Source organism: Flexivirga sp. G2, from assembly GCF_055397625.1.
Window position 1 is genome coordinate 3,681,637 of sequence record NZ_AP039675.1, and the last position, 55,801, is coordinate 3,737,437.

At 68.3% G+C, this 55,801-nt stretch carries 56 protein-coding genes, 2 tRNA genes and 1 riboswitch (2 of these 59 running past the window's edge); of the genes, 23 read left to right on the top strand and 35 right to left on the bottom strand.

The features are described 5' to 3' along the window. Positions 1-315: the 3' portion of a helix-turn-helix transcriptional regulator gene (locus ACZ50J_RS17820; protein ID WP_464298494.1), read on the top strand. Its footprint begins 537 nt before the window's first position; the window shows 315 of its 852 coding nt (coding positions 538-852); the start codon falls outside the window, past its left edge; the stop codon is at positions 313-315. Positions 316-369: 54 nt separating this feature from the next. Here the strand turns inward: ACZ50J_RS17820 and ACZ50J_RS17825 are convergent, their stop codons facing one another. The 13 genes from ACZ50J_RS17825 to metG form a co-directional block, all read right to left on the bottom strand. Then, positions 370-2,199, bottom strand: a complete 1,830-nt coding sequence (locus tag ACZ50J_RS17825; RefSeq protein ID WP_464298495.1) for an ABC-F family ATP-binding cassette domain-containing protein — start codon at positions 2,197-2,199, stop codon at positions 370-372. Between the two features lie 31 nt (positions 2,200-2,230). After that, the gene (locus ACZ50J_RS17830; protein ID WP_464298496.1) at positions 2,231-3,160 is read right to left on the bottom strand and encodes a 4-(cytidine 5'-diphospho)-2-C-methyl-D-erythritol kinase; all 930 of its coding nucleotides are present in this window, start codon (positions 3,158-3,160) and stop codon (positions 2,231-2,233) included. A gap of 4 nt (positions 3,161-3,164) precedes the next feature. Further along, positions 3,165-4,028: a 16S rRNA (adenine(1518)-N(6)/adenine(1519)-N(6))-dimethyltransferase RsmA gene (gene rsmA / locus ACZ50J_RS17835; RefSeq protein WP_464298497.1), complete on the bottom strand. Its 864-nt coding sequence runs from the start codon at positions 4,026-4,028 to the stop codon at positions 3,165-3,167. A 51-nt stretch (positions 4,029-4,079) separates the two neighbouring features. Beyond that, on the bottom strand, positions 4,080-5,060 hold the full coding sequence (locus ACZ50J_RS17840; RefSeq protein WP_464298498.1) for a TauD/TfdA dioxygenase family protein: 981 nt from the start codon (positions 5,058-5,060) through the stop codon (positions 4,080-4,082). A gap of 45 nt (positions 5,061-5,105) precedes the next feature. Beyond that, the gene (locus tag ACZ50J_RS17845) at positions 5,106-5,972 is read right to left on the bottom strand and encodes an ABC transporter permease (protein ID WP_464298499.1); all 867 of its coding nucleotides are present in this window, start codon (positions 5,970-5,972) and stop codon (positions 5,106-5,108) included. Beyond that, positions 5,969-6,817, bottom strand: a complete 849-nt coding sequence (locus tag ACZ50J_RS17850; RefSeq protein ID WP_464298500.1) for an ABC transporter ATP-binding protein — start codon at positions 6,815-6,817, stop codon at positions 5,969-5,971. The genes ACZ50J_RS17845 and ACZ50J_RS17850 overlap by 4 nt, the downstream gene beginning before the upstream one ends. Positions 6,818-6,822: 5 nt before the next feature. Next, positions 6,823-7,884, bottom strand: coding sequence for an ABC transporter substrate-binding protein (locus tag ACZ50J_RS17855; RefSeq protein WP_464298501.1), 1,062 nt, complete (start codon positions 7,882-7,884; stop codon positions 6,823-6,825). 38 nt (positions 7,885-7,922) lie between these two features. Continuing rightward, the gene (locus ACZ50J_RS17860) at positions 7,923-9,281 is read right to left on the bottom strand and encodes an LLM class flavin-dependent oxidoreductase (protein WP_464298502.1); all 1,359 of its coding nucleotides are present in this window, start codon (positions 9,279-9,281) and stop codon (positions 7,923-7,925) included. Between the two features lie 150 nt (positions 9,282-9,431). After that, complete coding sequence (locus ACZ50J_RS17865; protein ID WP_464298503.1) at positions 9,432-10,193, bottom strand: IclR family transcriptional regulator; 762 nt, start codon at positions 10,191-10,193, stop codon at positions 9,432-9,434. Positions 10,194-10,209: 16 nt separating this feature from the next. Beyond that, a riboswitch (SAM riboswitch) is annotated at positions 10,210-10,329 on the bottom strand. Between the two features lie 84 nt (positions 10,330-10,413). Further along, positions 10,414-11,034 (bottom strand): molybdenum cofactor guanylyltransferase, encoded by a 621-nt coding sequence (gene mobA, locus ACZ50J_RS17870; protein ID WP_464298504.1) that lies wholly within the window; start codon positions 11,032-11,034, stop codon positions 10,414-10,416. Positions 11,035-11,125: 91 nt separating this feature from the next. Further along, positions 11,126-11,884 (bottom strand): transglycosylase family protein, encoded by a 759-nt coding sequence (locus ACZ50J_RS17875; protein ID WP_464298505.1) that lies wholly within the window; start codon positions 11,882-11,884, stop codon positions 11,126-11,128. Positions 11,885-12,177: 293 nt separating this feature from the next. Then, positions 12,178-13,041, bottom strand: a complete 864-nt coding sequence (locus ACZ50J_RS17880) for a TatD family hydrolase (protein ID WP_464298506.1) — start codon at positions 13,039-13,041, stop codon at positions 12,178-12,180. Between the two features lie 49 nt (positions 13,042-13,090). Beyond that, the gene (gene metG / locus ACZ50J_RS17885; RefSeq protein WP_464298507.1) at positions 13,091-14,866 is read right to left on the bottom strand and encodes a methionine--tRNA ligase; all 1,776 of its coding nucleotides are present in this window, start codon (positions 14,864-14,866) and stop codon (positions 13,091-13,093) included. 125 nt (positions 14,867-14,991) lie between these two features. Between metG and ACZ50J_RS17890 the strand changes: the two genes are divergently transcribed. Together ACZ50J_RS17890 and ACZ50J_RS17895 are read left to right on the top strand one after the other, a co-directional pair. Beyond that, positions 14,992-15,591, top strand: a complete 600-nt coding sequence (locus ACZ50J_RS17890; protein ID WP_464298508.1) for a DUF4126 domain-containing protein — start codon at positions 14,992-14,994, stop codon at positions 15,589-15,591. Further along, the gene (locus ACZ50J_RS17895; RefSeq protein ID WP_464298509.1) at positions 15,572-15,937 is read left to right on the top strand and encodes a hypothetical protein; all 366 of its coding nucleotides are present in this window, start codon (positions 15,572-15,574) and stop codon (positions 15,935-15,937) included. The genes ACZ50J_RS17890 and ACZ50J_RS17895 overlap by 20 nt, the downstream gene beginning before the upstream one ends. A 20-nt stretch (positions 15,938-15,957) precedes the next feature. On the opposite strand, the gene ACZ50J_RS17900 is transcribed toward ACZ50J_RS17895, so the two are convergent. The 4 genes from ACZ50J_RS17900 to rsmI form a co-directional block, all read right to left on the bottom strand. Then, a complete protein-coding gene (locus ACZ50J_RS17900; protein WP_464298510.1) occupies positions 15,958-16,272 on the bottom strand; it encodes a type II toxin-antitoxin system PemK/MazF family toxin in 315 nt (104 codons plus the stop codon). Positions 16,273-16,276: 4 nt separating this feature from the next. Then, positions 16,277-16,510, bottom strand: a complete 234-nt coding sequence (locus ACZ50J_RS17905; protein ID WP_464298511.1) for a YlcI/YnfO family protein — start codon at positions 16,508-16,510, stop codon at positions 16,277-16,279. Between the two features lie 106 nt (positions 16,511-16,616). Continuing rightward, positions 16,617-18,068, bottom strand: a complete 1,452-nt coding sequence (locus tag ACZ50J_RS17910) for a DUF2079 domain-containing protein (RefSeq protein WP_464298512.1) — start codon at positions 18,066-18,068, stop codon at positions 16,617-16,619. Next, positions 18,043-18,885, bottom strand: coding sequence for a 16S rRNA (cytidine(1402)-2'-O)-methyltransferase (rsmI, locus tag ACZ50J_RS17915; protein ID WP_464298513.1), 843 nt, complete (start codon positions 18,883-18,885; stop codon positions 18,043-18,045). Before rsmI ends, ACZ50J_RS17910 begins: the two co-directional genes overlap by 26 nt. 102 nt (positions 18,886-18,987) lie before the next feature. Between rsmI and ACZ50J_RS17920 the strand changes: the two genes are divergently transcribed. Continuing rightward, a complete protein-coding gene (locus ACZ50J_RS17920) occupies positions 18,988-20,652 on the top strand; it encodes a dolichyl-phosphate-mannose--protein mannosyltransferase (RefSeq protein WP_464298514.1) in 1,665 nt (554 codons plus the stop codon). Here ACZ50J_RS17920 and ACZ50J_RS17925 read toward each other — a convergent pair whose 3' ends face one another. Then, the gene (locus tag ACZ50J_RS17925) at positions 20,653-21,237 is read right to left on the bottom strand and encodes a hypothetical protein (protein ID WP_464298515.1); all 585 of its coding nucleotides are present in this window, start codon (positions 21,235-21,237) and stop codon (positions 20,653-20,655) included. It abuts the gene before it with no gap. Positions 21,238-21,407: 170 nt separating this feature from the next. On the opposite strand from ACZ50J_RS17925, the gene ACZ50J_RS17930 reads away from it, so the two are divergent. After that, positions 21,408-21,974: a TetR/AcrR family transcriptional regulator gene (locus ACZ50J_RS17930; protein ID WP_464298516.1), complete on the top strand. Its 567-nt coding sequence runs from the start codon at positions 21,408-21,410 to the stop codon at positions 21,972-21,974. Positions 21,975-21,992: 18 nt separating this feature from the next. Here ACZ50J_RS17930 and ACZ50J_RS17935 read toward each other — a convergent pair whose 3' ends face one another. After that, complete coding sequence (locus ACZ50J_RS17935; protein ID WP_464298517.1) at positions 21,993-23,630, bottom strand: PH domain-containing protein; 1,638 nt, start codon at positions 23,628-23,630, stop codon at positions 21,993-21,995. Continuing rightward, positions 23,627-24,109, bottom strand: a complete 483-nt coding sequence (locus ACZ50J_RS17940; RefSeq protein ID WP_464298518.1) for a PH domain-containing protein — start codon at positions 24,107-24,109, stop codon at positions 23,627-23,629. Before ACZ50J_RS17940 ends, ACZ50J_RS17935 begins: the two co-directional genes overlap by 4 nt. Before the next feature lie 301 nt (positions 24,110-24,410). On the opposite strand from ACZ50J_RS17940, the gene ACZ50J_RS17945 reads away from it, so the two are divergent. The 3 genes from ACZ50J_RS17945 to ACZ50J_RS17955 all read left to right on the top strand — a co-directional run bounded on the left by ACZ50J_RS17945 (position 24,411) and on the right by ACZ50J_RS17955 (position 28,193). Then, positions 24,411-26,126: a M4 family metallopeptidase gene (locus ACZ50J_RS17945; RefSeq protein WP_464298519.1), complete on the top strand. Its 1,716-nt coding sequence runs from the start codon at positions 24,411-24,413 to the stop codon at positions 26,124-26,126. 262 nt (positions 26,127-26,388) lie between these two features. Beyond that, complete coding sequence (locus ACZ50J_RS17950; protein ID WP_464298520.1) at positions 26,389-26,769, top strand: DUF488 domain-containing protein; 381 nt, start codon at positions 26,389-26,391, stop codon at positions 26,767-26,769. A 191-nt stretch (positions 26,770-26,960) separates the two neighbouring features. Continuing rightward, entirely contained in the window at positions 26,961-28,193 is a 1,233-nt protein-coding gene (locus ACZ50J_RS17955; RefSeq protein WP_464298521.1) for a S53 family peptidase, read from the top strand. A gap of 74 nt (positions 28,194-28,267) precedes the next feature. Here ACZ50J_RS17955 and ACZ50J_RS17960 read toward each other — a convergent pair whose 3' ends face one another. From ACZ50J_RS17960 to ACZ50J_RS17975, 4 genes are read right to left on the bottom strand one after another with little or no spacing between them, the layout of a single operon-like run. After that, complete coding sequence (locus ACZ50J_RS17960; protein WP_464298522.1) at positions 28,268-29,860, bottom strand: hypothetical protein; 1,593 nt, start codon at positions 29,858-29,860, stop codon at positions 28,268-28,270. Beyond that, positions 29,860-30,840: an ABC transporter ATP-binding protein gene (locus ACZ50J_RS17965; RefSeq protein WP_464298523.1), complete on the bottom strand. Its 981-nt coding sequence runs from the start codon at positions 30,838-30,840 to the stop codon at positions 29,860-29,862. Before ACZ50J_RS17965 ends, ACZ50J_RS17960 begins: the two co-directional genes overlap by 1 nt. Then, positions 30,837-31,682, bottom strand: a complete 846-nt coding sequence (locus ACZ50J_RS17970; RefSeq protein ID WP_464298524.1) for a helix-turn-helix domain-containing protein — start codon at positions 31,680-31,682, stop codon at positions 30,837-30,839. Before ACZ50J_RS17970 ends, ACZ50J_RS17965 begins: the two co-directional genes overlap by 4 nt. A gap of 57 nt (positions 31,683-31,739) precedes the next feature. Next, a complete protein-coding gene (locus ACZ50J_RS17975) occupies positions 31,740-32,702 on the bottom strand; it encodes a proline iminopeptidase-family hydrolase (protein ID WP_464298525.1) in 963 nt (320 codons plus the stop codon). 51 nt (positions 32,703-32,753) lie between these two features. Here ACZ50J_RS17975 and ACZ50J_RS17980 point away from each other — a divergent pair, with 51 nt between their 5' ends. From ACZ50J_RS17980 to ACZ50J_RS17990, 3 genes are all read left to right on the top strand, one after another. Further along, the gene (locus ACZ50J_RS17980; RefSeq protein WP_464298526.1) at positions 32,754-33,173 is read left to right on the top strand and encodes an SRPBCC family protein; all 420 of its coding nucleotides are present in this window, start codon (positions 32,754-32,756) and stop codon (positions 33,171-33,173) included. 3 nt (positions 33,174-33,176) lie between these two features. After that, positions 33,177-33,731 carry a TetR/AcrR family transcriptional regulator gene (locus ACZ50J_RS17985; RefSeq protein WP_464298527.1) on the top strand — a complete coding sequence of 185 codons (555 nt, stop codon included), beginning with the start codon at positions 33,177-33,179 and terminating at the stop codon, positions 33,729-33,731. A gap of 93 nt (positions 33,732-33,824) precedes the next feature. Beyond that, positions 33,825-35,174 carry an MFS transporter gene (locus ACZ50J_RS17990; RefSeq protein ID WP_464298528.1) on the top strand — a complete coding sequence of 450 codons (1,350 nt, stop codon included), beginning with the start codon at positions 33,825-33,827 and terminating at the stop codon, positions 35,172-35,174. A gap of 187 nt (positions 35,175-35,361) precedes the next feature. Here the strand turns inward: ACZ50J_RS17990 and ACZ50J_RS17995 are convergent. From ACZ50J_RS17995 to galU, 7 genes are all read right to left on the bottom strand, one after another. Next, positions 35,362-35,437 (bottom strand) — tRNA-Ala (locus ACZ50J_RS17995). Between the two features lie 94 nt (positions 35,438-35,531). After that, positions 35,532-36,620 carry a hypothetical protein gene (locus ACZ50J_RS18000; protein ID WP_464298529.1) on the bottom strand — a complete coding sequence of 363 codons (1,089 nt, stop codon included), beginning with the start codon at positions 36,618-36,620 and terminating at the stop codon, positions 35,532-35,534. 128 nt (positions 36,621-36,748) lie between these two features. After that, positions 36,749-37,390: a GNAT family N-acetyltransferase gene (locus tag ACZ50J_RS18005; RefSeq protein WP_464298530.1), complete on the bottom strand. Its 642-nt coding sequence runs from the start codon at positions 37,388-37,390 to the stop codon at positions 36,749-36,751. Continuing rightward, entirely contained in the window at positions 37,356-37,862 is a 507-nt protein-coding gene (locus ACZ50J_RS18010; protein WP_464298531.1) for a MogA/MoaB family molybdenum cofactor biosynthesis protein, read from the bottom strand. Before ACZ50J_RS18010 ends, ACZ50J_RS18005 begins: the two co-directional genes overlap by 35 nt. After that, positions 37,859-38,338 (bottom strand): cyclic pyranopterin monophosphate synthase MoaC, encoded by a 480-nt coding sequence (moaC, locus tag ACZ50J_RS18015; protein ID WP_464298532.1) that lies wholly within the window; start codon positions 38,336-38,338, stop codon positions 37,859-37,861. Before moaC ends, ACZ50J_RS18010 begins: the two co-directional genes overlap by 4 nt. 81 nt (positions 38,339-38,419) lie before the next feature. Beyond that, complete coding sequence (locus tag ACZ50J_RS18020; RefSeq protein WP_464298533.1) at positions 38,420-39,634, bottom strand: molybdopterin molybdotransferase MoeA; 1,215 nt, start codon at positions 39,632-39,634, stop codon at positions 38,420-38,422. Between the two features lie 64 nt (positions 39,635-39,698). After that, positions 39,699-40,670, bottom strand: coding sequence for a UTP--glucose-1-phosphate uridylyltransferase GalU (gene galU, locus ACZ50J_RS18025; protein WP_464298534.1), 972 nt, complete (start codon positions 40,668-40,670; stop codon positions 39,699-39,701). A gap of 61 nt (positions 40,671-40,731) precedes the next feature. Between galU and ACZ50J_RS18030 the strand changes: the two genes are divergently transcribed. From ACZ50J_RS18030 to ACZ50J_RS18055, 6 genes are all read left to right on the top strand, one after another. Then, positions 40,732-41,301, top strand: a complete 570-nt coding sequence (locus tag ACZ50J_RS18030) for a 5-formyltetrahydrofolate cyclo-ligase (protein ID WP_464298535.1) — start codon at positions 40,732-40,734, stop codon at positions 41,299-41,301. Between the two features lie 43 nt (positions 41,302-41,344). Further along, complete coding sequence (locus ACZ50J_RS18035) at positions 41,345-42,880, top strand: potassium/proton antiporter (protein WP_464298536.1); 1,536 nt, start codon at positions 41,345-41,347, stop codon at positions 42,878-42,880. 48 nt (positions 42,881-42,928) lie between these two features. Beyond that, positions 42,929-43,258: an FmdB family zinc ribbon protein gene (locus tag ACZ50J_RS18040; RefSeq protein ID WP_464298537.1), complete on the top strand. Its 330-nt coding sequence runs from the start codon at positions 42,929-42,931 to the stop codon at positions 43,256-43,258. A gap of 99 nt (positions 43,259-43,357) precedes the next feature. After that, on the top strand, positions 43,358-44,206 hold the full coding sequence (locus ACZ50J_RS18045; RefSeq protein WP_464298538.1) for an S-methyl-5'-thioadenosine phosphorylase: 849 nt from the start codon (positions 43,358-43,360) through the stop codon (positions 44,204-44,206). Beyond that, on the top strand, positions 44,206-44,886 hold the full coding sequence (locus ACZ50J_RS18050; protein WP_464298539.1) for an SAF domain-containing protein: 681 nt from the start codon (positions 44,206-44,208) through the stop codon (positions 44,884-44,886). Before ACZ50J_RS18045 ends, ACZ50J_RS18050 begins: the two co-directional genes overlap by 1 nt. A 128-nt stretch (positions 44,887-45,014) precedes the next feature. Next, entirely contained in the window at positions 45,015-45,383 is a 369-nt protein-coding gene (locus ACZ50J_RS18055; RefSeq protein WP_464298540.1) for an MscL family protein, read from the top strand. Positions 45,384-45,463: 80 nt separating this feature from the next. Here ACZ50J_RS18055 and ACZ50J_RS18060 read toward each other — a convergent pair whose 3' ends face one another. Next, positions 45,464-45,748, bottom strand: a complete 285-nt coding sequence (locus ACZ50J_RS18060) for a hypothetical protein (RefSeq protein ID WP_464298541.1) — start codon at positions 45,746-45,748, stop codon at positions 45,464-45,466. Further along, positions 45,741-49,625, bottom strand: coding sequence for an AAA domain-containing protein (locus ACZ50J_RS18065; protein ID WP_464298542.1), 3,885 nt, complete (start codon positions 49,623-49,625; stop codon positions 45,741-45,743). Before ACZ50J_RS18065 ends, ACZ50J_RS18060 begins: the two co-directional genes overlap by 8 nt. A 211-nt stretch (positions 49,626-49,836) precedes the next feature. On the opposite strand from ACZ50J_RS18065, the gene ACZ50J_RS18070 reads away from it, so the two are divergent. The 3 genes from ACZ50J_RS18070 to ACZ50J_RS18080 all read left to right on the top strand — a co-directional run bounded on the left by ACZ50J_RS18070 (position 49,837) and on the right by ACZ50J_RS18080 (position 52,668). Next, positions 49,837-51,138 (top strand): AI-2E family transporter, encoded by a 1,302-nt coding sequence (locus ACZ50J_RS18070; protein WP_464298543.1) that lies wholly within the window; start codon positions 49,837-49,839, stop codon positions 51,136-51,138. A 72-nt stretch (positions 51,139-51,210) separates the two neighbouring features. Beyond that, positions 51,211-52,122, top strand: coding sequence for a siderophore-interacting protein (locus tag ACZ50J_RS18075; RefSeq protein ID WP_464298544.1), 912 nt, complete (start codon positions 51,211-51,213; stop codon positions 52,120-52,122). 54 nt (positions 52,123-52,176) lie between these two features. Then, positions 52,177-52,668, top strand: coding sequence for a DUF2505 domain-containing protein (locus ACZ50J_RS18080; protein WP_464298545.1), 492 nt, complete (start codon positions 52,177-52,179; stop codon positions 52,666-52,668). A 26-nt stretch (positions 52,669-52,694) separates the two neighbouring features. Here the strand turns inward: ACZ50J_RS18080 and ACZ50J_RS18085 are convergent, their stop codons facing one another. Next, positions 52,695-53,174: a YbaK/EbsC family protein gene (locus ACZ50J_RS18085; protein ID WP_464298546.1), complete on the bottom strand. Its 480-nt coding sequence runs from the start codon at positions 53,172-53,174 to the stop codon at positions 52,695-52,697. A 125-nt stretch (positions 53,175-53,299) separates the two neighbouring features. On the opposite strand from ACZ50J_RS18085, the gene ACZ50J_RS18090 reads away from it, so the two are divergent. Both ACZ50J_RS18090 and ACZ50J_RS18095 read left to right on the top strand, forming a co-directional pair. Then, positions 53,300-53,764, top strand: coding sequence for a nitroreductase/quinone reductase family protein (locus ACZ50J_RS18090; RefSeq protein WP_464298547.1), 465 nt, complete (start codon positions 53,300-53,302; stop codon positions 53,762-53,764). Between the two features lie 78 nt (positions 53,765-53,842). After that, positions 53,843-53,915 (top strand) — tRNA-Arg (locus ACZ50J_RS18095). Between the two features lies 1 nt (position 53,916). On the opposite strand, the gene ACZ50J_RS18100 is transcribed toward ACZ50J_RS18095, so the two are convergent. Then, entirely contained in the window at positions 53,917-54,915 is a 999-nt protein-coding gene (locus tag ACZ50J_RS18100; RefSeq protein ID WP_464298548.1) for an NBR1-Ig-like domain-containing protein, read from the bottom strand. A 152-nt stretch (positions 54,916-55,067) separates the two neighbouring features. Here ACZ50J_RS18100 and ACZ50J_RS18105 point away from each other — a divergent pair, with 152 nt between their 5' ends. Next, positions 55,068-55,801 carry the 5' portion of a C40 family peptidase gene (locus ACZ50J_RS18105; protein ID WP_464298549.1) on the top strand. 130 nt of this gene lie beyond the right edge of the window, so only the first 734 of its 864 coding nucleotides appear in the window; its start codon is at positions 55,068-55,070; its stop codon lies beyond the right edge, outside the window.

A 55,801-nucleotide genomic window follows, 5' to 3' on the forward strand; every position in this document is an offset into this window, starting at 1 on the left:
GCCAATCTGCGAATGGCGTTGAGCACCATGGGAAGTCGGTCGCGCGCCGGCCGGCTCGTCGACGAGCTGCGCAGCCTCAGTCCGGAGTTCGTCGCGCTCTGGGACGAGCACGAGGTCGCACGGCGGTTCGCCGACCACAAGGTCCTCATCCACCCCGAGATCGGACCGATCGAGCTCGACTGTCAGGTGCTCTTCACCGAGGACCAGTCCCAGGCCCTGCTCGTGCTGACCGCCGAGCCGCACACCGAGGACGACGAGAAGTTGCGACTGCTCAACGTCGTCGGCACGCAGACCCTCACAACCCCTCCCGAGTGACGGCTTCCTCGGCGACTGACGGTCGGATCACGCCGTCACTCGCCGAGGGAGCCGTCATTCGACGATGTCGCCGAGCTCCATCCAGCGTTCCTCGAGCCCCTCACGCTCGGCATGTATGGCGCGCAACTGACGGTCCAGCTCGGTGGCCCGCGCCGGATCGGTCGCCGCCTCGACCAGCGCCGCGTGCAGCTTCTCCTCCTGCGTGGCCAGCTTGCTCAGGCTTCGCTCGATGCGGCCCATCTCCTTGCGCGCCTCGCGCAGCTCTGCCGCGCTGTATGACGCCCCCGCCGCGGCGCCGTCATCCGCGCCCGCGGACGGTGCAGGGGCGGACCGCCTCGCGGCGGTAGCAGCGGATTCCTTTGCGGCAGCATGCAATTCGAGGTACTGCTCGACGCCACCGGGAAGCTCGCGCAGCTTGCCGTCACCCAGCAGAGCGATCTGCCGGTCGCACATCCGCTCCAGGAGATACCGGTCGTGCGAGACCACGACGAGCGTCCCGGCCCATCCGTCGAGCACGTCCTCGAGCGAGGTCAGCGTCTCGATGTCGAGGTCGTTCGTCGGCTCGTCGAGCAGCAGCACGTTGGGCTCGGTCATCAGCAACCGCAGGATCTGCAGCCGGCGCCGCTCGCCACCGGACAGGTCACCGACGCGCGTCTGCTGTCGCGGCCCGGAGAAGCCGAGCCGCTTGGCCAGCGACGACGCCGACACCTCCTTGCCGCCGAGCATGATGAAGCTCTTGACCTCGGTGATGGCGTCGATGACCCGAAGCCCGTCGTACTTGTCGAGCTCCCGCACCTCCTGGGTGAGGAACGCCAACTCGACGGTCCGACCCTGCTTGCGCTTGCCCGCGTCCAGCGGACGGCTGCCCTCGAGCACGCGGAGCACGGTCGACTTCCCCGCGCCGTTCACCCCGACGATGCCGGTGCGCTCCCCCGGCGCCAGGCGCCAGGTCTGTTTGTCCAGCAGCTTCCGGTCACCCAACTCGACCGACGCGTCGATCAGGTCGATGACGTCCTTGCCGAGCCGGGTCGTGGCGAAGCGGACCAGCTCCACCTCGTCGCGGGCCTCGGGCTCGTTCTTGATGAGTTCGTTCGCCGCATCGATCCGGAAGCGCGGTTTGGAGGTGCGGGCCGGCGGGCCACGCCGCAACCAGGCGAGTTCCTTGCGCAGCAGGTTCTGCCGCCGGTCCTCGGTCGCGGCGGCGATGCGGGCGCGCTCGTTCTTGGCCAGCACGTAGGCGGCATACCCACCGTCATACTGCTCGACGCGGCCGTCGATGACCTCCCAGGTGCGATCGGCCACGGCATCCAGGAACCACCGGTCGTGGGTGATGGTGACGAACGCGTTGTCGGGCCGCGCCCGACGCTGCACCAGGTGATCGGCGAGCCACTGCACGCCCTCGACATCGAGATGGTTGGTCGGCTCGTCCAGGAAGAGCAGGTCCGGGTCGTCGATCAGCAGCTTCGCCAACGCGATCCGGCGCCGCTCACCACCGGACTTGGTGCCGACGACGGCATCCGGTCCGCCGATGGCGGTGAAACCGACACCACCGAGCAGGCCGCCGAGGATGTCCCGCACGCGCGGGTCGCCCGCCCACTCGTGCTCCGCGCGGTCGCCGAGCACCGCGTCACGCACCGTCGACTCCGGGTCCAGCTGGTCGTCCTGGCTGAGCATGCCCAGGGTGAGACCGCCGACGTTGGTGACGCGTCCGGCGTCCAGCGGCTGCCTGCCGGCGAGCACCCGCAGCAACGTCGACTTGCCGCCGCCGTTGCGTCCGACGACACCGATCCGGTCGCCGGTGCCCACGCCGAGCGAGACGCCGTCGAGCACTTGGTTGGTGCCGAGGGCGAGCGAAATGCTCTCCGCGGCAATGAGATTGGGCATCAGGTCACTATCGATCGGGTATGGCGGGACGTCAGCGGGATCGCACGTCGTGCACCACGTGGGCGCCGTGCACGGGGCCGGTGGCGCTGACGACCTCGTCGCAGATGGTGCTCGCGGTCAACCCGACCATCAGGTCGAGCGCGGAGTTGCGGTCGGCGCACAGGAAGGCGACGGTCGGGCCCGAGCCGGACACGATCGCGGCCAGTGCACCGTTGTCGAGCCCGGTCGTCATGGTGTCGGTGAGGCGCGGCATGAGCGAGCACGCTGCTTCCTGCAGGTCGTTGTGCAGGTTGTCGGCGAGTGCATCGACGTCACCGGCCCGCAGCGCCGCCATCAGGTCGGCGTTCGGTGTGGGTTCGGGCACCAACCGGTCGCCGCGCAGCCGATCGCACTCGGCGTAGACCGCGGGTGTCGACAGACCCTCGTGGTGCAGCGCGAAGACCCACTCGAAGGTGCCTCGGCTCAGCACGGGCACGAGATGCTCCCCGCGTCGCGAACCGATCGCGGTGCCGCCTTCGAGCGCGAACGGGACATCGCTGCCCAATTCGGCTGCCATTTCCTGCAATTCGCGGGGACTGAAGCCGGTCTCCCAGAGCGCGTCGACCGCGACGAGCGCGGCAGCGGCGTCGGCGGAGCCGCCCGCCATACCTCCCGCGACCGGGATGTTCTTGGCGACCTCGATGGCCACCTGCTCGTCGGTGCCGATGCGCCGGGCGATCAGCCGGGCGGCCCGCATCGCGAGATTGTTCTCGTCGTCCGGCACGACGCCGGCACCCATGCCGGTCGTGGTGACCGACCAAGTCTTCGACGGTCGCACCGTCACCTGATCGACCAGGTCCACCGCGTGGAAAACCGTTGACAGAGAGTGATATCCGTCGTCCTCGAGGGGTCCGATGCGCAGCTCGAGATTGACCTTGGCGGGCACCCGGACGGTGACCGGAGCGGCGGACGTCACTTCCATGCCGTCACCCTATTCGCTGCTCGGCGATGGCCGCGAACTGCCCGATCGTGAGACGTTCACCGCGCAGCGACGGGTCGATCCCCGCGGCCCGCAGCATCCGCTCCGCCTCGACCGGTGTTCCGGCCCAGCCCGCGAGCGCCGCCCGCAGCGTCTTGCGCCGCGCGGCGAATGCCGCGTCCACACACGCGAAGACGTCGGCGCGCGCGGCCGTCGTCGTGGGCGGTTCGCGGTGAGTCATCGACACCAGGCCGGAGTCGACATTGGGCGCCGGCCAGAAGACGTTGCGCCCGACGCGATCCGCCAGGCGCACATCGGCATACCAGCCGGCCTTCACACTCGGGACGCCGTAGACCTTGTTGCCCGGAGTTGCGGCGAGTCGCTCGGCGACCTCCAGCTGCACCATCACCAGCACCCGGCGCAGGCTCGGGAACCGCTCCAGGAAGGAGAGCACCACCGGCACCGCCACGTTGTAGGGCAGGTTGGCGACGAGCGCCACCGGTTGCGGGTCGGGCAACTCGGTCACGGTCATGGCGTCGTGCTGGACGACCCGTAGCCGATCCGCCAGGTGCGGGGCGAGATCGCCGACGGTCAGCGGCAGTTGGGTCGCGAGCCGAGGGTCGATCTCCACGGCGGTGACGTGCGCCGCTGCTTCGAGCAACGGCAGGGTGAGCGAGCCGAGGCCCGGACCGACCTCGACCACGCTCTCGTCCGGGCCGACACCGGCCAGGCGCACGATCTTGCGGACCGTGTTGGGGTCGATGACGAAGTTCTGACCCCACTGCTTGGTCGGTCGCAACTCCAGCCGCTCGGCCAGCTCACGCACCCGGGGCGCGGTCAGCAGGGTCGCTGCGTCGGAGTCGTCGGTCACGCGCCCGACACTAGCCGCTCCCGGGCGAGCGGCCGCACCGGCGCGGGCGGTTCAGCCGAGCGTGGCGACGGACGAGTAGTGACTCGCGTCGCCCTTGCGCACCGAACTCGCGACGCCGTCGATGCTGACCGGCACCTCTCCGGCCAGGGTGATGCGGTGCAGTCGGCGATGCTCGCGCTCGTCGTAATCGTCGACGGCGTAGTGCTGGGTCGCCTGGTTGTCCCAGATGGCCAGGTCACCCGGTCGCCAGCTCCAGCGCACCGTGTTGTCCAGGCGGGTCACCTGCCGCTGGAACAGCCGGAAGAGATCTTGTGAGTCATTGCTCGACAGGCCGACGAAGTGTCGGACGAAGTGCCCGAGGAGCAGGGTGCGCTCCCCGGTGACCGGGTGGATGCGTACAACGGGGTGCTCGGTCTCGAACTCCAACTGCCGGAACTCCTCGCGGTATGCCGTCTCCTTAACGTCGATCCCGCCGATCCGTTTCTCGTCGTGCTCGGCGGCGTAGTCGTAGAGGTTGGTGTGAACCGCCCAGAGCCGGTCGGCGAGCGCTTGCAGCGCCGGGTGGAGCTGGGCGTAGGCCCGGGTGGTGTTCGCCCACACGGTCGTTCCGCCGTATGGCGGAAGCTCGACCGCACGCAGCAACGACGCCGATGGGATGCGATCGACGAAGGTCACGTCGGTGTGCCAACTGTTGGCCTTGCTGTGATCGGAATCGATCGGCAGCACGGCGTCGCCGTCGCCCGCGACGGTGGGATGCGGTTTGGTGAGCGTGCCGAGCAGGGCAGCGAAGGCACGTTGGTCCGCGTCGTCGGCGTGCTGCTGGTCGCGGAAGAAGATCACCTGATGCGCGGCGAGCGCCGTCTTGATCTCAGCTACCTGGGCAGCCGGCACGTCGCCGCCGATCCGCACCCCACCGATCTGGGCACCGATGTGCGCACCGACCTTCCGCACGGTGATCGCGTCGTAGCCTGGCTGCGGCGCGTCCTGGGTGGCGATGGTGTCGGTCGTGAGTGTGTCGAGCTGGGTGGTCATGACGGTTCCTTTCCGTTGTGGTGCAATGGGTTTCGCGTACTTCGGTCAGCCCCGCCAGCGCGAGAAGCGGCGCTCCACGAGGACGAGCAGATAGTTGAAGGCGAGTCCGATCACCGAGATCGTGACGATGCCGGCATACATCTGAGGGATCTGGAAGTTGTTCTGCGAGGCGATGATCAGATAGCCGAGTCCGGCCTTGGCACCGACGAATTCGCTCGTGACGAGAACGAGCATCGACACGGCCCCGGCGAGCCGGACACCGGTGAAGATGGCCGGCGCCGCCGCCGGCAGGATCACCTTCACGAAGAGTTTGCGGCTCGACAGCCCCAGTGACCGGGCCGATCTGATCAGCAACGGGTCGACGTCTCGGGCGCCGCTGATGGTGTTGTAGAGGATCGTCCAGAAGCAGGCGTAGGCGATGATCATGATCTTCGAGAAGTCGCCGATTCCCAGGATCAGGGTGAAGACCGGAATCAGAGCAACCGCAGCGGTATTCAGAAAGATCGTCAGCAGCGGATTGAGGACCTCCGACAACGTCCGGTACCACGCGATCAGCAGACCGAGCGGTATGCCGAGGGCGATCGCGATCGCGAACCCGGCGAGCGAGCGGTGCAGGCTCGCCGAGATGTCGGTCCAGAGCACGCCGGACCTGATCAACTCCACGAGGGCGTCGACCACGGTCGTGAACGGTGGAAGGAATGCCTCCTCCACCCAGCCGAGCTTCGGGGCGATCTGCCACAGCACGAGGAACGCGACGATGGCGATGCTGTGCGTGACGACCTTCCCGGCTAGGCGGCCGAGTCGCGCCGCCGGACGACTGCGACGCTTCCGGGGCGCTGCGGTGACGTCCGACGCCACCACGTCGCGGTCCTGCCGCAGCGTCCGGTCGATCGGCGTGATGGTCTGACTCATGACCGCCCTCCCGTGCTGACGACGGTGCGGTGGCTGTGGGTGACCTCGTCCTGCAGCAGTTGCCAGATCCGGTGCCGCTGCTCGACGAACTCGGGGGTGGAGCGACGGTCACCGGCCGAACCGCGCCGGCCACTCCCGATGTCACTTTCGACATCACTCTCGACATCACTCTGGATATCGACGATCTGCTTGATCCGTCCCGGTCGTGCGGTCATGACCGCCACGCGTTGGCCGAGATAGACGGCCTCGTCGATGGCGTGGGTGATGAACAGGATGGTCGTCCCGGTGCGTCGCCAGATGTCGAGCAGGTCGTCCTGCAGCGCCTCCCGGGTCTGGGCGTCCAGGGCGGCATACGGCTCGTCCATCAGCAGCACGGCGGGCTCGTAGGCGAGGCTGCGGGCGATGGCAACCCGCTGTTTCATGCCACCGGACAACTCACGTGGATAGCGGTCGGCGAAGGCGGATAGCCCCACCAGCTCCAGCATTTCGCGGGCACGCTCGGCCCGTTCCTTGCGCGGGATCCGCTTCTCCTCCAAGCCGAACTCGATGTTCGACTGCGCCGTCCGCCACGGGAAGAGCGCGTACTGCTGGAAGACCACGCCGCGGTCCAGCCCCGGCCCGTCGACGGTGCGGCCGCCGACCGTCACCTCGCCGTGAGTGGGCCGGGTCAATCCGGCGACCAGATCCAGCAGGGTGGACTTTCCGCACCCGCTGGGTCCGACCAGGGTCAGGGACTGTCCGGCCGGTATGTCGAGCGTCACGTCGTCCAGAGCGACGAACTCCCCGCCCGTGCTGCGGTCCGGGAACGTCTGCGTGACGTGGTCGATGCCGATGGCGCTGCTCATCTCGGTCACCGCCCCGTCGAGGCGTAGGCGTTGAACCGGTTGGTGTAGAGCTTCGAGGAGGCCGGGACGGTCTTCACCGATCCCGTCGAGAGCAGCCAGTCCTTCCAGTGTGCGAAGTCCTTGTCGGAGATCACGCCGTGCTGCGACGGGATCCCGGAACTGAGCCAGTACTTGATGCTGGTCGTGTCCTCATTGGTGCGTTTGCGGGCGTCGATGATCTTGGTGAACTCGGCCAGCACCTTCGCGCGGGGCGTCGTGTTCTCCCAGGCGATCGCCTTGGCGACCCCGGTGGTGAACGCGCGCACCGCATCCGGGTGCTTCGCGATGAAGTCGTTCCGGAAGACGTACTGCCCGCCGTGGAACGGGCCGTACTCGTCGAGTTCGGTGAACAGCGCATGTATGCCGCCGTGCTTGACGGCCAACTGCTGGAACTGCCCGGACAACGCAGCGACGTCGACCTGATGGTGCCGCAGGGCGTTCTCGATGTTGGGCGGTGGCAGCGGCACGAGCTCGACCTTCTTGACCTGGTCCGCGGACAGGCCGGACTTGCGGAGCTCGTTGAAGATGTCGGCCTCGTTCTGCCCACCGAGGGTGTTCACGCCGACCTTCTTGCCGATCAACTGCTTCGCGCTCGTCAGCGGGCTGCCGTTGAGCACGTAGTAACCGGTGAAGGACTGCTTGTCCCCGCCGTAGTAGTTGATGACCGCCTTGATCGGCGCACCCGAGCTGACGAGTTTCTCCACGGCGCCGCCGAAAGCACCGCCGAAGTCGGTCTGCCCGGTCGCTGCGGACTGGATGTCCTGCGGGCCGCTGATCGTGTTGCCGACCCAGTCGAGTTTCACCTTGCCGTCGAAGTAGCCGAGTGCCTCGGCGAGTTCGGGCAGGGTCACCTGATCGTTCCAGCCCTGGTAGCGCAGGGTGACGACGCCGTCGTCGGTGGCGGCTGCCGACGCGGAGCAGCCGGTCACCGCTGCGGAGGCACCGACGGCGAGGGCAGCGAGTGCTGCACGAGCGCGCAGTGCGCGGCGCGGCCGGCGGTCAGGGCTTGTCGCGGAGAGTCCGTTCATGGGAGTTTCCTTCGCATCGTTGGGGATTCGGCAGCCGGTCACGCGCCGGCGGCTGCAGCGGGAGTCCCGCTGTAGAGGCTCTCCGGCCGGGCGAGTCCGTAGTGCTCACGCAAGGTGGAGCCGGAGTAGTCGGTGCGGAACAGACCCCGGTCCTGCAGGATCGGCACGACCTGGGAGGTGAAGGCGTCGAACAGCTGGGGGTACAGCGGCGGCATCACGTTGAAGCCGTCGGCGGCACCGTTCTCGAACCACTCCTGGATGGTGTCGGCGACCTGGACGGGCGTGCCGTGCACGACGTTGTGGCCGCGTCCGCCGGCCAGCCGGTGCAAGAGCTCCCGGACTGTCGGGCGGTCTCGTTCGACGATGCCTGCGACGACCTGCTTGCGACTGCGACTGTTGTCGAGCACGTTCCCGGCGCTGCCGAACAGTTCTCGTGGCACTCGTTCCCCGAGGTCGAGATGCCGCAGTGAGACGCCGGTGAATTTCTCCAGCTGGGTCAGTCCGAACGCAGGGACCGTCAGGCTGTTGAAGTACTCGTAGAGTTCCTTCGCCTCCTGCGCGGTGTCCGCGATGAACGGGCTGATGCCTGGGAGCACGAGCACGTCATCCGCAACGCGGCCGAAGGACCGGGCGGTCGCCTTGATGTCACCGTAGAACGCCTGGGCGTCCGCCAGAGTCTGATGTGCGGTGAAGATGGCCTCGGCGTTGCGCGCGGCGAAGGCGCGTCCTTCGTTCGACGAGCCGGCTTGCACGTAGACCGGCCGGCCTTGTGGCGAGCGCGGGGCGTTGAACGGCCCCTTGACCTTCAGATGCGTGCCGGTGTGATCGATCCGGTGCACCTTCGCGGTGTCCAGATAGTCACCCGAGGCCCGGTCGGCGACGACAGCACTGTCCTCCCAGCTGTCCCAGAGCTTGGTGACGACGTCGATGAACTCCTGCGCGCGGCCGTAGCGCTCCTCGTTGCTGGGCACACCGTCGAGCCCGAAGTTGAGTGCGGCGTCCTGACTGAACGTCGTGACGATGTTCCAGCCGGCACGTCCTCCCGAGATCCGGTCGAGGCTCGCGAACAGCCGCGCCAGGTTGTACGGCTCGTAGAACGTGGTCGACGCGGTCGAGATCAGCCCGATCCGCTCGGTCACCGTCGCGATCGCGGTCAGCAGGGTGATCGGTTCGAACTGAGTGCTCGGTCGGTGTCCGGTGCCGTACCAGGCCGGGCCATCGGCGAGGAAGACCGCGTCGAGCTTCGCCTGCTCCGCTCGCCGCGCGATGTCCTGGTAGAACGCGATGTCGTCGATCCGGTCGAGCGGACTGTCGGGGTGTCGCCAGGACGCCTCGTGGTGACCGGTGTCGTGCAGGAAGGCATTCAGACGCAACTGTCGATCGGGCTTGCGGGTCACGGCACAACTCCTCGGGTTCGGGGATGACGGGCGCGGCGGTATCGGGTGCGGCTGGGTCGCACGACCGTTACAGAACGTTTGCTAACTGATTCAGTAACTTATGGTTATGTATGGCGGACGCCAAAGCCGTTGCCACATGGTGGAAACGGTTCAGCCGACCCGATCCAGGACCTGGATGCGGCGGCCGGTCTCGGCCGCCGCACGATGCAGGGCCGGCAGGATCCGCCGCACCCGGTCGCCGGTCAGGCGGTCGACACGCGCCTGGACACCGAGGGCGGCAACCACTCCGGCGTCGCCGACGACCGGCACCGCCAACTCGCGCACACCGTCCGTCCGCTCCTGGTCCGCGATCGCGAATCCGCGACGACGTACCTCGATGAGCTGCGCGAGCAGACCGGCATACGAGGTAAGGGTTCGATCGGTGAACGACTCGAGCTCCCCCAGCGCTCGCACCGCGGCCGCCGAACCGTCCGGCGAGAACGCCAACAGCACCTTGCCCATCGCCGTTGCGTGCATCGGCTCCCACCTCGCGGGCAGCTGCGATGCGCAGTACCCCACGGGCGGTCGCGCCGAGACGAGGCGCGACACGGCCGACTGGCCCTGGACACCGAGATTCACCGCGAAACCGATGGCCGCCGCCAGCGCATAGAGGTGCGGAACCACCTCGTCGACCGCCAGATCGGCAGTCGGCAGAAGGGCCGGCACCCGCGGGCCGACCCGGTAGACCTCAGCCCGCCGGACCAGGTATCCACTGCGGCACAGGGCCTGCAGGATGCGGTGTGTGGTGCTCATCGGCAGACCCGACTCGGCGGCCAGATCAGAAAGACCCAGCGCACGATCGCCCTCGAAGCAGTTCAGGACGAGCAGAGCCCTTTCGACCGCCTGGGAACCGGATCGGGCTGGAACGGACATGACACATCCTCGCTGCTCGGCGCGCTTATGAGCGCCGGACCGACCGGGCGCCCATCGGGTGGTCACCTGGAGCACCCCACCGCGGCTGGAGGGTTGCCGGACAGCAAGCCAGGGCTTGACGCTGCCTCTCGTCACCTGGCTTGAACATAACGCAGTGTTTTTACTTCAACAACGTTTCGTGATGCATCGCTCATCCCGTGGACATCGCGGGGGGGGCGGTTCACGATTCGGGTGGCACGGCCCGGCGTGCCCCGAGCCTCCGGGCCCACTGCTCGTGATCCGTCCAGGTGTCGACGTCCCGCCATACCTCGTCCGCGGGGATCTCCGCGAGCTGCAGACCGGCGAGGAGCGCACGCATCGACCGATCGGCTGGGTCGCCCAACTCGTCGGCAGCGGCGTGGACCGCGGTCGACCGATATCGTCCGAGCAGCCACTGCCGCCGCCCGGTCGGATCGGTCAGCACGACCCCGTCGGCATCGCCGACGTCGGCCGCACCCAGCAGCTGTATGGCGCCCACCGCACCCGGCAGGTCGCAGGCGATCAGGTAGGTCCAGTCCGCCGGCCGCGCGATCGCGCGCAGGCCGGCGACGGCCGCGGCAGCCGGTCCGGAGCCCGGCGGATCCTCGACAACCCGGAGCGCGTGCCCGGGCAGCTCCGCCGAGGTCCGGCCGACGACGACCAGCGTCCGCGCGTCCCGCACCGCCTCCAACGGCCGGGAGACCAATGAGCAGCCGGCGAGCTGCACCGCCGCCTTGTCGATGCCACCGAGCCGGGAACCGGCACCGCCGACCAGCACGATGGCGTCATACGTCGATCGCGCCGAAAGCACAGGACCGCCCACCCGAGGAACGCTACCCATTCACGGGGCACACGGAAGGCCCGCGTCGTCGTGGACGACACGGGCCTTTCGGTGTGTTCGGGGAAACGCCTGGTCAGGCGGCCCAACCGCACTGCCACGGGCTGAGGCCGCGGGAGGCGTAGACGTGGTTGGCGATGGTGATCTGCTGCTCTCGGGTCGCCAGGTCGGCGCGCGCCGCGAACTTGCCGCCGCCGGCACCCAGCCAGGTGCCGCTGTCGAACTGCAGGCCGCCGAAGTAGCCGTTGCCGGTGTTGATGTGCCAGTTGCCGGTCGACTCGCACTGCGCGATGCGGTCCCACATCGCGGCGCGGGACAGGTCCAGGCCGCCGGTGTTGACCGGCTTCGGGCTGCTGACCGGAGCCGGCGCGGCCTTCTTGGTGCCGACGACGAGCACGCGGCTGACCGGCTGCTTGGTCACCTGGCGCTTGAGGAGGGTGGTGCGGGCGATGACCTTGCCGGTCAGTTGCTGGCGCCAGGTGGCGGTCGCCGTGCCGGCGACGCCGTTGCGCTGCACCCGGGTCTTGCCCGCGGCGAGCGTCGAGTCGAACTTGCGAACCGTGGTGAACGCGACGGTCTCGGCGGTGGTCACCGTACGGGTGGTGACGGCCGGGCGGGCCTGGTCACGCGACACCTTCTTGTCGGTGGCGCGGGCAGTGGCCTTCTTGGTCGCCTTCTCGGTCGGGGTGGTGCTGTGCGAGGTCGACGGGGTCGCGCTCGAAGTGGCGGCGGTGATCGCGGCGCTGTTGGCGCCGGTCGAGGAGCCGCCACCGCACGCGGTGATGCCCAGGCCGGCGGCGACGGTGGTTGCTGCGATGGCAGCGGTCTTGGTCAAGCGGTAAGTCAAAAGTGCTCCGATGTCGTGATGTCCCGTCGAGCGGCGAGGCGCACGTCATCAGCAGATAAGGGAAATCGCTGGTGTGTGCGGGGTGAGCGGCTGTTGCCTGGCTCACCCGGCTGCGTCTCGCGCAGCCTCGGTCGGGGATGCCGACTCTCCGGTTGAACTCAACTACCGTGACGCACTGGTAACCCGAAGGTCAAATTTTGGTAACGATAGGCGCGTCACACTTGCATGTGACGCGGATCGCGTACACGCAGTTCATCAGACACAGAACAGTTACGGATGCGTCATACAGACCAGGTGCCGTAGACCTGCTCGCTGTTGTCCGACAGGGCCCGGCAGAGCGTCGGCACATCCACGGCGAGGACGTCCGCCATCGCCCGTACCGTGAGCGGGATCAGGTATGACGAATTGGTCGCCCCACGGTGCGGCGACGGCGTCAGGTATGGCGCATCGGTCTCCACGAGCAGCCGGTCCAACGGCACGATCGCGAGGGCATTCCGCAGCTCGCGGGCGTTCTTGAAAGTCACCGTGCCGGAGAACGACAGGTAGTAGCCGAGGTCCACGCACTGGCGAGCGAGGTTGATGTCACCCGAAAAGCAATGCATGACAGTGCTTTTCGGCGCCCCCTCGTCGTCGAGGATACGCATCACATCCTCGTGCGCATCGCGGTCGTGGATCTGCAGTGCCTTCCCGGTGCGCTTGGCGAGATCGATGTGCCAGCGAAACGAATCCTGTTGTGCAGCAACACCTTCCGGTCCGGTCCGGAAGTAGTCCAGGCCGGTCTCGCCGATGACCCGCACGCGCGGATGAGCTGCGAGTTGCTCGATCTCCGCCCAAGCCGCGTCCAGTTCACCCGCGTCCGCGAGCTTGGCGGCTTCGTTCGGGTGGATGGCGACGCCGCCGAGCATCTGCGGATGCCTGTCGATCTGCTCGACCGTGAAGCGAGCACCGTCGAGGTCACAACCGATCTGCACGAGCCGATCGACGCCGACGGCGGTGGCCGTGGAGAGGACGGATTCCACTGCGGGCGGGTCGTTCTCGTCGCGCGAGATGTCCAGATGGGTGTGGTTGTCCACCACCGGGATCGGCAACGGCGCGGGAGCCGGCGGTGGTCCGGTGACTTCGCTGCGCTGGTGTCCCTTGCTCATCGGGCGAACACAACCTTCCCCTGGGGAGACTCGGGTACGCCTGTCCCGCTCATCGGGCGAACGGGTCCGCCGGGTCGATCTCGTCCAGTTTGGCGAAGATCGGCGTCGGCTTCGCCACGGGCGCACCGACCTGCACCGGGCGGGACTCCCACCGCGGCGTGTCGGAGTATTCGCCGGTGATGATCGGATAGGCGCGGCTGTCGTCGTCCAGGTCGCGCACCTGCTCCAGGTGCGGCATCGGCATGAATTCGCCTGTCGCACCGAAGGTTTCGGCGACCTTGTTGGAGCTGTGCGGCAGGAACGGCGCCAGCATCGTGTTGAGGTCGGAGATCGACTGCGCGAGGGTGTGCAGCACGGTCGCGAGACGCTCCCGTTGGTCGTCGCCCTTGAGTCGGAACGGCTCGGTGTCGGTGACGTACTTGTTCGCCATTCGCACCAGGCGCATGACCTCGGCGATCGCCGCCTTCTGGCGTTGCGCCTCGAGCATGCCGCCGATGGTCTCGAAACCACCCCGGATCGCCGCGAGCAGTTCCTCGTCGATCGGCTCGAGCGCGGCCGGCGCCGGCACCTCGCCGAAGTTCTTGGCGATCATCGACGCGGTGCGGTTGACCAGGTTGCCCCAGCCGGCGACGAGCTCGTTGTTGTTGCGGGTCACGAACTCGGTCCAGGTGAAGTCGCTGTCCTGGGTCTCCGGACCGGCCGCGCAGATGAAGTAGCGCAGCGCGTCCGCGCCATACCGGGCGATCATGTCCTGGACGTAGATCACGTTGCCGCGTGACGTGGAGAACTGCGAGCCGGACAGGTTGAGGAAGCCCGACGCGACGACCTCGGTCGGCAGGTTCAGCTCGCCGTACTCCCCCGGCTCGCCGCCCTTGTCACCCTTGCCCATGTAGCCGAGCAACTCGGCCGGCCAGATCTGGGCGTGGAAGGTGATGTTGTCCTTGCCCTGGAAGTAGTAGGACTGCGCGGCCGGGTCGTTCCACCACTCGCGCCAGCGCTCGGGGTCGCCCTGCCGGCGGGCCCACTCGATCGCCGCGGACAGGTAGCCGATGACCGCGTCGAACCACACGTAGAAGCGCTTGGTGTCCCAGCCGTCGACCGGGATCGGAATGCCCCAGTCGATGTCACGGGTCATCGCCCGGGGGTGCATGTCCTTCGCCAGACCCTTGGCGAAGTTGATGACGCCGGGCCGCCAGGTGCCCGCCGAGTCGACCTCGTCCAGCCAACGCTGCAGCGCATCGGCAAGCGCGGGCAGGTCGAGGAAGAAGTGCTGGGTCTCGATGAACTCCGGTACCTCGCCGTTGGTCTTGGAGTGCGGGTTGATCAGATCGGACGGGTCCAGTTGGTTGCCGCAGTTGTCGCACTGGTCGCCGCGAGCCTCCGGGAAACCGCAGATCGGACAGGTGCCTTCGAGGTAACGGTCGGGCAGCGTGCGGCCGGTCGACGGGCTGATCGCCGTCGTGGTCGTCTGCTCGAGCATGTAACCGTTGGCGCGGATCTGGGTGAAGAGGTTCTGCACGACCTGGTAGTGGTTGCGGGTCGTGGTGCGGGTGAACAGGTCGTAGGACAGACCCAGGTCGGTGAGGTCCTGCGCGATGACGGCGTTGTACTTGTCGACGATCTCCTGCACGCCGACGCCCTCCTTGTCCGCGAGGACCAGGATCGGAGTGCCGTGCTCGTCGGTGCCGCTGACCATCAGCACGTCGTGGCCCGCCATACGCATGTAGCGGCTGAAAACATCTGCAGGGACGCCGAAACCGGCGACATGGCCAATATGACGTGGCCCGTTCGTGTAGGGCCACGCGACAGCAGACAGAACCTTCATGGTCGACAAGCCTAAGTGAGCGGGTATGGCGCCGTCGCGGCAGTTGCCGCCCGTCGGTCGTTGCCAGCGGCCCGACCGACTGCAACGATCCTGCGCAGGTCGATCGAAGGTCGCGGAGGTCTGAGATGTTCGCTGTGCTCACCGGTGCCGGGTTGTCCGCTGCCGCAGGACTGAACGCCTACATACCGTTCCTGATGGTCGGGCTGCTCGCACGGTTCACCGACGTCATCAACCTGCCCGGTGGCTGGCAGTGGATCGAGTCGTGGTGGGCGTTGGGCATCGGCACGCTGCTGCTGATCAGCGAACTGGTGCTGGACAAGATCCCTGTCGTCGACAGCATCAACGATGTAGCGGGCACCGTCATACGCCCGGCGACCGGCGGAATCATCGCAGCCGCAACACAATCGGCCAGTGCGCTGGACCATTCGTCGTTCCTGCAGGACCACGAATGGATCGCCTTCGTCGGCGGACTGGTCGTCGCCGGAGTCGTCCACGTCGGCAAGGCCAGCGCGCGACCGGCGATCAACCTCGGCTCCGCCGGCTTCGGTGCGCCCATCGTGTCCACCGCCGAGGACGCCTCGTCGCTCGGCCTCTCCCTCATCGCGATCTTCGTGCCGATCCTGGTGATCGTGGCCCTTGTCGCACTCGGTTGGGTGCTGTGGAAGTATGCCCGCCGGATGCGCAGGTTTGCACGAAGGAGGCGGGATGCCGAGCACGCGACCTGATCGGCCGCCGTTCCTCGGCACCTGGTGGGAGAAGGTGATCGCGGTGGTGGTGCTGATCGCCGGGGTCCTGCTGGTCGTCCAGTGGTGGCAGAGCCGTCAGGCGGCCGGCCCGGCCCGTCCGGGTATGGCGCCCGCCACCGTCGTGTCGGAAGCGCCGGCGCAGTCCGGTCGGGCGGAGCTGACCGTGCGCTACTCCGTCGACGGGAAGTCCCACGACCTCACGAAACCCGTTGATGCCCAGGCCTTTTCGACGCAGGGCAAGGTCGCCTGGGTCTGCTACAAACCGGGCGACGCGACCGACGCCTCGATCCGGCTGCCGTGGGATCCGTTGTGCGGCCAGAAGTAACTGCCGCGCGTGAAATCGGGCTAGTCGAGTAGGGCTACGTCCAGGTCATAGGCCAGTACGACGGCGCGGGCCAGCTGCGCCTCCTGATCGGCGCTGAGGTACCCAATTGTGCGGCCGAGTGCACTCACGCCAACGGTCACGACGTTGTCGATGGCCACCGCGCACTGGTGGTCCAGCCCGTTGTCGGTTCCCACCGGAACCTCGCTCGACAATCCCTTGACAGTGCTGGTTATTGGGGCAACCGTCACCTTGGTCATCGCACCTCGAGCAGCCTCCCGCGTCAGCACCAGCGCCGGCCGTGTCTTGTCGAGTCGGACCAGGCAGATCTCTCGCACCCGATCAGTCCTCAACTACGACGTTCCCGTGAGCCCACTCGACAAGGTCGTCGAGGTCGTCCGCCGTGCCCTGAGCGCGAAGTATTCGGGCGTCCTGCTCAGCGACCAGTCGGCGCATCTCGCGTTCCACTGCCGACGCGACGAGTGCAGCTCGGCTCGGCGCCCTGCCGTCGGCCACGCTTTGGTCCAGGAAGGCAACCATGTCGTCCGGAAGACGGACTGCGATCTGCGTGCTCATGCGCGCCCCCTCGTCCCTCGGGCCTCGACATTCGCCCTGCGCCCGTTTTGTCGCTCGCTCATACGAGTCAGCATACCTCAGTGAATCCCATAATGGGATGCATTCGTCAACAGGTGGGCGTCACGCGCTGCCGATGCGGGAGCTGCACGAGCGTGACGGTGCCGCGGCGCCATACCTGCGCGGCGTCGTTGACGAGCTTCTCGCGGGCACAGACCGGCACCTGGTAGGTCCATTTGGGCTTGCTGGTGAACATCACGTAGTCGACCGAGGGGTGCTGATCGGGACGCAGTGAATACGCGTCGTATGCCGGGACGAGGTAGGCCCCGACGTCGGCCTGGGTTGCGACCCGCGCGTCCTTGGGCAGGTGATCCGCTGCGAGCGAGCGGATGTTCGTGACGACGGGAGCGGTGCGGAAGAGCGAGCCCGGTGCGACCGATCGGTCGGCCATCTCGGAGACGGCCAGGCCGAAACCGGCGAGGATCGCGACGCCGACCGCTGCCTTCTCCCAGAGCTGCAACGCTGGTTTCGATACGGGCTCGTTCCTCGCCCTACTCAACCCGCGTTGTGAGACGACGTCGACGAAGGCCAGCAGGCCGATCGGCCAGAGGATGACGTCGTAGTGGAAGTCCAGCGCCCAGTAGTGGATGTTCGAGGACACCGCCCGCCACAGCAGTGTCGGCATGGCGAGCACGGTCAGCTTCGAGCGGACACCGATGACGAGCGCCAGCACGACATACATCAGCACCGGCAACAGGCGCTGCGGGCTGAGGCTGTGGTCCTCCGGGACCGGCAGCTTGTTGCTGTTGCCGATGCCGAAGTAGGCCAGGTAGCCGGTGCCGCTGCCGGGCGCGAACGCACCGATCACCAGCATCGCCGTGATCACACCCGCGACGCCGATCCCGGCCAGGATCAGCGGACGGCGCCATCCGTCACCGCGATACATCCACCACCAGCAGAAGCCGGCGGCGAAGACCGTCAGCCCGAGATCCTCCTTGGTGAGCACCAGCCAGACCGACGCGGCAACCGCCCAGCCGAACCGGTGCTGCAACAGCGCAATACACAGCACTACCAAGCCGATTACGGCATACGCGACCTCGTGCACGTCGAACATCGCGGTCGTCAGGACGGCCCGCGAGAAGATCCCGACGACGGCTACCAGGACCGCGATCCGCCAGCCGGCCCGACGACGTGCGTAGCCGACCATCACGCCGAGTGCGGCGCCGAGCAGCACCGACTGGGTGATCAGCAGGGCGGGCGGCGTCGGCCAGATCCGCCAGATCACGCCCCAGGTCGCGAGCAGCGGACTGAAGTGGTCACCGAGCAGGGACAGGTTGCGGATGTGCGACACCGGCCAATGCCCCCGCGACCAGGCGTCGGCGCCCTGCGCGAAGATCCCCAGGTCGTAGTTCGCGCTGTTCCCGGCGTTCCACCGTCCCAGCGCCAGCACCGCGAAGAACACGGTCGCGACGAGTCCGGAGATAGCCCCCAGCGTCCATGCGGGTCGGCGAGCGTCAGCCGTGTCCGTCATGGGGTCAACGCGCAACGACTGCTGCGTCATACAGAGCCTTCTTGGACAGTCCGGTCTGCTCGGCGATCTCGGCGCACACCGTCTTGAGCCGCTCACCGCCCGCAACCCGCTGCTGTATGGCGGGCAGCACGTCCTCGATCGAGGTCGTGACGGCGGGTGCACCACTGACCACCACGGTGATCTCGCCGCGGGCGCCTTCGACGGCCCACTGCGCGAGCGCGGCCAGCCCGTCGCGCCGGACCTCCTCATAGGTCTTGGTGAGTTCGCGGCACACCGCCGCGACCCGGTCGTCCCCGAACGCCTCGGCCATCGCCGCCAGCATCTCGGCGAGCCGGTGCGGCGCCTCGAAGAAGACCATCGTGCGGTGCTCGGTCGCCAGGTCGGCCAGCCGTCGGGCCCGCTCCCCGGCCTTGCGCGGCAGGAAGCCCTCGAAGCAGAACCGGTCGCTCGGCAGGCCGGACACCGCGAGCGCCATCAGCACCGCGGACGGACCGGGCACGCAGGTCACCCGAACGCCCTCCTCGACGCAGGCGTTGGACAGCCGATAGCCAGGGTCGGACACGGACGGCATACCGGCGTCGGTGACCAGCACGACGCGAGCGCCACCGCGGAGCTGCTCGAGCAGCTCCGGGGTGCGGGACCGTTCGTTGTGCTCGTGGTAGCTGGTGATCCGGCCCCGCGGCGTGACCTCGAGCTCGTCCAGCAGGCGACGCAGCCGGCGGGTGTCCTCGGCGGCGATCACGTCGGCCCCGGCGAGCTCGGTCGCCAGCCGCGGCGCGGCGTCCCGCGGGTCTCCGATCGGCGTCGCAGCCAGCACCAGCACTCCGCCAATCTGCGCCTCAGCCATGGTCCGCAGTCTGGCACGCGCGGCGGCATACCCCCATCGATACCCCGATGCGTAGCTTCCTCGGTTACTGTGACCCCGCGGCCGACGGAAAGGGGACTTCGCGTGACGGTCACGTTGGCACGGGAGACCGACGACGCCACCGCCGGCGATCCCGTATCCGACCGCAGGGCCGTCCTGCGCCGACGTCTGCTCGGCGCGCCGCGCACGGCCGAGGCGAAGCTCTGGGCCTTCCTCGGGCCGGCGATCGTCACCGTCATCGGTGGCGTGCTGCGCTTCTGGAACGTCGGCCGTCCGCACCAGCTGATCTTTGACGAGACCTATTACGTCAAAGAGGGCTGGTCGATGTTCCTCTACGGCTTCGAGCACAAGCAGGACAAGTCGACCGGCATCACCAACAACCCGGACGGGTTGTTCACCATGGGCGACCCGCACGTGTTCGGGTCCAACCCCGACTTCGTGGTGCATCCGCCGCTCGGCAAGTGGTTCATCGGGATCGGCGAGAAGCTGTTCGGCATCGACTCGTCGTTCGGCTGGCGGTTCGCGGTCGCCTTCTTCGGCACCCTCGGCATCTACCTGGTCGGCCGGGCCGCCTGGCATCTCTTCCGGTCGCCGGTCCTCGCGACGCTCGCCTCGATCCTGTTGTGCTTCGAGGGCACCGAGTTCGTCATGTCGCGGACCTCGATCCTCGACATCATGGTCATGTTCTGGGCACTGGCGGCGTTCACGGCGCTCCTTGCCGACCGGACCCGCACCCGCCGGATCCTCGCCGACAAGGTCGCGGCGATGCAGGTCGCCGGCACCTGGGAGAAGTCGTCCCTGGCCGGCCCGTGGCTGGGCTGGCGCCCGTGGCGCTGGGTGGCCGGAGTGTGCATCGGCATCGACATCGGCACCAAGTGGTCGGGGCTGTACTTCCTGGCGGCCTTCGGCCTGATGACCTGCTTCTGGGATCTCGGCGCGCGCCGAGCGGTCGGCGTACGTCGCTACTGGTCGGCGACCTTCCTGAAGGACGCGCTGCCCGCCTGCGTCAGCGTGCTGCTGGTCTCGATCGCGGTCTACCTGGCCAGCTGGTTCGGCTGGATCGCCAGCGACGACGCCTACGACCGGCAGTGGGCCGCCACCAACCCCGCGAACCAGAACTCCGGCTTCTCGCCGGACAGTTCACTCTTCGCCTGGATGCCGGACTGGCTGCGCTCGCTGTGGGAATACAACTCGCAGATGTTCACGTCGGCCTCGGACATCACGTCGTTCCATCCCTACATGTCCAACCCCTGGTCCTGGTCGCTGCAGACCCGGCCCACGTCGTTCTTCTACGAAGGACCGAAGAAGGGCGACCCGGGCTGCGACGTCGCACAGTGCAGCAAGGCGATCACCTCACTCGGCACGGTCAGCATCTGGTGGCTCGGCACCATCGCCCTCGTCGTGCTCGTCTTCTACTGGTTGCTGCGTCGCGACTGGCGGGCCGGCGGCATCCTGGTCGGCGTCGCGGCCGGCTGGCTGCCGTGGTTCCTCTACCAGGACCGCACGATCTTCACGTTCTATTCGGTCGCGTTCGCGCCATACATGGTGCTGGCGTGTGTGTTCGTCCTCGGCCTACTGCTCGCCCGGCCCGGTGCCAGTGAGCAACGCGTGATGATCGGCAAGGCCGCAGTGGGCGGGTTCACCATCCTGACCGTCGGGCTGTTCATCTTCTTCTGGCCGATCTGGACCGGTCAGGTCATTCCGTACAGCCACTGGCAGTGGCGCATGTGGCTGCCGAGCTGGGTCTGATCACTTCGCCCGTCGGGTATGACGGTGCAGTCGGATCGCCGACACCAGGAAGAAGATCCCACCGAGGGTCGCGTACCCGGCGAGGTTCCTGAGGGACGGGTCGGCCGCGCCGGCACCCGCGACGAACCCGGCACCGGCGACGACGGAGATGCCGCCGCTGAGCATCATCGCCACCTGACCGCCCATCCGTCGCCGGCCGATCGCGACGACCAGTTGCACGATGCCGGCGGCGATCGCCCACGCACCCCAGACACGCAGGACGGCGGGAACGCCGGACGTCACGGCCACGGCCACCCCGATCGCGGCAGCCGCGCTGAGTGCCATGTTGAGACCCAACGGCGCACGACGCCCCGGGTCGGCCGACGCACGAAGATCGACGACGGCCGCGACCAGGTCGACGAGCGGATAGACAAGCAGCAGAACGCTGCTCGCCGGGTTGATCGTCGACGCGGTGACCGCGAACAGCACCGCCCAGAGGATCGCGAAACCGAATCGGACGGCATACAGGTTGCGAAGCGGGACGGCACCCGATTCAGGGGTGTCGCTCTGCGCGCGGGTGGGCTCATTGCTGACGGAAGTGGACATGGGTCTCCTCTTTCTGGGTTGGCGGTGCAGGCTCGGCCGGGCCGCTGCGGCAGCACGTCCCCCGCAAGTAGAACGATCGGTCTCTTCCAGAGTGGCCGGACAGTTCGGCGTTGTCAAGACCGATCGTTCTGTCTGCTAATCTCGGAGGCCGCCGACGAAGGAGCCCAGGTATGTCGGAAGCACGCGCACGGCTGCTCAGCACGGCCGGCGAACTCTTCTACGCCGAAGGTCTGCACTCGGTGGGAGTCGATCGGATCATCAGCAGCGCACCGGTCACCCGCGCCACCTTCTACCGCCACTTCCCGAGCAAGGACGACCTGGTCGTGGCCTACCTGACCGAGGCGGATCAGGCGATCCGGGCCCAGGTCGGCGCGGTGCGGGCCGACGCGTCGTCACCCGACGAGGTCATTCGCGGAGTCGCCGAGACCATCACCGACGGCATTCGCAGCAAGGGATTCCGTGGCTGCGCCTTCCTCAATGCCGCAGCGGAGTACCCCGACCCGCAGCACGCGGTCCACCGGGCGGTCCTGACGCACCGCGACTGGTTCCTGAGCACCGTCACCGAACTCTTCGCGGACGCCGAGGAGATCGACCCGGGGCCGGCCGCCCGACACTTCGTCATGCTGCGCGACGGCGCAATGAGCGCCGGCTGCCTCACCGACCCCGAGGCGGTCTGCGACACCTTCCGTCGCGGTGTCGAGGGTCTGCTCAGCTACCGAACCCACCGGAACGGCTGAGCGCCCGAGCCACAGCAGTCAGCGCAGGAACTGCTCCACGTGGCCGGGCACGATCTGGCTCGCGAGCTTGCCGACCTGGTCCTCCGGCAGGTCCAGCACCGGGTAGTCCTTGTTCCCGGCTGCCGTCGCCAGACTCACCGTCGCCACACCGGCACGGCGCTGGAAGAAGGACCGTCGCACCGTGACCCCCACGGCTCCGCGGCGCTCGATCACGTTGGTGGACAAACCGATCGAGCCGGACCGGGTGATGAGGAAGCGGTCGGTGACCGCATGTCCGAGCCAGTGGGCCCGGCTGCGGCCGAGCAGCACCCCGCCGATGATCGGCAGCACCGCGCAGACCGCGAGGACCGGAAGATCCCAGATCGCGGCGGCGACGACGAGAGCGGCGGCCGGCACCACGGCGCACCCGACCGCACGCGTGTAACGGCGCCGCGTCGCGGCGACACCATGTGCCTGCATCGGCACGATGAGGGCGTTCTGCCCGAGCACCACGTCCGCTGTCGCGTCGACGACGGACGCCGGCGACGGCGGCGTCAGCATCGTGCTCATCCCACGCCCGTCCTCCTTGACACCCGTCGTGATCGCCGACAGGCGTGCTCCCCCGACCCAACGCAACGGCACCGGCCGGTGGACCTCGACCCCGCGCAGCCGGCGGATCTCGAGGGACGTCGCCCGGGTGGTGAGCAGGCCGCGCGAGACGTGATAGGTCACCCCGCGCCCATCGCGGGTCAGCCGAAAACCGTGGAACGCCAACAGATAACCAAGTAGTGCGAGGACAGTCACCACGACGAGCGCGCCGACCAGGACCGCCAGCACGGCCACCATCACGCCGAGTGCGGCGAGGCGGTTCACTGTGCCGTTGATCAGGCCGCCCTCACCCCAGCCCAGACCCGACTCGTTGAGGAACTGCGAGCCGACACCGACGATGGCAAGTGCTGCGACCAGCCCGGCCGGGCCGAACGGTGCATACCTGATCCATGACGGATTCAGTTGGTAGACAACAGCTTCTGAGGTGTATGCCGCCGTGTCTGGCGTCCCTGCACCGGTGCCGCCGGACGACGCACGAGACACCTCTGCACCGTCCGCCGCCGGACCGTCTGTCGCTGCACTGTCCGGCGCCGCACCGTCCGTCGTTGCGCCAGCAGCGCGGTGCAGCAGATCGCCGCGCAGCGCCGCCGCCTCCGCACTGGTCAGGCCATCCAGCTTCAACGTCTTCTCACCGGCGCCGGTGCCGATGCGCACCTCGGCCAGGCCGAGCGCCCGATGCATCACCGACGCGGTGACGTCGACCGACCGAACACGATCGATCGGTGCCGACACCGTCGTCGTGCTCAGCAACCCGTGCCGCAACTGCACCTGATCAGCGGTGAACCGATAGCGGGTGGTGAACCAACGCAGCACACCGAAGGCGATCGCTCCGCCCGCCGCGAGCAGACCCCACCAGTTCTGGCCGCCGGTCGAACCGGCGACGACGACCGCAACCAGTGCGGGCAGGAAGCGGATGAGTTCCTTGACCGGATGGATCAGCAGCATCCGCGTGCTGAGTCGACGCCAGTGGCCGCCGGCGATTGATTCCTCCCGGACCGCACCCTCCCCAGGGGAGACTTCGGCACGGCTGCCCTCGGGTTGTCCGCTGTCACCATGAGACTGGCTCATGTCGCGTCGCCGTCGCTCGCCGCGGTGACGATGGTCAGGTCATGCACGATCCGTTCGGCGACGTCGGCATCCAGACCCTCGATCCGCAGTTCGCCCTTGGCCGAAGCGGTGGTCACGGTCACCGAGCTGAGCCGGAAGAGCCTTTCGAGCACGCCGCGATCGGTGTCGACGGTCTGCACCCGGGAGATCGGTGCGATGCGCTGCTCGATCGTCAGCAGCCCGCGCTGGGTGTAGACCGCGTCGTCGGTCACTTCCCAACGGTGAATGCGATAGCGCAGCGCCGGCGTGATCACCACGCCGAGAACGAAAACGACTGCAATCACTGCGATTCCGAGCACGATCCACAGACCGGACGGGTCCGCGAGGAACCAGGTGACCGCCCCGGCGACGATCAGCACGGCACTGAGGATGCCGCCCTGCACCGCCCACATCGTGCGCGTGCGAGAAGACACCAGTTCCGTCGGAGGGCGGAGATCCATGCACAGACCTTCTCACGGGAACAGGCCCGGAACCGCAACGGTCGGGCGCCGTACAACCGCCCTGCTTCCCGGCAGCGTGACCTGGACGACGAATCTCTTTTGTTTGCAAGGTTTCGCCAAATTTTCCGCATGCCGGGGGTAAGTCACTCCCATGGACTCCGTATGGGGAGCTTCAATCTTGACCAATTCTTCGTCAGTGGCCTCCCACCGGGCCCTGCGGTCTGCCCATAGTTCTGGCGCAAGTCCAACCCCGGGCTTGCATCAGTCACGTACGACGTGACCTTGGATGGAATGGATGTATATGCGAGTCAACAAGACAGCAATGCTCTTCGGCATCGCCGCTGTGTCGACGAGTTGTGTCATCGGCACCACCTCCGCGAACGCTGCGACGGCACCGTCAGCCGTTCACCGCGCCACCGGAGTCAGCAACAGCCAGGTGGTGAGCTCCTTCCTGAGTTCGCACCCCACGTCGATCGCCTCGTCGGCGAGCGACAAATACCAGCTGGTCGCCACGACCACCAGTGCGGACGGCACGTCGCACTTCCGCTACCAGCGGACCTACGAGGGACTGCCGGTCGTCGGCGGTGACTTCGTCGTCCACGCCAAGGGCGGCAAGGTCGTCGGCCAGTCCGGCGACCAGCGCAACGCGATCTCCGTCTCGACCGCCCCGAAGGTGTCCGCCGCTGCCTCTCGCACTCGGGCGATCGGCGGCGCGCACGTCTACAACGCTGCGGGTGCCACGTCCGCGAAGCTCGTCGTCGACGCCACCGGTGCCAAGCCGGTGCTCGCTTGGATGACCGTCGTCACCGGCGTCCAGGCCGACGGCGTCACGCCCAGTCACAAGGCCGTGCTCGTCAACGCCCAGACCGGCAAGACCATCCGTTCCTCGGAGATGGTGAAGTCCCTCATGTCGGCGCAGACCTCCAAGAAGGCCATGGCGCGCAACGGAGTTCGCAACTCCGCGGCACTGACCACCAAGGCGCCGAAGAGTCTGAAGACCGTCAGCTGGTCCTCGGTCGGCAAGGGCCGCGGGCACACCAAGGGCGTGGCCGCCGACGCCACCGGCAAGTCGCTGACCCTCGGCGACGTGACCTTCGCGACCACCCAGGGCAGCAGCGGCTACGAGATGACCGACCCGAACCACGGCGGCAACTCGGCTTGCGACATGCACAACTCGGAGTCCGGCAGCTGCGACCTGTTCACCGACGACGACAACGCGTGGGGCAACGGCAGCAACGACGACCGGGCGACGGCCGCCACGGACGTCTATTACGGCGCCGCGATGACCTGGGACTACTACAACAAGGCGTTCGGCCGTAACGGCATCTTCGACGACGGCAAGGGCGTGCCGTCACGTGTCCACTACGGCACCGGTTACGTCAACGCCTTCTGGGACGGTCAGCAGATGACGTATGGCGACGGCGAGGGCGACAACGCACCACTCGTCGCGATCGACGTGGCCGGCCACGAGATGTCTCACGGTGTCTCGGAGGCACTGGCGAACCTCGGGTACGACGGCGACGTCGGCGGCATCAACGAGGCCAACAGCGACGTCTTCGGCACCATGGTCGAGTTCGAGGCCAACAGCTCCGTGGACACGCCCGACTTCACCATCGGCGAGACGATCAACATCAACGGCGACGGCACGCCGCTGCGCTACATGGACGAGCCCAGCAAGGACGGCGCCTCGCTCGACTGCTGGTCGTCCGCCACTCAGAACGAGGACCCGCACTACACCTCCGGTGTCGGCAACCACGCGTTCTTCCTGCTGGCCAACGGCAGCGGCAAGTCCGAGTGGGGCGACAGCCCCACCTGTGACAACTCCACCGTCACCGGCATCGGCAAGGACAAGGCCGCGAACATCTGGTACAACGCGCTCAAGGACTACGGCACCTCCGACATGTCGTATGCCGAACTGCGCGCCGGCATGATCAAATCCGCTGACTCGCTCTACGGAGCGGACAGCACCGAGTCCAAGGCCGTGGCAGCGGCCTGGAGCGCGGTCAGCGTCAGCTGACCGCAACACGCTGCGCGCCTCGGGGTCGCGTAGCGCAGACGAACCCCTCCGGCGGGTCCCCTCCCCTCCAACCGGAGGGGTTCGTCATACCCACACGCTGATCGAGCTGCGATGCGGGGACGAGCTGCGTCCACCGCTGGTCGAGTAGCGGTGAGGGACGAGCCGCGTCCACCGCTGGTCGAGTAGCGGTGAGGGACGAGCCGCGTATCGAGACCCCCGAGACTGATTGCACTGCAACGGATTCCTCCCCATCATGGGTCCCATGAGCGACAACACGGTCCGGGTCCGCAGGGTGTATGACGCGCCCGAGCCGGCGGACGGCAGGCGCGTCCTGGTCGACCGGTTGTGGCCGCGCGGGCTGAGCAAGGACAAGGCCGCCCTCGACGAATGGTGCAAGCAGGTGGCGCCGTCGACCGAGCTGCGCACGTGGTACACCCACGACGTGGACAAGTACGGCGAGTTCGCCGCCCGATACCGCGCCGAGCTGGACGACCCGGAGCGTGCGCAAGCACTCGCCGAGCTGCGCGCGCACGCCGCCTCGGGCGCCCTGACGCTGCTGACCGCGGCGAAGCGCAGTGACTTCAGTCACGCAACGGTGCTGGCCGAAATCCTCTCCACGCCAACGGGTTCGGCGGTTTCCTGAGAGCCGGCTGGGACTCCGGTCAACCCTGAGTCAAGGTTGTTCCAGGAGATCGCCAGGGCTATTGCACCACTGCCCGGTGGTGTCCAAGACTCAGCCGTCGCCGAGAGGACGATCCTGCTCGGCACATCCCTGAGGAATGCGCTCCGATGGAGTGCATGCCTCCTGTGCTTGTTCTGATCCGAGGAGTACACATGCGCAAGTTTTCCTTGCTCGCCGCCGTCAGCCTGGCGGCATCCGCCGGCGCACTCGGCAGCGTCGTTCCGGCCGCCCATGCCGCAGCAGGACACGGTGCCGACGTGCACGCCGTGCACTCGTGTGCCACGGCAGCCGCAGGGTCGGCCGCGTGCGACGCGGTCCACCTGACGAACGGCGCCGGCGCGAACGTGAGCAGCAGCGGCCGGGTGCAGCCGGCAGCCGCCTCGAACGGCAAGCCGGTCAAGCCCACCTCGATCTCGGGCAAGACTCCGACCGACATCCAGAGCGCCTACAAGCTGACCGGGCTGAAGTCGGGCGGCCGCACGGTCGCGATCGTCGATGCCTACGGCTACCCGAACGCCGAGCGTGATCTCGGCGTCTACCGGGCGCAGTTCGGCCTGTCGTCCTGCACCAAGGCCAACGGATGCCTGACCGTGATGAGCCAGACGGGCAGCACCTCCAGCCTCCCGCGCACCGACGTCGGCTGGTCACAGGAGCAGGCGCTGGACCTGGACGCCGTGTCGGCTGCCTGCCCGGACTGCAAAATCGTTCTCGTGCAAGCGAAGTCGGCGTCGTTCGCCGACCTCGGAGCCGCAGTGAACCAGGCCGCCAAGGTGTCCGGGGTCGTTGCGATCTCCAACTCGTACGGCGGCGGTGACGCACCGGACTCGACCTACGGCAGCTACTACAATCACCCGGGCATCGCGGTGACCGCGTCGACCGGTGACGACGGCTACCAGGGCGCGAGCTTCCCGGCGTCCTCGCACTACGTCACGGCAGTGGGCGGCACCTCGCTCTCCGCCGCATCGAACTCGCGTGGTTGGACCGAATCCGCTTGGAGTGGCGCGGGATCCGGCTGCAGCACGTCGAACGCAGCACCGTCCGGGCAGAACTCCGCGGTGACGCACTGCTCGGGTCGTGCCATGGCCGACGTCTCCGCGGTCGCCGACCCGAACACCGGCCTCGCCGTCTACGCGCCGACCTCGAGCCAGTCCTCGTCGTGGGCGCAGTACGGCGGCACCTCGCTGTCGTCCCCGCTCGTCGCGTCCGTCTACGCGTTGTCCGGCAACACCAGCGGCTACGCCAACACCAAGCCCTACGCGAACCCGTCGGCGCTCTTCGACGTCACGACCGGTAGCAACGGCAGCAACCAGTACTGGTCGAAGGCCGGCACCGGCTGGGACGGCCCGACCGGACTCGGCACGCCGAACGGCACCGCTGCGTTCTGATCGGCGCGTCCTGCGCATGACTCGGGAGGATCCCCGTCGGGCACACCGCCCGGCGGGGATCCTTGTATGACGCCTCAGTTCGGGACCAGGTCCCGCGCCCCGCGCCACCAGGCGCCGACAGCAGCAGAGGCGACGAAGCACCCCAGCAGCAGGACCGCACCAACAGTCGGTGCCGCCCCATCGGCGTAGTTCGGGACGTGCGCGAACACCCCGGTGTGTTCGAGCCAGCCAGGAGCGTGCAGCACGGAGCCCATGAAGACCAGCACCGCGGATCCGACGACCGGCACCCAGGCGAGGACACTCCACTGCCGCCGAATCCCGATGCACAGCGCGGCAATTCCGACGAGTGCCAGCTCGGCCGGCCATTGTCCGACGATGTACGCGAAGCTTCGGCCCGCTCCGCCGGGTAATTGACTGAGTGCCACCGACGAACCGACACCGCCGGCCACCAGCAACATCGCGAGCGACCCGGTCGCGGCGACGACGACCTGCGCGAGGAGTGGGCGACGGCGATGCGAACCGGTCGCCACGAGGTTCTCCAGGGTCCCGTCCGCTTCGGCGGACGCGCTGCCGAGCACCGTCAGCACCGCGTAGCAGCCGACCAGCAGACCGATCATCACGCCGGCGAACGAGAAGAACACCGCATCCAGGTGCTGCTGGCCGGTCAGTTGTCGCATCAGCTTGGCGGTGGACTCGTCACTGGTGAGCAGATCGATCAGGCTGCCGCTCATCCCACCGAAGAGTGCGGCGACGGCCGTCACCACCACCGTCCATTCCAGCCAACGGGCGCGTTCCAGGTGCCAGGTGAATGCCAGCATCGAGTGCACCCGCAGCCGGTCGTCGGAGGAGGCCCGGGAGTGCAGGGGCGCCGCGGCATACTCGCGATCGCGCCCGGCCCGCCATACGAGCGCACCCATCAGCCCACAGACCGCGGCGAAGACCACGAGTGCCCACCACCGATCGTGGGTGTATGGCGCCTCGGCATCGAGCCATGCCAACGGGCTGACCCACCGAAGCGAGCTGATGCCGTGCACATTGGCGATCGCTCGTATGGCGAAAGCGGCTGCCAGTGCTGCAAATCCAAGCAGTTTGGCAAGTCCGGAACTATCGGCGAGCTCCCCGGCGAGCAGACCGGCCAGACCGAAGAAGAGCCCGCTGCACGCGGTGACAGCGCCGAGTCCGAGCGCGCCCCGCCAGGTCAGCTCGTCGACGAACGGAGTCTCGACGAGCAGCACGACAGCCACCAACGCGCCGAGTCCGACCATGACGACGGTGATCGCCGAGAGCGCCGCACGCAGTCGGGACGACGCCCGGTAGCCGCACGCCTGCACCAGCTCGGCAGTGCCGGAATCCTCCGCGCCACGACCGAAACTCACCCCGAGCAGGAGCGCGAGCACCGCCGTCGCGATGACCAGGTAGGTGCCCATCTCCCAGGTCACCAATTGCCCGATCGTGCCCGGTTCCGGCAGCGGGCCGTAGAGCAGTCGCGTCGCGGCATTGCTGCCCATGCTGCTGATCAGATGCTCCCGCTGATCCAGCCGCGGGTAGGTCGCGGCATACGACGGCGCGACGATCGTGAGCAGCGCCAGCAGCGGGATCGCCCAGGCGAGGATGCGACGGCGATGCGTGCGCAGTGCCACCCGCGCCGGACCAATGTGCCGGCTCATCACGGCCCCACCTTGTAGTGGCGCAGGAACAGGTCCTCCAGGCTCGCCGGCGTGCAGCGGACGTCACGCGGATGCGCGGTCAGCAGACACTGCAGCACCGCGTCGATGTGCTCCTCGGGCACACTCGCTTCCAGCCGAACCATGTTGTCCTGCACAGATTTTCGCTCCACGGAAGCACCATCCAGCACGTGCTCGACGGAGGCGGCGACGCTGTCGGCGGCGTCCCCCGACACCACTGCGCTGACCGTCGACGCCGCCAGGTGCCGCAACTGCGACAGCTCTCCCGTCTCCACGAGCCGACCATCCTTGATGATCGTCACCGCGTCGCAGAGTTGCTCGACCTCACCGAGGATGTGACTGGAGAGCAAGACCGTCCGGCCGTCCGCGACCGCACGTTCGACGCACTCCCCGAAAGTTCGCTCCATCAGGGGATCCAGCCCGGAGGTCGGCTCGTCGAGGATGAGCAACCGCGTCCGTGCGGCGAAGGCTGCGACCAGGATGACCTTCTGCCGATTTCCCTTGGAGTAGGTACGGATTCGCTTGCTCGGATCCAGCGCGAAGGCCTCGATCAGTTCGCGTTCACGGGCCTCGTCGTAGTCGCCACCCGCGGCCCGGCGCAGCCCGGCCAGTACGTCGAGCGCCTGCCGGCCGGTGAGTGTCGGCCAGAGCGCGACGTCGCCCGCGACATACGAGACGTCCTTGTTGATCGTCGCAGTCTCGGTGGCCGGGTCCCTGTCGAGCACCCGGACGTCGCCGGCGTCCCGCCGGTAGAGCCCGAGCAGGACACGGATCGTGGTGGTCTTGCCGGCGCCGTTGGGTCCGAGGAAGCCGTGGACGGTGCCGCGGCCGACCTGCAGGTCGAGGCCGTCGACGGCCCGGAAACGACCGAAGGTCTTGGTCAGTCCGTGCACGGCGATGACGTCGCCCGTTGCCGGCGCATCCATCTCCCGAGGACGTTCCCGGGTGGTCGTACTGCTCATGACGTCACTCCTTGCGATGTGTCGAGCACCGGGTCGTGTTGCCGCAGACCGGCCACGAGAGCCGCCTGGAAGCGTTCCTGCAGTGCTTTGGGGAAGAGTTCGGTGGTCGCGTATCCGACGTATTCACTGGAGCTGTAGGACGCCTGCTCCAACAGGGCCATCGTCTGGTCCGTCGACAAACCCAGCGAAGCAACGAATTCTGCTGCGTGCGTTGCCATTTCGTCGACGCGGCGATCTATCTCGTCGGCCGACAGCGAGGACATCTCGCGGTCCAGGTCCCGGAACTCGGCGAAGAGCGGCAGGATCAGATCAAGCTGCTTCTCGGTGAGCCGCTCGGCAAGGTCAACCACCATTGGCGGCAATTCGCCGCTGTAACAAGCGAATTCGACTACCTGCCGCTCCGCGTTGATCATCGCTGCGATGTCATCGTCGCCCGCTCGCGAGATCAACTGTTCGTACATCCGATGCACCGGTCGCGGCATCGGCGACACCGGCCCGCCGTCGGCGGTCGTACGCAGCAGCCGGATCAACTGATCCCGCTGGCTCCTCAGCTGCTCGAGACGCTCGTCGACACCGGCCAGGGCGATCGCCAGGTCGGTGCGTATGGCGGCGAGTTCGTCCGGGTCGTCGGCGGACTGTTCCTCGAGCATCGACCGCACGACTGCCAGTGGCACCCCTGAGTCGACCAGCCAACGGATCCGCAGCAGGCGGGCGAGGTGCGCCATACCGTAGTCGCGCACGCTGCCGCGCTGCGCCGGCACCGACAGCAGGCCGATCTGGTGGTAGTAGCGGATCGTCCGCACCGTGGTGTCGGTCAGATCCGCCAGCTCTTTGACGCGCATGCTTCGATCATTGACCGTGACGTGACGTCACAGTCAACCCCGACGCTGCACCCGGCCTCAGAGACCGGTGAGAAAATCGACCAGCCCGGCGAAGTAGACCTCCTGGTCGTCATACATCGCCATGTGGCTGCCGTCCGGACAGTGCAGGTGCCGGCCGGCCGGCAGCTGCTCGGCCATCATCGCCATGAAGCCCGGATCCATCGTGTCGTGCTGCGCCCCGATCACCAATGTCGGCACGGTGATGGAGCCGAGGCTGTCGGTCCGGTCCCATTGTGCGAGCGTCGCGTCGCTCGAGATACCGAGTTCGCTCGGGCCTTGCATCTTGCGGTAGATCACCGGATTGATGTGGTCCATCCCGCGCTGTGCCGGGTCGGGCCACTCTCCAGCCGGCATCCGCAACACATGGTGGACGTAATGCTGCTCCAGCAACAGGTCCTCGTAGAGCGGGTTGTCGACGTCACCGTCCGCCTCGAGTTGCTTGATCCGTGCCAGCTTCGCCGCGTCCATCTGCGGCATGAGCGTCCGCTCGGCATACGCGTTGTATGCCGGGATGCTGGACATCATGTTGGAGATGACCAGCCCCTTGAGATGCTGCTGGTGCCGCAGCGCGTACTCCATTGCCAGGATGCCGCCCCACGAATGCCCGAGCAGCACGAAGTTGCTCGCGTCCAGGTCCAGCGCGGTGCGGACCTGCTCCACCTCGTCGACGAATCGGTCCAGATCCCAGAGGGATTCGTCATCAGGCTGATCGCTGCGCGTCGATCCGAGCTGGTCGTAGTAGTAATACTCGACACCAGCCGCCGGCAGGAAACTGTCACAGCACTCGAAGTATTCGTGCGTGCACCCCGGGCCACCGTGCAGCAACAACAGCTTGAGATCCGGGTTGTTCCCCACCCGCTTGGTCCAGACGTGGAACTGCCCGGACGGCGTCGCGATCGGGATCAGCCGAGCGCCGCCGCTGAGCACGTCCCGACGTCCGCGGTAGTCCAAGTAGGCAGGGTCATCGGCCGAACTCGTCATGACCGCATCGTCGCATCGGATCCGCCGTTCCGGCCATGTATCATTTGATACATGTTGCAGATCCACGAATCCTCCACCGCGAGCGCGGACCGCTTGTGGCAGTACCTCGGCGACGTCGAGCGCTGGGGTGACCACCTGCCGACATTCGACTCCGTGCGGCACGTGGGTGGACCGTCGCCCACTGCCGTCGGCACGCGCTTCGAGGTGCGTCAGCCGGGTCTGGCGAAGGCGGTCTATGAGATCACCCGCTGGGAGCCCGGTGTCGGATTCACCTGGGTCGGCCGGGTGCCCGGCGTCTCGACGACCGGCATACACGATCTCGAGCCGGACGGCGCGAACACGGTCATCCGCCTCGGCATGGAGTGGTCCGGACCCCTGGCGTGGGCGATCCGTGCGCTGATGTCCGGCAAGGCCCGGCGGATGATCCAGTCCGAGGGCGAAACCCTCGCCCGCCTCGCCGAGCAGGACTGAGGCGTGGCCGGACCCCGAGAGGACTTGCTGGCCAAGGCGATCGGCTACTTCGCCGAGCACGGCGTGCGGGACACCAGCCTGCGCACCCTGGCCGCCGCCATCGGCACCAGCCAGCGGATGCTGCACTACCACTTCGGATCCCGGGAGGACCTGCTCGTCGCTGTCATCGAGTCGGTCATCGAAGCCGACGCGGCCATGCTGACCGAGCTGTTCGCGAACGAGCCGGACCCCTTCGAAGCGGGCCGGGAGAACTGGCGGATCACCGCCGAGCACGCCCAGACGTTCGGTGCGCTCTACTTCGAGCTGTCCTCGCACGCGATGTACGGCAAGCCGTATGCCGAGCAGCTCGGACACGCCTTCGTGACCCGCACCCAGGACGCGTTCGAGTCGGCATACGCCACCCTCACGGATGCCGCCTCCGCGCGGCGGCTGGCCCGGCTCACGCTCGCGGTCGGCCAGGGGCTGCTGTTCGACATGTTGGTGGACGGCGACCGCGCCGCATCCGACGCCGCCATCGAGGAGTTCATTGCGATGATGCGGGCGCGCCTCGGCCGGTGACTGTTCGAGCCTCGCGGCAGCGGGCCGACGGGGGGCGAGGATGATGGATGGTGCTCGCCCTCCTGCGTTCATTCACCACGACTCGGAAGCACCGTGCCACCCACAACATCACAGTCGACCATCCGCGCAGAGCACCCCGGCGCACCCTCGAAACCCGGTCCATCCCATCCTCGTCGCGAGGGGCTGTTCGCCTCCCTGAGCAACCGCAATTTCCGCTGGTTCGTTCTCGGCCAGGCCATGTCGACCTCCGGGCTGTGGACCCAGCGCGTCGCCCAGGACTGGTTGGTACTGACCCTCACCCACAATGCGTTCGTCGTCGGTATCGCGACGGCGATGCAGTTCGTGCCGACCTTGGTCTTCGGCATGGCCGCGGGCCTGGTCGCCGATCGTTTCGACAAGCGACACGTCCTGATGTGCACGGTGTCCACGTTGGGACTGTCCGCCGTGGTGTTGGGCGTCCTGTGCGTGACGGGCACGGTCCGGTTGTGGCACGTGCTGGTCATCGCGTTCGTCACCGGCGCTGCAGCCTGTTTCGACAATCCGACGCGTTCGGCGTTCATCCACGAGATCGTCGGCCCGGAGAAGCTGCGCAACGCAGTCAGCTTGAACTCGGCGATCTTCCAAATCGGTGCGCTGGCAGGCCCGGCCGTGTCGAGCGGGCTGATCTCGGCGGTGGGCACCGGGTGGGCGTTCGTGGCCACCGGTGGTTGGTACGTCATGGTGTTCGGCGCGTTCCTCGCGATCCGATCCGCCGAGCTGCGCACCGCGCCGCGACTGCCACGGGCCAAGGGGCAGCAACGGATCGCGCTCGCCGAGATCATGCGCCGTCCCGTCCTGCTCTGGCCGATCGTCCTCGCGGGCATCTGCGCGTTTTTCACCACCAACTTCGCCGTCACCCTGACGGCATTCGCGAAGGACCTCCACCTCGATGCCGGCGGCTACGGCTTCTTGACGATCGCGCTTGCTGCCGGCTCGCTGATCGGCGCCCTGGTCTCCGCGGCGTGGCCCGGGTCCCGCATGCGGCACATCGCCGCTCTGGCGGCGGGGCTCGCCGCCGCGCAGCTGCTGGCCGCCTTCATGCCGAACATGGTGGCGGTGGGTGCGGCGTTCGTGCTGATCGGTGCCGTCGGCATGCCGTTCCTCATCGCCACGAACACGTCCATCCAGCTTGCCTCGACCGATGCGATGCGCGGTCGTGTACTGGGCGTCTACATGCTCGTCACGCTCGGCGCGGCAGCGATCGGTGGCCCGATCGTCGGCCTGCTCGATCAGACCGGTGGTGCGCCGCTCGGGCTGGTGGCGGGGGCGGTCGTGATCGGCACCTCCGCGGCGCTGATCGGCCGTCAGTTGGCTCGACTGGCCGGGATCGACGTGCGTGACGGTCTGCGGCGGCGTGGCGTGAACCCGAGGTCCGGATCCAGCCGAATCACCGGCTCTCAGTGAGGGCGTCCCCTGTGCCGTCGTGAAAATGCAGCGGGCCCCGTCAACATCGTGACGGGGCCCGCTGCATTTCTGGTGGAGCATAGGGGAGCCGTCGTCCTCGCTCCGCTGCGGCTCCTCCCGAATCCACTGTGTCGTACTGAAATGCAGCAGGCCCCGTCGAAAACCGTGACGGGGCCTGCTGCATTTCTGGTGGAGCATAGGGGATTCGAACCCCTGACCTTCTCATTGCGAACGAGACGCGCTACCAACTGCGCCAATGCCCCATGAGCGAGAGCAACATTAACACCGCAGCTCCCGATCGGCTAAATCGGGCCGACCCTTCACCAGAGGGTCCGGCACCCGGTCGGTCCGGCCGGCTCAGCCCGCGCGGAACACCGAGGGCAGGTCGTCCAGATCCTGGTCCAGAGCGAGTCCGTCGAAGGGCAGATCCTCATTGGCGATGTCGTCGTAGGACCGGGAGTTCGAGGTCGCGGCGGGCTCCTGCTGCGGACGCTCGGGCGCCCGCTCCTTCATCGTGTATGTCGGACGCGGCACGGCGACCGGCTGCCACTCGTCCGGCCCGTCCTGCTCGACGGATTCCGGCGCGACGGATTCCGGCGCGACGGATTCCGGCGCGACGGGCGCCTGGGCGACCGGCACGTGGGGCAGCTCGACCGGCTGCTGCGCAACCGGCGCGTCCGTGGCGCGCACGTCGAAGACCTGCTCGGCGGCGGCGACCGGAGCCTGCGGCGCGACCGGCTCGGGCATCGTCGCCTTCGCCAGCGGCACCTCGGCCGCTGCGGCCGGCTTGCGCTGGGGAAGTTGCACGCCGCCGCCCTTGCGCGCGGCCGGGGACGGGCGCGGTGTGGTGTTCGCACGGGAGCGGCGCTTACCGGCCGCGGCCATCGCCGACGCGCGGCACCACCAGAAGACGCCGCCGGAAACGGCGAGCATGAGAACCGGCGACCACCACGGCAGGGCGCCGAAGGGCGCACACACCACCGTGATGATGAGCAGCGACAGGCTGCCGACGAGAGCGATCGCGCGCAGCTTCGGGGAACCTGCGTGGGCGGCGAAGTTGCCGAAGCGCTGCACGGCTTCGGCCGACGAACTGCCCGCTGCCGCGAGCTTCTCGGACGCCGACACGGGTGTCTCGTCGGTGGACTGGGGCGTGGGGGGCTGTGGGGTCTCTCCGGTCATGACGGTCCCTGCTCGCAGTGACGGCCGCGGTTCGCTCGCGCTGACCCGCGGTGCCGATGTTCGGCTGGCGTGCGGTGCATCGGATGTTTGTTCGGCGACGCCTTCGACCCGGTGCTCACGTCGTTCGAGCACCCGCATCGCGTCGCTGAACTGGTCGACGGAGCGCGCTGTGGCCAGCGCTTCGCGCCGCCGGATCCAGTGCTGCAGGAGATAGGCAGCCCAAATGACGACGATGGCCAGGAAGATCAGGCTGCTCGGCTGCTGCACGAGACAAGACGTTAGGGGCAAATCCGTTGCAATCCGTGGAGGTACACGGTGTGTCGCCGCTTGCACAGCAAGTCGTTCCGTGTATTGGGACCGGCGCTCGGCTCAGTTCGGTTGCGACACAGGTGAATTCACACGCGTCGACGCAAGCGGGCGACCATCGACTCGGTGGGCAGTTCCTCGCTGGTCACCGCGAACGTGAGGTGGTCGTGCCAGGAGCCGTTGATGTGCAGGTAGCGCTTGCGCATGCCCTCCTCGCGCAGCCCGAGCTTCTCGACCACTCGCAGGCTCGGCTCGTTGTCCGGCCGGATGTTGACCTCCACGCGGTGCAGCCCGGCCTCGCCGAACGCGTGATCTATCAACATTGCCAACGCGAACGGTGTGATCGACCGGCCGGCATACCGCTCGCCGATCCAGTAGCCGGCAGCGGCGGACAATAACGCGCCCCGCGAGATGCCGAAGAGGTGCATCTGTCCGGCCAGTGCACCGTCGACCTCGACCGCGAAGGGCAGCAGGCGGCCTTCGTGGGCCTCACGATCCTGGAAACGGATCAACTGTCCGTAGTTCATCGACACGGCACCGGCACCCGGTGCCGTCGAATCCCACGGCCGGGTCCAGTCCGCGTTGGCGCTGCGCAGCGCGAGGAACTCACGCTTGTCCGCGTGCACCCGCAGTGGCCGGAGCAGTATCCGGGAGCCGCGCCACTCCCCCGCGACAGCGGTCGGCCACCAGCGCGACCTAATGATCGCCTCCGTCGAGCTGTGAAACTGCATGCGGCAGCACGGGTTCCAACACCACGAGCGCATCTCGGACACCACCGGTCGAACCCGGCAGGTTGACGATCAACGTGCTTCCAGCGACCCCGGCCAGACCGCGGGACAGCGCCGCAGTCGGTATGCCGGCAGCCACGCCCTGGGCGCGCAATGCCTCGGCGATGCCGGGCACCTCGAAGTCCAGCAGCGGCCCCGTCTCCTGCGGGGTCCGGTCCGTCGGGTTGAGCCCGGTCCCGCCCGTCGTCAGGATGACGCGTGCTCCCGCACCGAGGGCCTCCCGCAGGGCTGCTCCCACCGGAGGACCATCCGGGACGACCTGCCGGGTGACGCTGAAACCCCAATCCTGCAGTGCCTTTTCGAGAATCGGGCCGGAACGGTCGTCATACGTCCCGGCAGCTGCACGGTTCGACGCGGTGATCACCCAGGCGGCCGCCATTCGGGGTCCCCGCGAAGTGTCGGAGGTGCTACTCATTGCTCGTCCTCCCGCCAGTCCCCGGAGCGGCCACCGGATTTCGCGGTCACGCGCACGTCGGTGATGCGACCGTGCTTGTCGACGGCCTTGATCATGTCGATCAGTGCGAGTGCGGCGACGGTGACGCAGGTGAGAGCTTCCATCTCGATACCGGTGCGGTCGGCGGTGCGGACCTCGGCGCTGATGTCGACGCCGTCGTCCTGCACGGACAGATCGACCGAGACCGCGTGAACGGCGACCGGGTGCGCGAGCGGCACGAGGTCGGGCGTGCGCTTGGCAGCCTGGATGCCGGCGATACGGGCGACCGCAAGCGCGTCGCCCTTGGGCACCCTCCCCGAACGCAACGCGTCGATCGCCGCGGACGACAACAGAACTCGGCCGCGCGCCTGCGCGACGCGAGCGGTCACCGCCTTGGCGCTGACGTCGACCATGTGCGCCGTGCCGTCAGGGCGGATGTGCGTCAGTTTCTCAGCCATCTGAGATCACCGTTCTGAGGACTCGGGGTCCCCGCGAAGTATCGGGGGAGCGAAGCGGAGGAGAACTTCGTGGGGTGAGCTTCATGCCATGCCCTCCAGCGGTATGACGCGCAGCGTCTCGCCGACCGCGACCTCCGTGGTCTCGGCCGGGACGATGGCGAGCGCCTGCGATCCGGCGAGTCCGCCGAGCACGTGCGAACCCTGGCCGCCGATCGGGCGGACGACGCGACCATCGTCATCGAAGACGACCCTGGCGAACTGCTGCCGCCCCGGCGGGGAGGTCCAGTGCTCGGCGACCTTCGCCTCGACCGTCAGGAGCTGCGGGTCGCGTCCGGCCAGCACCCGTGCGGCCGGCGCGACGAAGACCAGGAACGACACCAATGAGCTGACCGGGTTGCCGGGGAGTGCGAAAACCGTTGTGCCGTCCAGGTTCCCGAACCCTTGAGGCTTGCCGGGCTGCATCGCGATCTTGACGAACTCGAAGCCGCCGCTGCCTTCGAAGGCCAGCTTCAACGGCTCGAAGGCGCCGGCACTCACACCTCCACTGGTGACGATCACGTCGGCGCTGCCGGCGAGCTCGGTCAATGCGGTGCGCACTGCCTCCCCGGTGTCACCGACCCGGCGCACCTCGGTGACCTCGAAGCCACACTCGGTCGCCAGCGCGGCGAGCATCGGTCCGTTGGAGTCGACGACCTGACCGTGGCCGGGCTGCTGCCCCGGTTCGACCAGCTCGTCGCCGGTGCTGACGATCGCGATGCGGGGTCGCGGAATGACCGAGATCTCTTGCACCCCAGCGGAAAGCAGCGCCGGAACGTGCCGTGGCAGCAGCAAGGTGCCCGCCGGCAACACCTCGTCGCCCGGCTGCAGATCCTCCCCCTGACGTCGTATGGCGCACCCGGCCTCGACGGCCTCGCCGACGGCGACGGTCTCCGTCCCACCGTCGGTCAGCTCGACCTGCACCACCGCGTCCGCACCCTCCGGCAGGGGCGCACCGGTCATGATCCGCCAGCACTTTCCGGCCGGCAACTGCAGCGAGCGCGTGTCACCGGCCGGTATGTCGCCGACCACGGGAAGCGACACCGGAGTTTCGGCGGTGGCTCCCTGCACGTCCGTGGCCCGCACGGCATACCCGTCCATCGCCGAGTTGGTGAACCCCGGGAGTGCGACACGGCTGCGCAGTGCCGCCGCCGTCACCAGGCCGAGCAGGCCCACCGCATCGGTCGCAGGGACGGAGCGCGGCGGCAACCGGCGCGCCGCCGCGATCACACGCTGCTGGTATTCGTCGAAGGTGAGCACCCTTCGAACTCTACTGATCATCAGCGCGCGCGGGTCTCCGCCCGATCGCGAACCGGGGCGCGACTCAGTGCCCGAGATGCTCGCCGTCGTCGGGTTCGCCGTTGCGTCCGTTGCGTCCGCGGCCCTCGTCCGAGTCGACCCAGGACGTCAGCCAGGAGCGGAAGTCGGACCCGAAGTCGCGGTGCCGCGCCCCGAGCCGGACCATCGCCTTGAGGTAGTCGAGCCGATCACCGGTGTCGTACCGCCGGCCGCCGAAGATCACTCCGGTGACGCCACCGCCGGGCCGGTCCTGGTCCTTGGCCATCTCCAGCAGTGCGTCGGTCAGCTGGATCTCGCCGCCGCGTCCGGGGCCGGTGTGCTCGAGCACGTCGAAGATCTCCGGCGCCAGGACGTAACGACCGATGATCGCCAGGTTGCTGGGTGCCTCGCCGATGGCCGGCTTCTCGACCAGCGAATCCACTCGCACGACCTGGTCGGCGGCGCCCTGCAACTCCGAGACGGCCGCACAACCGTAGAGGTGGATCTGATCCTCCGGGACCTCCATGAGTGCCACGACCGAGCCGCCATACTGCTCCTGCGCCTCAATCATGGTGTCCAGCAACGGATCCCGTTCGTCGATCAGATCGTCACCGAGCAGCACGGCGAACGGGCTGTCGCCCACGTGGGTCCGCGCACAGAGCACTGCGTGGCCGAGTCCGCGAGGCTCGCCCTGCCGGATGAAGTGCACGTTGCCGAGGTTCGCCGACTTCTGCACACGCTGCAGTCGCAGCTTGTCGCCCTTGCGTTCGAGCGCCTGCTCGAGCTCCCAGTGCCGGTCGAAGTGGTCCTCCAGGGCGGCCTTGTTGCGCCCGGTCACCATGAGGATGTCGTGGATGCCTGCACGTTCGGCCTCTTCCACGACATACTGAATCGCCGGCTTGTCCACGACGGGCAGCATTTCCTTGGGAATCGCCTTGGTGGACGGCAGGAATCGCGTGCCCAGACCTGCCGCCGGAATCACCGCTTTGCGTACTTGAGACGTCCCCTCCGCTGTCATGCGGCACAGGCTACGACACGGTTTCCGTCGATCCCCCCTCATTGCCGTCAGAATCAACCGTATGTTTCATGAACTCCCGGCGAACAAAAAAACCGCGCGTCGACTGATCCGCGACGCACGGCGAGCACGTCGCGCGTCGGCCGGCGACGCGCAATGGCGGGAGTATGGCGAAGCCCTCGGCCTCGGCCTCGCCCAGTGGCTGAACCACCGCCCGGTGCCGCAACGAGCCGCCGTCTACGAAGCCCTGCCGACCGAACCCCCGACCCACGGCATCCGAGCGGCGTTGGTCTCGCTCGGTGTTCGGCTCATCGTGCCGACCTTGTTGGTGGACAACGACCTGTCGTGGCACGACCCGGACTCGGGTGCGGACCTCGGCATCGACGCGATCGCCGCGGCCGACCTGATCCTGGTGCCGGGCCTCGCCGTGGGCCGCACCGACGGCATACGTCTCGGTCAGGGCGGCGGCAGCTACGACCGCGCGCTGGGCCGCAAGCAGCCCGGAACACCAGTCCTGGCAGTACTTTTCGACGACGAACTGGTCGAGAACGTCCCGTCCGAGCCACATGACTGCCGGGTCGACGCCGTGCTGACCCCGTCAGGTGGCGTTGCAGAACTCCCTTGCACCGTTTGAAATACTGTCGTCCCGGAACCGACACGCCGCGAAGGAGACCCGAGTGGCCGCCTCCGCAGCCAACCACTTCACGACACACGATCTCGCGTTCGTCCTGTTCATCTCGGCGCTCGTGCTGCTCGTGTCGGTCGCTGCGGTGCGCTTCGCCAATCGCTCGGGTATGCCGACGCTCGTCCTGTATCTCGGCATCGGGCTCGTCATGGGCGAGGCCGGGCTCGGCATACATTTCGAAAACCCTGAGCTGACACAGGTGCTCGGCTACTCCGCGCTGGCATTGATCCTTGCCGAGGGTGGTATCTCCACCCGGTGGTCGAGCATCAGATCCTCGATCGCACCGGCTGCCCTGCTCGCCACCGTCGGCGTCGTCGTCTCGGTCGTCGTCATGGCCGCCTTCGTCGTGCTGTTGCTCGGCAAGTCGTGGACCATCGCGCTGCTGCTCGGCGCGATCGTCACCTCGACCGACGCCGCCGCGGTGTTCTCGGTGCTCAAGCGGGTCGGACTGCCGCGCCGGATCACCGGCGTCCTGGAAGCGGAGTCGGGTTTCAACGACGCCCCGGTGGTGCTGCTGGTCGTCGCACTCGCCGACGCGGCCACACCCGGCCGCAGCGCACACGCCTGGTGGATCGTCGCCCTCGAAGCGGTCGGCGAGTTGGTCGGCGGCGCCCTCATCGGCCTGGCGCTCGGCTGGATCTTCGCGAAATTGAGCCGGGCGACCGCACCAGGTTCGTCCGGTCTGTTCTCGATCGGGATCCTGTCGGTCGCCGTGCTCGCCTACGCCACCGCCAGTCTGGTGCACACCAGCGGATTCATCGCCGTCTACCTGGCGGCACTCGTCCTGGGCAACAGCAACCTGCCGCACCACCGGGCCGTGCACGGTTTCGCACAGGCCGTCGGGTGGCTCGCGCAGATCGGGCTGTTCGTGCTGCTCGGGTTGCTGGCGTCGCCGAGCCGGCTGGGCGGCCAGGTCCTGCCCGCCATACTCGTCGGCCTGGTGCTGCTGCTGATCGCGCGGCCGCTGTCCGTGTTCGCCAGCCTCAGCTGGTTCCGGTTTCGCTGGCAGGAGCAGCTGTTCCTGTCGTGGGCCGGGCTGCGTGGCGCCGTCCCGGTCGTGCTCGCGACCGTGCCGCTCACCGTGGGGACGCCCGACACCGACTGGATCTTCGACCTGGTCTTCGTCCTCGTCCTGATCTTCACCCTGGTGCAGGCGCTGCCGATGCCGTGGATCGCCCGCCGGCTCGGCGTCACCGAGTCGGCGCAGGTGCTCGACCTGGACGTCGAGGCCACGCCGCTGGAGGAGTTGCGGGCCGATGTGCTGCAACTGCACGTGGGTGAGACCTCCCGGCTGAACGGTGTCGAGATCCAGGAGCTGCGGCTGCCCACCGGTGCGAATGTCACCCTGATCGTCCGCGGCGAGCAGGGCTTCGTGCCCGGCCAACGCACCGTCATCCGGCGCGGCGACCAGCTGCTGCTGGTGACCACGGCCAAATCCCGCGACCAGGCGATCCGCCGGGTCCGTTCGGTCTCCCGCGACGGCCGTATGGCGGGCTGGGCGACACCGCTGCGCTCGGAGCAGGAGTGACGGGCGACTGAATTCGGGGCAGCCCGGCTCACGCCGTACACTGTGCGCGTGCCGACCTATGCCTATGTATGCAAGGACTGCGCGCACGCCTTCGATGTGCAGCAGTCCTTCTCCGATGACGCGCTGACCACCTGCCCCGAGTGCGGCGGCAACCTCCGCAAGCAGTTCGGCGCCGTCGGCGTGGTGTTCAAGGGGTCCGGCTTCTACAAGACCGACTCGCGCGACTCGAGCAAGAAGTCCACGACGTCCTCGTCGTCGACCTCATCGACGACCTCGTCCACCAGCACGGACTCCTCGAGCACGAAGGACACCTCGGCCACCACGACGTCGAGCACCCCCTCGAGCACGAGCGCGTCGTCCGACGGCTCGGCCGCCTAGACCACCCCACTCGTCCACACCCCCGCGTCCCAGGCAGGGTCGTCCACCGATCGACCGCCGAGAGGCACCAGGGTCACTGCTGCTGACTAATCTCGCAGCATGACTTCAGACGATCATTCGTATGACGGTCCGCGGGCGGACATCGGCGTCATCGGCGGCTCCGGTTTCTACTCCTTCTTCGACTCCCCCGAGCGGATCCACGTCGAGACTCCGTTCGGCGAGCCGAGCGACGACATCGTCATGGGCGACGTCGACGGGCGCCGTGTGGCCTTCCTCGCCCGCCACGGGCAAGGACACCGGTTCCCGCCACATCTGGTCAACTACCGTGCCAACCTCTGGGCGCTGCGGTCCGTCGGCGTGCGCCAGGTCATCGCACCGTGCGCCGTCGGTTCACTGCGCGCCGAGCACACGCCGGGCACGCTGCTGGTGCCCGATCAGGTCGTCGACCGCACGAGCGGCCGCGCCGGCACGGTCTACGACGAGGTCGGCCCGGTCGTGCACGTGTCGTTCGCCGATCCCTATTGCCCGCAGGTGCGGTCGGCTCTGCTGGCGTCCACCCGCAGTCGCTTCGATCGAACGGTCGACGGCGGCACGCTGGTCGTGATCGGCGGGCCGCGCTTCTCGTCCCGGGCCGAGTCGCAGTGGCATCAGGCCGCCGGCTGGTCGGTCGTCGGCATGACCGGTATGCCGGAGGCGTCCATCGCCCGCGAGCTGGCGATGTGCTTCGGTACCGCCTGTCTGATCACGGACAACGACGCCGGCGTCGAGGGCGGCGAGTCGGTGACCCACGAGGAGGTCATGCGGGTCTTCGCCGACAACATCGAGCATTTGAAGGTCGCGCTGCGCGAGACGATCTCGCGACTTCCCGCGCCCGAGCCGGACGACACGGCCACCTGTCAGTGCCGGCGCGTGCTCGATGGCATGGATCTGCCCATCACCCTGCCGTGATGAGGAGTCCACAGGGGTTGCTGCCCGCGAGCTGGCAGGGCCCGAGCCGCGAAGCGCGCTGGCGTCGGTCGCGGGGGCGTCGGGTGCTTGCCGGTCTGCTCAGCGGCTGCGCGGTGCTGGCGGTCGTCGGAGCGGTGCGGCCGGCCGATCCGCCGACGTATGCCGTGACCGTCGCGGCGCATGACCTGACCGCCGGCCAGCGGCTGGACACCTCCGACGTCCGGGAGAACCGGTGGGCGGCAGGTGACCGCGTGCCGGGGCTGCTCAGCTCGTCGGCCGCCGCCGGGAAGGTGCTCACCGCACCGATCCGAGCCGGCGAGCCGGTGACCGCTGCGCGCGTGCGCTCCGCCCGGTCGTGGCCCTCCCTGCCGCAGGACCGGGTCGTCATCGACGTGAGCAGCAGCGACCGCGCACTGGTGCGCGTGCTGCAGCCGGGTGACCGGGTCGACCTGATCGACACGGGGAAGGCACGGACCGTGGCCAGTGCCGTGTCGGTGGTGTCCGTGCCCGACGCGTCGACGCTCGACACCGAAGACCACCTGACGGTGACGTCGACGGATGCCGCATCGGTGCTGGTTGCTGTCACCCCGACGCAGGCTGCCGCGATCGGATCCGCTGCGAGCGCACGGTCCGGAGGGCTGGGCGGCGGCATACAACTGGCGTTGCGAGCGGGCACCTGACCAAGCGGGCGACAACGGCGACGACTAGCACAACTGTGACCAATGTGACCGGTGTTTCAGATTTCCCGGGTCGGAAATCTCCGATACAGTTCCCGCGACCTACGACCTCTCATCGCAAGGATGTACCCATGGAAGGCTTCAAGAAGTTCCTCATGCAGGGCAACCTGGTCCAGCTGGCCGTTGCCTTCATCATCGGCACGGCGTTCGCGACCGTCGTCACTGCGTTCACGACCATCATCATGGACCTGATCGGAAAAATCGGTGGCCAGCCGAACTTCAGCGGTTACGTCCCCGGAGGCGTGCACGTCGGTGCGTTCCTCACCGCGCTGGTCGGCTTCATCATCGTCGCCGCCGTCGTCTACTTCGCCGTCGTCAAGCCCTACGAGGCGTACCGCGCGCGTTTCGTCAAGGAGGAGGAGGCCCCGGTGACCGAGGTCGACCTGTTGACCGAGATCCGCGACCAGCTCGCGGCGGGCCGCGGTCCGGGCCAGCTCTGATCCAGCGCTTCATCTGACACAACGCCGAAGGGGCGGGACCGACATGGTCCCGCCCCTTTCGCCTGCCCCGCGAGAAGTGGTCACTCCCAGTGCGGCGGCCGCTGCTCGCGCCACCAGCGGTCCTGAGCGCTCTCCGCACGACCGGAAGACTTCTTGGCGGGTCGTTTCGAACCTGTCTCCGGCGCGTCGGGCGCCCAACCGGCATCGGTGTCGTCACGGCCGGGCTCGACCGGCACGTCCGTCGCCGGTGTGCCGCCGGTCGCCGGCCGCGTGGCGCGCCGGTGGATACGTTTGCGCGGCCGTGGCTGCTCCTGCGGAGACTCACCCTCGTCCGCGCCGCCGGTCGGGTCCGGCTCGTCAGTCATCGGCCAACCACGGGTTCCGGGCCCGGTCGTGCGCGGTCTCCATCCGCTGCTTCGTGGACGCGGCCTCCGAGGCGGCATACACGGCCTCGACCAGACGGGCGACCTCGCGCGCCGGGTCACGGAACAGGTCCCGGGTCCAGACACGTTCGTAGCTCCAGCCCAGACGGCGCAGTTGCTCGACGCGCAGCCGTTCGCGGTCGCGAGTGGAGTCGATCGACCCGTATACCGCACCGTCGGTGTCGATGGCGACCAGCAACGAGCCGGGGCGCCGCGGATCCTCCACAGCCAGATCCAGCCGGTGCCGCGACGTGCCCCAACCCGGATGCACCACCAGCCCTTCGGCGCGCAGCCGGCGGGCGAAGTCCCGCACCAGAACGGGGATCTCGACCTCCGGAGTCGGCGGCAGCATCGGCCGGTCGAGCACGCTCCCGGACGACGCGGCACGGCGACGACGACCGTCCGGACCGCGCACGACGCCCGTCGGCGCCGTTCGCTGTATGGCGTCCGCGCCGTCCGCGTCGGAGTGCACCCGACGCGCCGCGCCACCGGACCCGGCATACAGCAGGAAGTCCCGCAGCAACAGGCCACCGCGGGACCGCAAGCGGCCCGGGTGCAGCTCGTCGCCGGAGAAGGACGACACCATCACCATCCGGCGGCGTGCCCGGGTGATCGCAACGTTGAGCCGGCGTTCGCCGCCCTCGGCGCTGATCGGCCCGAACCGGTGCGGCGCCGTTCCGTCCGCGGCGCGGCCGTGCCCGACGGACAGCACGATCGCGTCGCGCTCGTCACCCTGGACCCGCTCAAGATTCTTGACGAAGAACGACTCCGCGACCGACTCGTCCAGCAACCAGGCCAGCTCGGCATCCCCCGCGATCGCCTCGCGCAGCGCGGCATCGATCCGGTCGGCGTGCCGCTGGCCGAGAGTGATGACGCCGATCGACTCGTCGGGTCGTTGCCGGGCCTGGTCGAGCACGACACGCACCACCCGCTCGACCTCGGCACTCGTCGCGTCCCCGGACGTGGGGTGCCCGGTCACGACGTCCAGGCGGACGACCGTGTCGTCGCCGACACCGGGGAAGGTGATGAGCCGGCCGCCATACAGCTGGGCGTTGGCGAAGGCGATCAGTCGCTCGTCCAAAGCCCTGTAGTGCCAAGTGAGTTCGCGGCTCGGCAGCAAGGGCGTCAACGCGTCCAGGATCGACTCCGCCGCCACCGGCGTCGGGTCGTCGTCGGTCTCGTCCACCCCCCGGAAGAAGCTGGTCGGCGGCAACTGACGCCGATCCCCGGACACGACGACCTGCGCGCCGCGGGAGATTGCCGAGATCGCCTCGGCCGGCGGGATCTGGGACGCCTCGTCGAAGACCACGACGTCGAACCACACGCCGGGCGGCAGCATCGATGCCACCAGCAGCGGGCTCATCACCCAGCACGGTGCGATCGCGGTGAGCAACTCCGGTGCCTGCGGCAACAGCTCGCGCAGCGCCGACGGTCGATCCGCGCGCGCCTGCTCGCGCAGCAGCGTCTCCTGCTCGGGCAGCTCGCGCATCGTCCGGCGTACCTGATCGGCCCACGCGGCCCGCACGGTCACGGCTCCGGAGAGGACGTGCTCGGCGTCCGCCTGTGCGTATGCCGCGACCTGCTCCCGCAGCGCCACACCGTCGGCCGCACCGTATGCCGGGTCGATGTCCGCGATCCGGCCGAGAACCGCTCGCCACCAGACGAATTCGAACTCAGCACCGACGCGGGACGCGGGTACCTTGCGCGCCGCCAGGTCGTCGATCAGGTCGCCCAGACCGTTGGCCCGCAGCTGGTCCAGCGGTCCGATGACCGACGGCACGAGGGCCAGCCGGTCCTTCGCTGCGGCCAGCCGGTCGAGCCGATCCTGCAAGGCGTCATACCGGACGTCCAGCAGGTCGTTGCCCTCCCGCGTGCCCTCGAGCCGCTTCGCCAGCCACTCCAGGTCCTCACGCAGCCGCTCGTGGGCGGCGACGTACTTCGCCACGTCGACCGGCGCCGACGGCAGCGAACCCTTGCCGGCGAGCGCCCGCCACCGGTCGCGCTGTCCCGCGGCCAGCACGAGCACGCCGTGCAGGTCGGCCGGCGGCTGACCTGGCCGCAGCAGCGTCCGGGCCTGTTTGCGCAGCCGCCGCCGGTCGAGGACGCCGAGGTCGCTGGGGTGCTCCTTGCGGTATTCACCCGAGCCGGTCGCGCTGACCAGTTGATCGAGCGGTGCCGAGAACACCTCCGGACGGAACGTCTCCAGCGTGCGGTGCACGTCGCTCATCAGCTCGAGTTGCGCCTCGGAACCCAGCATCGTGTCGGCGGCGGGCAGACCGAGTTTCTCGCCGAGCACGGTCAGCATGTCGCGGTGCTCCTGCAGGCCGCCTGACGCCAGTCGCTCGACCAGCTCCTGCGTGCGGCCGGCCTGTTGCACGCCCACCACGCGCGCGCCGTACCAGGGGTCGGGCTCGCCATCGGTGCGCCAGGCACCCAGCTCGGCCACGTGGATCAGCTCGTCGCGCAGCTCGTCCCGACGCCCGGCCGGGAGGGTGTCCAGATCGGCCGGGTCGATGCCCGCATGCGATCGCGGCGCGGGCTTCATCGCGTGGAAGGCGGCGACGCGGTTCTGTGCCTCGTCGACGGTGACGCCCCACGGGTTGCGTGGCTCGTGCATCGCGCGTCGATGCGTCGCCAGGTCGTCGCGCAGCGTCGTCAGGTCGGCCGGCGCGGTCCGCGACTCCACGTCCGAGGCGACGATGGCGTCCATCCGGGTCACCAGCTGCGCGGTGAGCTCACCACCACTGCCCTGCCCGTCATGTATGTCGAGCACCATGTCGCCCAGCCCGACCCGGTCCAGGCGCTTGACCACCGCGTCGATGGCCGCGCGCTTCTCGGCCACGAAGAGCACCCGCCGGCCGTCCGCCGCGATCGCCGCGATCAGGTTGGCGATCGTCTGGCTCTTGCCCGTCCCGGGCGGGCCTTCCACGACCAGGTGCGCGCCGGCCCGGGCCGCCTCGACCACGTCCTGCTGCGAGGCGTCGGCGTCGAGCACCAGGCGCTCGCCGGCCGGATCACGGTCGACCACGGCGGGTGCCTCGGCGCTCACGTCGGCGCGGGCGTCGGCGTCACCGGCGAGCGCGGCGATCACGGGGTGCGAGGACAGGGTCTGCAGCTGGTCGGCGAGATCGCGCACCATCGGCAGCTTCGTGTAGCTGAAGGTGCCGACGACATACCGCCGCGCGACCTCGAAGCCGGGCACGTCGGCGCACGCCTGCTGGATGCGGGTCAGCACACCGCCCGGGTCGACCCGTGCATCGTCGCGCAGGTAATCGTCGATCGCGGCCGTGTCCAACTCGATGCCGTGCTCGACCTCGACATATTTCGCCAGCACCGAGTTGAACTCGATCTGTGGGTGCAGGCGCACCGTCAGCGACTGCGGGACCTTGGGGGTGTTGATGATGTCGAGGCGGCGCAGCAGCACCGGGGCCGCGGGATTCCGCGGTGCGCCCGGGTGCTCCCAGGTCGCCATACCGATCGCGAGGTAGCAGGAAGAGATACCGCGCTCCTGCGCGAGCGCCTGGGTACGGGACCGGATGATGCGGGCCCGCCGGTCCCCTTCGGCGAGTGCGGCAGGTTCGCGCAGCAGCAGCTCCAAGGGGGCGGACCCCGCCGAGAACAGTTGCGCCATACCGGCCGGGTGAGCGCGGGTCAGGTCGAGCGTGCCACTGGGCAGGTCCCGGAACCACAGGAGCGTGTTGCGGCCACCGAGATCGACCAGATGCCGCTGCCATTCCCCGACGGCGTCACGCACGAGGGCATCACGACCGGTCGCCAACCAGGGGTTGGTCGAATCGTCTTGCGGGCTGGGCGAACTCACCGCGCAAGGCTAACCGGCGGGCAGGCAGCAGCCCGCCAGGCACGCCCGGGCACCGCCCATCGCGCGGCTCCCCGAATGTCCGGCGCCGGTGCAATACGGTTGCGGTCGGGCATCACGCGCAGCCGGTGCCCACCCCGTCTCCGATTCACCGCATGAGCAGCGCCTCGACCGATCGAGCACTGCCGACCACAGCCCTGGGAGGACCGCCACGATGGGCCAGCGCCGCCCCAGCAATCCGATCCACGCCGTCGACCGGCAGGAGGAGTCGGCGGACGATTTCGCCGAAGCGGGCACCACGCCACCGCGGACGGCCGAGTACGCCGCCGACCAGAACCCGAACAAGGGCATCGACCGCGCCGGCGTCATCAGTCACGCGCTGAAGTGGACGGCCAGCTGGTCGTTGCGCTTCATCATCGTCGTCGCCGCGACCTGGCTGGTGCTGAAGATCCTCGGCATGTTCTGGTCGGCCCTACTGCCGGTCGCGGTCGCCCTGCTCGTGACCACCGTGCTCTGGCCGCCGGTGCGGTGGATGCGCGCCCACAAGGTGCCACCCGCCCTGGCCGCCCTCGGCGGCATTCTGCTCGCTGCCGTGGTGGTCGGCGGCATCATCGCCGCCATGGCACCCACGGTCACCTCGCAGTGGGGTGACCTGGTCAATCAGTCCGTGGCGGGCGTGAACAAGCTGCGCGACCAGCTGCAGGACGGCCCGTTGCACATCCGGCCCGACCAGATCGACCAGGCGACCAACAGCATCACCGACAAGCTGAAGTCCAGCGGCGACCAGATCGCCTCGCAGGTGCTCAACGGCATCACCCTGGCCGGCCAGGTATTGATCGACGCGGTCATCGCGCTGATCCTGACCTTCTTCTTCCTCAAGGACGGTCCGCGGTTCCTGCCATGGATCCGGGTGTCGGTCGGCCGTGGCGCGGGCGCCCACCTCACCGAGGCACTCACCCGGGTCTGGAACACGCTGTCCGGGTTCATCCGCACCCAGGCGATCGTGAGCGCGGTGGACTCCATCTGCATCGGCATCGGCCTCGTGGTGCTGCAGGTGCCGCTGGCCGCACCGCTGGTCGTGCTGACCTTCTTCGGCGGATTCATCCCGATCATCGGCGCGTTCACCGCGGGCACGGTCGCGGTACTGGTTGCCCTGGTCGCCGGTGGCATCACCAAGGCGGTCATCGTGCTGATCATCATCGTCGCCGTCCAGCAGATCGAGGGCCACGTGCTGCAGCCGCTGCTGCAGAGCCGGTCCATGGCACTGCATCCGGCGATCGTGCTGCTGGCGATCGCCTTCGGCGGGGACGAGTTCGGGATCCTGGGCGCCTTCTTCGCCGTGCCCGTGGCGGCGACGGTCGCGGTGCTGTGGCGCTACCTGTCCGAGCAGATCGACCTGCGCACCGGTGACGCCCGGGCGGGCGACCTGTCCCCCGCCACGGCCGAGGGCGAGTATGCCGCGCAGGCCGGTGAGCGCCACGGTCACGTGCTCTCCCGGCTGCACCGCAAGGACTGATGCGACCGGGCTTGCGCCATCCCCGTGCAGTTAGGTTAGCCTTACCGATGTCATCGATCGGGAGGAAACCCTGTGACCGTCGCCGTCGACGCATCGCCATACCGGATGTTCCGCGTTCGCCTCACCGGACGGGAACGTCGGTCCCCGAGCCTGGTCCGTATGACGTTCGCGGATCCGTCGCTCGCCGCCTTCGCTGATCGCGGGTACGACCAGCGCATCAAGCTGGTCCTGCCCAAGCCGGGTGGCCTGCCGCTGCGCGACTTCCCGACCGGCGACGACTGGTGGCTGCAGTGGCGCGAGCAACCGGAGGACACTCGCGCCCACATCCGCACCTACACGGTGGTCGCGGTGCGGCAGGAGTCGGCCGAGATCGACGTCGACTTCGTCGACCACGGCATCACCGGACCGGGTTCCCGGTTCGCGGTCGAGGCGGAGCCGGGCGACGAGGTGGTCGTATTCGGCCCGAACGCCGACTTCGACGGCGACGCGGGCGGCCTGGAGTTCCGACGCGAACTCGGCGGCACCGCAACGCAACTCATCGTCGGCGATATCACGGCGCTGCCGGCCATCAACGGGATCCTGGAGCGTCTGCCGGCCGATGCGACCGGCCTGGTGAGCATCCAGGTCCCGCACGAGGAGGACACCCGCGGCGTGGTCGCCCCGCCGAACGTCGACCTGATCTGGTGCGTCGACGCTCGCGGCGACGACCAGTGCGAGGCCGTCCGGCGGTGGCTCACCGATCTCGGACCACTGCACTCCGACACCGCGACGACGACGGTCATCGACGACGGCGCCGTCGAGGCCTACTGGGAGGTCTCGACCGACGCCGCAACCGCGCCGGACACAGCCGACCTGTCCGCCTGGATCGCCGGCGAATCGAGTCAGGTCCGGGCGCTGCGCCGGATGCTCGTGGACGAGTTCGACATACCCAAGGCCGCCGTGTGCTTCATGGGCTACTGGCGGGTCGGGGTCGCCGGATCGTGAGAGACGACCGGCGATCGGTTCACAAATCGGTTACCGCTCAGTAAGTTCGAGCCCATGAAGATCTCGAAGCAATGGACGCTCCCTGCGACACCCGATGAGGTGTACGCGCTGTCGATCGACCCCGAATATCAGGAAGAGATCTGCGAGGAGGCCGGCGCGCTCAGTCACCGGAGCACGGTCACCGAGCAGGGCCCCGGCCACGAGGTGAAGGTCCAGCGGGTCATGCCGTCCGGTGACGTGCCGGATCTGCTCAAGAAGCTGGTCGGCGACACGGTGGATGTCACCCAGATCATCACGTGGGGCGCGCGGCAGGCCGACGGCAGCCGCGACGGCACCCTCGACGTCTCGATCAAGGGTCAACCGATCAACATGAAGGGCACCACGAGCCTCAGGCCCGACGGCGACGGAACGGCCGTCGACGTGTCCGCGGACCTGAAGGCGAAGATCCCGCTCGTCGGCGGCAAGATCGAGAAGCTGTCGGCCCCGGAGATCATCAAGGCGATCGGCGCCGAGGAGACCGTCGGCATGCGGCACGCCTCGAGCTGATCCGTCCATGCCGCCGACGGCGCTCCTCAGTCGTCGGCAACCTGCATGGGCGTGCCGTTCGTGATCCGCACCAGATCCTCGAAACTGATCGGGAAGATGCTCGCGGCACTGCCGGCGGCGGCCCACAGTTCGTCATACGCCTGCAGGCTGCGGTCGACGATCGTGCGCAGCGGAGCCGGGTGACCGATCGGTGACACTCCCCCGATCGGCTGCCCGGTCACTTCCTTGACGACCTTGGCGCGTGCCATCACCAGCGGCACACCGAGCTCGCGGGACAGCAGGTCGGTGTCGACCCGGTGCGCGCCGCTGGTCATCACCAGCAACGGCTCGTCGCCGGCCAGGAAGACCAGGCTGCTCGCGATCGCACCTGGCTCGCAGCCGAGCGCTGCCGCCGCCTGCGCCGCGGTGTGACTCGACTCGGGCAACACCCGGACTTCGCCGGAGCAGCCGGCCTCGGCGAGCGCTCGAGCGAATGAAGCGGTGCGTGCGGCAGACCGATCGGACACGAGTTTCCTTTCCGGGGAACGAGATTCGCGCCACCAGCGTATGCCGGTCACGTCGACACCTGTTCAAGCGTGCCACGGAGCGGTATAAATGAAACGAGATCGTTTCATTTATCGGTGGAGGATCGATGTCCCAGCAACCCCGCGCCCAGACCCTGCGCTTCCAGGGCGCCGTCAATCGCGTCATGCGCACGATGCTCCGGCTGCCGGTGGTCGGCAAGCTGCCCGGTCGACGACTGGTGCTGCTGGAGATCGTCGGACGGCGCTCCGGGCGACGGTTCGAGGTGCCGGTCGCCTACACCCGGCAGGGCACCGACCTGCTCGTCGGCACACCGTTCGCCTGGGGCCGCAACCTGCGTACCGGCGATCAGCTGAACATCGTGCTCATGGGTGAGCAGCGGCAGGCGTCGGTCGTCGCCTACACCGGCCACGACGACGTCGTCGAGGCGTATGGCGCCATGTGTCGGGACAACAAGGCGTTCGCCAACTTCAACAAGGTCTCGATCGACAAGCAGGGCAACCCGGACCCCGGCGACCTGGAGGCGGCATACCGGGCAGGCGCCCGGGCGTTCCGGCTCAGCCCGGGTCGGTAGACCGGCACGCCCGGTCGGGCGGGTGTGCGGACTGTCCGCCTACACTGGGCGACGCCGGGAGACCGGCAACTCCCCCTGGCCCCCGTAGCTCAGGGGATAGAGCACCGCTCTCCTAAAGCGGGTGTCGCATGTTCGAATCATGCCGGGGGCACTTACTTCTTCGCCGTCACCACGACCTGGGCCTTGAACGGCTTCTGGCCGGGGAACGACCATCGTCCGTGATCGGCCATCATCCAGCGCACGACGCACAGGCCGGACTTCTTCGGTGCCGTCACCTTGACCTCTATCCGGGCGACCTCACCGGGAGGGGTCTCCCGGATCGGCGTCGACACCTTCGTGCGACAGCTGTTCTTGGACAGCGGCAGGTCACTGCGCACCATGGTGCGGCCGCTCCACATCACCTGGCCGGTGTTCTTCACCTCGAACGCCTTGAGGAACACCTGGCCAGGCCTGACGTGGCTGCAGTCGGAGTAGGTGATGTCCTTCTCGAAGTACGCGTGGTCGCCGGCGACCAGCGGCGGGACGTCCTGGCGCGTGTCCTGGACCGGACAGGAGGAGCCGACCGGCGGCCGTGAGGGAGCGTTCGCGCCGGGCGCGCTGGGGATCCCGGTCGCACGAACGGTTCGTGCTGACGCATCGGCCGACGACGGCCCGGCGTCCGACGAGCCGGAGTTCCGGTGCATCACGAACACCGTGGCCAGTGCGGCGACCAGGACGACGACGCCGACCAGCGCAGCAGGCAGCACCCACGATCGCGCGGGCCGGACGGCCGGATCAGCGACGGCGGGCGTGGACTCGCCGTCCGAGTCGGCGGTGCGGGGTACTTGGTGCGCCGCCGACTCCGGCTCGTATGCGCGGAACTCCGGCTCCGGCGGATTGACCAGGCCATCGACGCGCTCCCACTGCTGCCGGAAGTCGGCGGGGTCGCGACCGATCGACTTGGCGAATTCTGCCGTCGTGGGCCAGCTCGGGAAGCGGTAGCCCTTGGTCGCCTCGTGCAGCGTCGTGTGCGAGATGCACCCCGAACGACCGGCCATCTTGCGGAACGAGGGGTCGCCCGCCTGCTGACGGGCGGCTGACAACACTTCCGCGAATCGTTCGACCTCCGAGCGGACCAGCGAGTCCGGATCGTTGCTGTCCTGGCCTGTCATCGCTCCCTCTCGAGCGCGATCGTCGAGCACAGCTGGAGCTGTCAGATCGCGTGTCAGATCCGCGTCATACCGGGCAGTTCGCGCCGTACACGCTACCGGACACCCGATCCGGGCCCCGAATGTGTACTCACCCGACACGAAAGGTGCGAACGATGAACAAGCAGCAGAGCACGAAGAAGTTCCGGACCGTGCGAGCGGGCGTCACCTGCCTGGCGATCGCGGGCACCCTGACCGGCATCGGCTCTATGCACGGTGCGAGCCCGGCCAGTGCCGCCGGAACCCACAAGTTCCCCGCGAAGGTGGACCTGAACGGCCGTGCCAAGATCGGCCAGCCCGCCGACGCTCCCGGGCACGTCGAGAACCAGTACCGCAAGGGCGAGCAGGTTCCGGTCACCTGCCAGGCACACCACGACGGCGCGTTGTGGGACAAGACCTCGGCCAAGACATGGGTCCCCGACAAGTACCTCACGACCGGCACCGATGGTCGAGCACCCGGAGTGTCCCTCTGCTCGGAGGACGACGGCTCCGGCCACCGCGTCCACGGGCGCAACAACGGACCGGCGGGACCGACCACCGGCACTCGTGCCCAGAAGATCGACCGCGTGCTGAAGGCCGCGAAGTCGCAGACCGGCAAGGGGCTCACGTACGCATGGGGTGCCGGCGGCAAGGGCGGCCCGGCGTATGGCGCGACGACGCCCTCCCCCAGCGGCAAGGACGATTCGAACCGCTTCGGCTTCGACTGCTCCGGCTACACCCTCTACGCCTACTGGAAGGGAGCCGGCAAGGACATCGGTTCCTACACAGGTGCGCAGCTGGCCGGCGCGTCCAAGGTGTCGACCTCGTCGCTCAAGGCCGGTGACCTGGTCTTCCAGGGTTCGCCGACCGA

Coding starts and splice junctions, on each gene's coding strand:
- ACZ50J_RS18090 (WP_464298547.1), top strand. CDS start 53,300: ATGTCCCAGCAACCCCGCGCCCAGACCCTGCGCTTCCAGGGCGCCGTC.
- ACZ50J_RS17830 (WP_464298496.1), bottom strand. CDS start 3,160: ATGGAAGTGACGTCCGCCGCTCCGGTCACCGTCCGGGTGCCCGCCAAG.
- ACZ50J_RS17935 (WP_464298517.1), bottom strand. CDS start 23,630: ATGAGCCAGTCTCATGGTGACAGCGGACAACCCGAGGGCAGCCGTGCC.
- ACZ50J_RS17910 (WP_464298512.1), bottom strand. CDS start 18,068: ATGACGCAGCAGTCGTTGCGCGTTGACCCCATGACGGACACGGCTGAC.
- ACZ50J_RS18045 (WP_464298538.1), top strand. CDS start 43,358: ATGACTTCAGACGATCATTCGTATGACGGTCCGCGGGCGGACATCGGC.
- ACZ50J_RS18100 (WP_464298548.1), bottom strand. CDS start 54,915: ATGACAGGCCAGGACAGCAACGATCCGGACTCGCTGGTCCGCTCGGAG.
- metG (WP_464298507.1), bottom strand. CDS start 14,866: ATGAAGGTTCTGTCTGCTGTCGCGTGGCCCTACACGAACGGGCCACGT.
- moaC (WP_464298532.1), bottom strand. CDS start 38,338: ATGGCTGAGAAACTGACGCACATCCGCCCTGACGGCACGGCGCACATG.
- ACZ50J_RS18050 (WP_464298539.1), top strand. CDS start 44,206: ATGAGGAGTCCACAGGGGTTGCTGCCCGCGAGCTGGCAGGGCCCGAGC.
- ACZ50J_RS17975 (WP_464298525.1), bottom strand. CDS start 32,702: ATGACGAGTTCGGCCGATGACCCTGCCTACTTGGACTACCGCGGACGT.
- ACZ50J_RS17845 (WP_464298499.1), bottom strand. CDS start 5,972: ATGAGTCAGACCATCACGCCGATCGACCGGACGCTGCGGCAGGACCGC.
- ACZ50J_RS18055 (WP_464298540.1), top strand. CDS start 45,015: ATGGAAGGCTTCAAGAAGTTCCTCATGCAGGGCAACCTGGTCCAGCTG.
- galU (WP_464298534.1), bottom strand. CDS start 40,670: ATGACAGCGGAGGGGACGTCTCAAGTACGCAAAGCGGTGATTCCGGCG.
- ACZ50J_RS18005 (WP_464298530.1), bottom strand. CDS start 37,390: ATGCAGTTTCACAGCTCGACGGAGGCGATCATTAGGTCGCGCTGGTGG.
- ACZ50J_RS17890 (WP_464298508.1), top strand. CDS start 14,992: ATGTTCGCTGTGCTCACCGGTGCCGGGTTGTCCGCTGCCGCAGGACTG.
- ACZ50J_RS17965 (WP_464298523.1), bottom strand. CDS start 30,840: ATGAGCAGTACGACCACCCGGGAACGTCCTCGGGAGATGGATGCGCCG.
- ACZ50J_RS18010 (WP_464298531.1), bottom strand. CDS start 37,862: ATGAGTAGCACCTCCGACACTTCGCGGGGACCCCGAATGGCGGCCGCC.
- ACZ50J_RS17865 (WP_464298503.1), bottom strand. CDS start 10,193: ATGTCCGTTCCAGCCCGATCCGGTTCCCAGGCGGTCGAAAGGGCTCTG.
- ACZ50J_RS17930 (WP_464298516.1), top strand. CDS start 21,408: ATGTCGGAAGCACGCGCACGGCTGCTCAGCACGGCCGGCGAACTCTTC.
- ACZ50J_RS17945 (WP_464298519.1), top strand. CDS start 24,411: ATGCGAGTCAACAAGACAGCAATGCTCTTCGGCATCGCCGCTGTGTCG.
- ACZ50J_RS17955 (WP_464298521.1), top strand. CDS start 26,961: ATGCGCAAGTTTTCCTTGCTCGCCGCCGTCAGCCTGGCGGCATCCGCC.
- ACZ50J_RS17980 (WP_464298526.1), top strand. CDS start 32,754: ATGTTGCAGATCCACGAATCCTCCACCGCGAGCGCGGACCGCTTGTGG.
- rsmI (WP_464298513.1), bottom strand. CDS start 18,885: ATGGCTGAGGCGCAGATTGGCGGAGTGCTGGTGCTGGCTGCGACGCCG.
- ACZ50J_RS17950 (WP_464298520.1), top strand. CDS start 26,389: ATGAGCGACAACACGGTCCGGGTCCGCAGGGTGTATGACGCGCCCGAG.
- ACZ50J_RS17970 (WP_464298524.1), bottom strand. CDS start 31,682: ATGCGCGTCAAAGAGCTGGCGGATCTGACCGACACCACGGTGCGGACG.
- ACZ50J_RS17850 (WP_464298500.1), bottom strand. CDS start 6,817: ATGAGCAGCGCCATCGGCATCGACCACGTCACGCAGACGTTCCCGGAC.
- ACZ50J_RS17855 (WP_464298501.1), bottom strand. CDS start 7,884: ATGAACGGACTCTCCGCGACAAGCCCTGACCGCCGGCCGCGCCGCGCA.
- ACZ50J_RS17880 (WP_464298506.1), bottom strand. CDS start 13,041: ATGAGCAAGGGACACCAGCGCAGCGAAGTCACCGGACCACCGCCGGCT.
- ACZ50J_RS18030 (WP_464298535.1), top strand. CDS start 40,732: ATGTTTCATGAACTCCCGGCGAACAAAAAAACCGCGCGTCGACTGATC.
- ACZ50J_RS18060 (WP_464298541.1), bottom strand. CDS start 45,748: ATGACTGACGAGCCGGACCCGACCGGCGGCGCGGACGAGGGTGAGTCT.
- ACZ50J_RS18080 (WP_464298545.1), top strand. CDS start 52,177: ATGAAGATCTCGAAGCAATGGACGCTCCCTGCGACACCCGATGAGGTG.
- ACZ50J_RS17905 (WP_464298511.1), bottom strand. CDS start 16,510: ATGAGCACGCAGATCGCAGTCCGTCTTCCGGACGACATGGTTGCCTTC.
- ACZ50J_RS17940 (WP_464298518.1), bottom strand. CDS start 24,109: ATGGATCTCCGCCCTCCGACGGAACTGGTGTCTTCTCGCACGCGCACG.
- ACZ50J_RS17960 (WP_464298522.1), bottom strand. CDS start 29,860: ATGAGCCGGCACATTGGTCCGGCGCGGGTGGCACTGCGCACGCATCGC.
- ACZ50J_RS17840 (WP_464298498.1), bottom strand. CDS start 5,060: ATGACCACCCAGCTCGACACACTCACGACCGACACCATCGCCACCCAG.
- ACZ50J_RS17925 (WP_464298515.1), bottom strand. CDS start 21,237: ATGTCCACTTCCGTCAGCAATGAGCCCACCCGCGCGCAGAGCGACACC.
- ACZ50J_RS17825 (WP_464298495.1), bottom strand. CDS start 2,199: ATGCCCAATCTCATTGCCGCGGAGAGCATTTCGCTCGCCCTCGGCACC.
- ACZ50J_RS18070 (WP_464298543.1), top strand. CDS start 49,837: ATGGGCCAGCGCCGCCCCAGCAATCCGATCCACGCCGTCGACCGGCAG.
- ACZ50J_RS17895 (WP_464298509.1), top strand. CDS start 15,572: ATGCCGAGCACGCGACCTGATCGGCCGCCGTTCCTCGGCACCTGGTGG.